We start from the raw sequence: 57671 nt of genomic DNA, 5'->3' as shown, positions 1-57671 counted from the left end.
GGGCGGTCGCAGCACGCAGGATATGGAGCTCTTAATCACGATCAGCCGCAGAATGTCGCATTTACTGGACGATTTGCTAGATGTCGTACGATTGCAGGACAAGCATATCGTGTTGCAGAAGAAGCCGTTGCATATTCAATCGATTGTTTCCGGCATCATCAGCATGCTCACCTACCTGGTAGAAGGCAAGCCTGTTCAACTGAAAATGGACATACCAGAGTCTATCCCGCCAATCTTGGCAGATGAGAAGCGGCTAGTCCAGATTCTGTTCAATCTTGTTCACAATGCACTGAAATTCACAGAAGAAGGATCTGTCGTCGTTTCTGCTGAGATCGTGGACGGACAGGTGGCGATCTATGTATCCGATACAGGAATCGGGATGGATGAGCAGACCAAGGCACGAATATTTTTGCCGTATGAGCAGGGAGCGCAAGCAACGAACGATGGGGGAGGAATCGGCCTCGGTCTTGCTATTTGTACACAGCTGGTAGATCTGCATGATAGCGAACTGAGAGTCGACTCTGAACCGGGCAAAGGTTCGGTATTTAGCTTCTGGCTGCCCGTGGTTAGTACAGATGAGATGAAGGCAGCAGAGAGCCAATATGTGGAGCAGATGGATAAGAACAATCAAGTGACGGCTAGCAACCAGATGAGGCATAGTGAAGCCCCAGATATCTTGGCTTTTCAGCAAACGGCTGCGCATGCATCTGTTGACAGAAAGGCGAACATATTAGCGATCGATGACGACCCGGTTAACCTAAGGGTGCTGGATCGAATGCTCTCATCCTCGCATTACCAAATCACTACGTGCACATCGCCAAGAGACGCGCTCGATCTGCTTTTTACAGAGCAGTGGGACTTGCTTATCATCGATGTCATGATGCCGCATATGTCGGGCTACGAGCTGACGCAAAAGGTCCGGGAGCATTTCTCTGTTTCCGAGCTTCCGATCTTGCTCTTAACGGCACGCAGCCAGTCTGAGGATGTATATACCGGGTATTTGTCTGGTGCGAATGACTATGTATGCAAACCAGTCGATGGCATGGAGCTGAAATATCGCGTCTGGTCGTTGACGACGCTCAAGCAAACAGTCGATGAACGATTGCGCCTGGAGGCTGCCTACTTGCAGGCGCAGATTCACCCGCACTTCTTGTTCAACACTCTTAGCTCGATTATGGCATTGAGTGACATTGATACGGAGAAGATGCGTAAACTCGGGGATGCGTTTGCCGCCTTCTTGCACATCAGCTTCGACTTTTTGAACACGGGAAAACAAGTCACACTCTCCCATGAGCTAGAGCTCGTCCAAGCCTATCTTTACATTGAAAAGGAACGATTTGGCGAGCGGTTACAGATCGTGTGGGAGGTTGAGCCTGATATCGATCTTCTCATCCCGCCACTGACCATTCAGCCGTTAGTTGAGAATGCCATCAACCATGGTCTTCTTACCCGAATAGAGGGGGGAGCTCTCCATATCCGCATCGTCCGGCAAAAGAACGCCACTCTTTTTGAGGTGAAGGATGACGGTATCGGGATGGAGGAAGCGACTGTGCGGCAAATTCTCGACTTGTCGAAGAAGGAGAGAGGCGGAATCGGGGTGTCTAACACGAATCGGAGACTGACGCAAATGTACGGGAAGGGCTTGTGTATCACGAGCAAATTGAATGATGGTACGACGGTGTCATTTGTGATACCAGATCGGATGTAAATTCGAAACTTCTTAAATGGGGTGAATCGTCTTCATTACTTTTCAATGCACCAAAAAGCTTATAGCAGAACTGAAAGTTACTGTGTCTGATAAAGAGAAAATAGTTTCGGAGCCTTTATACAGATGGCACGCTCACCTGTTTGTATATCAACGGCGGAAGTGTGTGCTGGTGATGAATAACGAAACAAGATACAATTTCGTTATGCATGGATTAAAGAGGGCAGATTTTAATCGTTTTGATCAATTGGTGAAAGAAAAAATCGCAGAGAACCTTCTCGCAGAAGGAATCGCCCAAACATTAATTGAGAAGTATTTACAAAATGTCGGTGAGGCGACTTATACTGAAACAAGTGATAGAAGCATTCTTAGTCAAATGAATGACATGATATGGATTGCACAGGACGATATGGATAGGAATATGAGGGAGAGCAATGAATTGGGTATTAATCAGGTGAATCGGTTTTTGAATGATTACATCATGACTAAATTGCCGCAACTATTTCCCAGACTAGCAATGCTGGAAGCGTTAGAAAATTTATAGTACCAAAAGCATCCTCACTTTCACGAGTGATTCAGGATGCTTTTTTGATGCTCAGATTCAAAAAGCCGATCCATGAAAGGTTGAAAAACGACATTAATGTCGTTTATAATAATCTCACCAACAAAAACGACATCTGTGTATATTTTGTTCAAAGGAGGTAGGCCCCAACCCCATGGCCCCAAAAGTAAGCGACGAATACAAAACCAAAAAGAAAATCGAACTGCTACAAGCGGCAAAACGTGTGTTCATCACAAAAGGCTATACACGGGCCACCATGCAAGACGTCATGAACGAGGCTGGTGTATCGCGGGGTGCCTTGTACGCCTACTTTGATAACCTGGAGCACTTATATTTGGAGCTGCTGCAATTCGAAGATCAACAGGATGTACAGTTTTTCACACCAATTGCTGGTGAATTGTCTTGGCAGCAAGTCACCAAATGGGTCTCCAAACAGCAGGTCGAGATCGAGAAAATCGAACAAACATTGTCCCAAGCCAACTCAGAGTTTTTCCTGTCACTGAGAGATCAGCAAAAGCAACAGAGCTATCCATACATCACGACTCGCTATGAAAAAATGGTAGATGTGCTGACAGCTTTCTTCGCGCATGGGACAGCGACAGGTGAGTTCAAGCTACAGCTACCACCGGAGGCGATTGCTCGCTATCTCATCTCGGTTATCGATGGATTGATGCTGGATACCGCGCATTTGGGCGCAGAGAAAACGAAGGTGTCCGAGCAGATGGAAGCACTGTTGTTTTCATTGAGAGCGATGCTGGGACCGGTTCAATAAGGAGGGGGAAGAATGTTGTTTCAATCAGAGAAAATCTATCTGAGAAAAATGACGGGGGAGGATGTGGATGTCTACCATACGTGGAGAAATGACGTGGAAGTCATGCGGACAACGAGTCCGTCTATGGACGTCTATACCTGGGACGATACGAGCGGGTTTGTGAATCAAGTCATCCTGCAAGCAAGCTCCTCGAAGAGCTACATGATCGTAGACAGCCATACCAATCGACCGATCGGGATTACCTCCCTCATTCAAATCGACCTGAAAAACCGCAATGCGGAGTGCATCATCGATATTGGAGAGAAGGAATTCTGGGGTAAAGGGTATGCACGAGAAGCGCTGAAGCTGCTGCTGGATTATGCATTCTTGGAAATGAATCTGCATCGGGTGTCGCTACGCGTCTTTTCCTTTAACGAAAAAGCCATAAAGCTGTATGATAAGCTCGGATTCAAGCAAGAGGGGATTTCGCGGCAGTTTTTGTTTCGAGAGGGAAAATGGCATGATCTCGTGCACATGGGGATTTTGCAGCAGGAATATATCTCGTGAAAAAACTATACCGATGCTTATTCATGGAGGAGCGACCGCGTTTTAGAGGAAGGAAAGTTTCACCGAAGTAATACCGGAAACGCACGCTGAGGTACTTCGTTATGCGCTCAACCATAAACGGGTAAGACGCCTGAGGTAGGTGTATAGATAATAGGCCCATGGAATTCAGGACCAAGGTCGCTTAACCAATTTTAATTATTTGTACTGTCTACTTGACGGGGTGGAGTTCACCTTAGCGACAGCCTATAGCCCTCTCGTATAACGGGGGGCTTTTTTCTTGTTTTGCGATCGTCATAGGAACGGAAAATACCCATGACTGTACTTCCATATTCCATCTCTCAAACAAATGCTCTGTTCATAGGTTAGTTCACATCGAATTCGTTGATTAGCTATGGGGTACATAAGGTTACTCGGTTCTGAACTGTGGCCTAACCCCAAGATGTGACCAATCTCATGAGCCAATGTAGATGGCGCAATAGCGTTTGCATTAAGAAAAACGGAAGGGCGATTCTTAATAATACCGTACAAGGCAAGGTGTTCTGAAGGGCTGGCCCTCTTCCATTTTTGCAGCAACAAAGATAGTTTTTCGATTGCCCGCAGATTGCAGAATGTTGCAGCACCGGGTATATGAACGCCAGCAGCTATACCATCAGGAGGGATTGCAATAAGGTAGTAGATGTTAATACAAGGTAATCGTTGTTTTGATTTTCTCCAACCTCCTGCACGAGCGGTTTCCATAAAAAAATCCCGTAAGTCCTGAGAAGAGTTGAAGCTATGCTGAAGCCTGTCATTTTCGAAGACATCATTTTCTTCATGAAACACGAGATTCAACCATGGAAAACCATTCACTTCAGCATTCCTATCAAAATAATGTTGCGCATAGGCAATGTTTTGTTTCACCGTAGACTTGGCTATTTCCAAATCCTCAAATGCACCCTTCTGTACAATAACATTTAATGAGAAATGTGCGGTTTTTCTCCTCGTTAGAGAGTTAGACATTGTTGATCACTCTTTTCTTCCTGGACTGCCTTTGCCTTACTCCTTGCCTGCTTATTACTTATGTAAAAAATCTAAATTTGGTTCAAGATCTGCCTAGCATTCCAGAGGCACTCTTCTTGGACTTTTTTGTACGCTTGGCAAATACCTAAATTAAGGAAATGAAGTGACGAACAAGTTGTTCCGAGAATATCTTGCAGCAAGACGAATTGAAGTACTCTAATGCCCTTGTAGTAGGTTTTGTTGATCATACGTTGGGAGAATTAGGGTTATTAAGTAATGCCCTAGGACATGAAAAAGGGAGGAAAACAAGTGAGCAGTGATTTCAGGAGAGATTTTGAAAGTATGGAAGTAAGCAGGATCGATGCAAGCAGCATGTTTTTTAGTAGTAGTGATTCTGGGGACTTGTACCAATATCGATGCGGAGACAGGTGCGGTTGGAGAGACAGATGCGGTTGTAGAGACAGATGCGGTTGGAGAGACAGATGTTATGACAGATGCGGTTGGAGAGACAGATGTGGTTGGAGAGACAGATGTTATGACAGATGCAGACCCAGATGTTGGGGCTAATGTTGAGACAGGCGTCTAAAGGGTAAGATATAGATATGCTGATAGAAGGGCCATAACCCATGATTATCGTGGGTTATGGCTTTTTTTCTTCCCCATCATTTTTTGACAAGAAGGACAAATTGCAGAGCATAAGATCAAAATAGTTGTGAAAGACATATTTCCGAAATCAGGTCACGGGAGGAGGCATAAAATGACATCTGTCAACCCATCCATGCGACTAAAAGTAAAAGGGGATACGTATTACGTTCCTGATCCAGATGGCCGTGTGTATTTTCAAAACAATCTAGGATCATTTCAGATGGAAGGGAAGGGAATTCACCAGTGGATTGAAAAACTGATGCCCTTGTTTAACGGGGATCATACATTGGAAGAATTGACAAATGGGCTGTCTGACCAGCGTAGAGATCACATATATCACATTGCAGACATGCTGTACCAAAACGGCTTTGTCCACGATTGGAGCAGTCAGCTTCCACACCAGTTATCCAAGGAGATTATGGAGAAATACGCTCCTCAGATACAATTTTTGAACAGCTTCACTGATTCCGCTGTCTATCGTTTTCAGTTGTACCGTCAAACCAAAGTGCTGGCCGTCGGCTCTGGTCCCCTACTTTCTGCTTTGGTTGCAGCATTGTTGGAATCAGGATTGCCTGCCATATACATAGCCACTACCCATTCCACCAGGACCAATCGGGAACGTTTGTGGGAATTGGCAGCACATGCTCGAAAAGAGGACTCCGAGGTAAAGCTAGAGGAAATTTACCTGCAAAAAAATGATCGGGATGGTTGGCAGAAGGCTGTGCAGACTTTTCAAGTTGTCTTATATGTACAACAAGAAGGCGACCTTGAGGAATTGCGGGTGCTTTATTCGATTTGCAAGGAACAAAACAAAATCTTTATTCCAGCTATTTGCCAGGACCAAGTGGGAATTGCGGGTCCAGTTTTACGTCCAGATGCAGATGGATGTTTTGAATCGGCCAGGCGCCGAATCCACCGATCTTCATTCAACAACGGCTCTTGTTTCAGCGCTTATTCTCCCATTTGCGCTGCCATGTTAGCAAACATCGTCGTGTTTGAATTGCTTAAGACTATTACAGGGACATCTGGGCAGAAAAATAAAATCTTTCTCATGAATTTGGAGACGATGGAAGGAGAGTGGCATCCGTTTACCCCTCACCCTCTGGTGACTGGTGGTGCACGTATGAAATGGGTGCAGGACACGAATCTACTTTTTGAACAACGTCTTCATCAAAATGGCTCATATGATTTGCCAGCATTCTTTGGTTCGTTAACATCGGATCAAACAGGAATTTTTCATACTTGGGACGAGGGGGATTTGGAACAACTCCCATTGGCTCAATGCCGAGTGGTAGTAGTTGATCCCTTATCCGAAGGTCCGGTAGAGTTACTTGCTGACATTGTTTGTTCAGCTTTGACGCATGATGGAGCTAGGCGTGAAGCGGGATTGGCGGGAATTGAAGCGTATGCATCGAGAATGGCTAAACCGCTTTTTGGGACTGAGGAATTTGTTGGAATAGGCGCGGGTGAGACAGTTCCGGAAGCTGTTACCCGAGGATTGCAAAAGAGCTTGACAGCAGAGCTGCGTAAACATCTCGAAAACCACCAAACTGCTGTTTATCCAGTTGAGCTGAACTCAATAGAAGATAAACATTCTCTTTTTTACTTACAGGCTCTGACAATCATGAACGGCCCACCGACGGTATGCCTGGGGGAGGAAATATTAGGCTTCCCGATAGTCTGGATAGGCACAAATGATCGCTGGTATTACAGCGTATGCTTACATCTGACTATGGGATTGCGCACCGCATTGCAGCAGGCGTTATGGGTATACCATAACCCATCTCTTAGCCAAACAACGACATATGGGATTAATCCGTCCTCCATTGTAGTAAAAGAAAAGCTTCCACACAGTTTGGTCATCCCCACAGTTGAAGAGGCAGCACACTCCGAAATGTTGCAAGCCGCCTTGTCCTCTTTGAGACGAAACAATAAAGAGCTGTTTGTTTGTGAATTGGAATTGGAGCAAGTCTTGAAAGAGGAATTGGCAGGAGTATTTGGTGTGCTTTTGCGAAAGGATGAATCCTGATGAGCACAGTCCTGATGATTGTCGGAGAGGGATTGTTAGCGGATTTCGTATATCGAAACCTGTCCAGTCAATACAGTGTCGTGCAGCAGCCTGATTGTAAGGCTGATATACCCCAAGAGGTGGAATTGGCTTTAGTACTGCATGATTTCTGGCATCCTTCCATTTATCTGCAGGCTGAAGAGGTGTTTAAGAAGGCTGGCATTCCTTGGTTAAGAGGCTTTGCTTCATTTGGAGAGGGCGTAGTAGGGCCACTCGTGGGACCAGGTATGCAAGGATGTCCGCAGTGTGCCGACTTCCGAAGACTGATGGCCCACAATAACCGGAGAAATCTGAGGGAAATTCAACTCCAGCTGAAAAATCAAAAGAATCGACAGCGTGATGCATGGGCATCAAATACGGGAATGTACCAATTGGCGAACATGATCACAGCGGAAGCGCAAAGAGTTTTACAGGGCAGTCGCCCATATACAGTACAAAGAACAAGAATCCATTTGGTAAACTTGCAAACTCTGGCGACCTCAGCGCACTTCTTTTTGCCAAATCCAATGTGTGAGGTATGTGGGGAATTGCCTGAGGATACACCTGAGGCCGCACGTATTACTCTTCAACCAAGACCAAAGTCAAATCCCAACAGTTATCGAATCTGTTCGCTAGATGTTTTTAAGGAAGTCCTCATTCAGGAATATCTCGATTTTCGAACTGGCATGATCAACCAAAAAACCAAAGACCACCTGACCCCATTTGCCGTCATGAGCGTGAATCTGCCGATGATAACGTCTAATGAAGGAGCAGCCGGGCGAACTCTTTCTTATGAGCAGAGTGAACTGACAGCCATCCTGGAGGCATTGGAGCGATACGCAGGTCTGCATCCACGAGGCAAAAGAACGGTCATCTGCGACAGTTATGAGAAGGTGAAAGACCACGCGCTCAACCCGCTGAAGATCGGGCTGCATTCGGAGGAACAATATGCAAGTCCTGACTATCCTCTCCAAAGATTTGATCCAAAACGGCTCATGAATTGGGTATGGGGTTATTCATTTTTTAAGGAGAAGCCAATCTTGGTACCAGAATCGATTGCCTACTACGCCCTGGAAGATGACTTCGTCTATGAAAACTCCAATGGTTGCGCGTTAGGCAGTTGTTTAGAAGAGGCTATTTTCTACGGTATATTGGAAGTGGTGGAACGAGACGCATTTCTTTTGACATGGTACGCACAACTGCCTTTACCGCGGCTTGATCCTGAATCTGCGAAAGACAAAGAATTGCTCTTGATGATTGAGCGAATAAAAGCAGTGGCAGGTTACGATTTGTATTTGTATAACGCGACAATGGAGAATGGGATACCAAGTGTTTGGGCCATTACGAAAAACAGGAAACAGAAGGGAGTCAATCTCGTCTGTGCCGCCGGGTCTCATCCGGATCCGTTGCGAGCTGTAAAAACCGCGGTGCATGAACTGGCCGACATGCTGTTAACACTGGATGAAAAATATGAAATGCATCGGGAAGAGTTTCTGCAAATGCTGCACGATCCCTTCCTGGTGCAAAGCATGGAAGACCATGGTATGCTGTACAGTCTGCCTGAAGCGGAAGAGCGACTGCACTTTTTGCTTCATGATGATCGACCCATGCGAACATTTGACGAGGAGTTTAAGCTGCAGGCAGGTCATCATGACCTGACGGATGATTTGAAAGGCATTCTGCAGATTTTTAAGCAATTAAACCTCGAAGTGATAGTGGTTAACCAGACGACACCAGAAATGATCAGAAACAAACTGTACAGCGTGAAAGTTCTGATCCCTGGGATGCTGCCGATGACGTTTGGCTATCACTTAACCCGCGTAACAGGACTGGATCGTGCCTTGAAAGTACCCATGCAGCTTGGCTATACCAAACATCCCCTGACATATGAACAACTGAATCCCCATCCGCATCCATTTCCATAGGTCTTGAAGTAGGAGGAAAAAGTATGCGCAGGGATGTATTTTTGCACAATCTGCTGTATGACGTCGAAAAAATTATCCCCGCCGACTGGACAGTAGATTGGGGAGATTCCCCTTTGGTTTATAAGATCTATCAAGAACTGCCTGTCGTGCCGCTTTCGTTAGAAGTTCCGCTGTCTCTTGAACACGGCAGAAATCAACAATCATCGAAGCCAACCATTCGTGATCTTGGCCATTTTCTCTGGGTCACATTTGGTCTTACCCGAGTGTCTGATCCAGGTAATGATTGGGATTCCTTCGACCAAAGATCAGAGGAGTTATTCCGAAGATTTGTTCCTTCGGGAGGGGCTTTGTATCCAAGCGAATTATACGTGTATTTAAACATGGATGACTTGCCCGCGGGAGTGTACCATTACGACGCTGCCCATCATCGTTTGGTATTGCTGCGCAAAGGAAATTGCGATTCATATCTGACAATGGCTCTGGGTTACTATTGTGACATGTCAGAGTGTTTTGCTGCAGTATTTGTATCGACAATGTTTTGGAAAAATTTCTTTAAGTATCATAATCTGTCGTACCGCCTCCAAGGTTTGGATGCAGGGGTAGTGATTGGCCAGCTGCTTGAAGCAGCGAAAAGGTTTGGTTTTACAACAAGTGTTTACTATCAATTTCTCGATCGAGCCGTCAATCATCTGCTGGGGCTGAACCAATGGGAAGAAAGCGTATATGCGGTGATTCCTCTCTCGATAAAATCAGATATCAATTGGTTTGCCCATAAGCGTGAAGGAATAGAAATTGTCTGGGATAAAGAATTGTATCGGAAGTTACCCGCTGTTCAGCATCATTCCTATAACCGTTCTCGAAGGATTAGAAAATATCCCATGCTGATAAAAATGAATGAAGCATCAAAGTTCGAATCAACGGACTGCTTTCAGCGGGTACGGGGAGAAAAAAAGCCTGCCTTTGGAGGTCCTTCTTTGGCATTACCAAACGTAAAACCTTTAAACTGGGATCTCATGGAGGCAAGCCGAAAGAGGTTTTCACCTGGTGAGCACTTCGTTTTACGCGAAGTGAGTCAACAGCAATTAGCCACTCTCTTGCGTGAGGCGACAAATGCTTTCTTCTACCGAAATGATCTGGATCGAATAGATATCCCCGAAATCCAAGAACAACCGAGGTCTCGAGTTTCGTTGTACTGCTGTCTCTATTTTGTGGAGGATATTCCTGCTGGCGCCTATTATTATGACTATCCTTCCCATAAATTAAGGCTCATTCGTCTTGGAGACCATCGCCCCATATTAAAACAAGCAATAAATAGGAGCGACTTCAATTTACTCGATGTTCCGATCTGCCTGCATGTGGTAGGGGACTATCATTACTACAGACATAAACTCGGATACAGAGGATATCGTATTCAACAAATGGAAGCGGGTATACTTGTACAAAAATTACTGTTGGTAGCTTCTTCGATCGGATTGGCAGGCCATCCGCTTCTCGAGTATGATGCAAAAACATGCGATAAAATCTACAAAATCACGAATGTAAACCGAAGCTGTTTAATACAAGTACCTGTTGGGCCCTATCGTTTACCCAATAAGTTAACCGGACATTTGTACGTATAGGAAGGAGCTGGAGCACACTTAAAAAGACATCAATTACGCAGCGACCGTTTCCCCATATTCCACTGGGGAGCGGTCGTTTCGTTTTCCCCATGAAAAAATCCCCCTCCGATCACAACGTCTAAATCCATCTTCAGCAGATGTCTTTTTTACGTTGTCTACCATTAGGGGATATTACCACGAACTTATCTCCCGGTTTAGGTACCACCAGCCTTTTGCGTATGAAGGGTGTCTCTTATTTTCCGGCGTAAATCGGCACTTCCCACTCTACATTTTTGTGTTCAACCATTCGTTTCTCGGAAGAAATGATCAATTGCTTTGGCATGGTTGTGAGGTTTTCTAAGAAGATCGTACCTCCAAAAATTGCCCGATTATTCTCATACTCAGTCTTATCGATTAAGTAGTCGATGTCTTTGTACTTTTTCCCAGTTTCATCCATAATGGTCCAGTATTGATAGGGGCCCATAGCGGCAGTATCTGGAGAGAGAGTTGCTTCGAATGCCAGGTCGTAGCCTTCCAATTTCGTAGTTGTCCCATCGTCGTTCACGCGGTGATGACCGTCATAGCCTTCAAAATCAACGACCGCGTTTGGATCCTTTTGATATTTTTTGAAAGTAAACTGATCTCCCTGGTCTTCCGCTGTGATGACTTCTTTCTTTTCGAGGCGATTGGCGTCCAACTTCGCGTTCAGCTTAGCGGTTTCCTCTGTATATACAGACCCCAGCTTGAAGGTAAGGCTTTGGCTTGCGTCGATTGGTTGGAAGTAGTGGAAGTCTCTTGTTCCATTTTCAGTAGAGCGGCTATGATCCCATTTCAAATATGGGATGACATTGCTTTGTTTGCTGGCTTCACGGATGACAGCCTTGGAATCCCAAGCGGCGACGACTGTGCCCTTTTCATTGACTAACGCGTAGCTGTATTCTTTTCGCTGGTTATCCGTAGTCGAGCGATCTATGACCATTTCCACCCCACTCGGTGCAAACGTCATCTGTTTTACGTCCAGCTTGAGTCCTTGCGGAGTTGTGTATGTTTTGTTGATTTCATGTGTCTTCGTCGCGGCTTTTGCCTTTTTCATGTCAACAGGTACGGACAACTTCCAGTTACCTTTGATGTCGTCCAATTGTTTCATGTTGAACTCTACAATCAGCTCGTCCGGAATTTCACTGATATCATCAAAGTAGCTGCGCAGCTCACGATCCAAGGACATGTAACCGGTATCTACATTCATAACATTGTGCCAATCTTCATTTGGTTTGCGAGTGTCTTCATTTGCAGACGACTCAACAGGCTTCAGTACGTTCCCTTGTTTGTCTTTGATTGTAATGACTTGCTCCTTGTTATCTCTTCTGATCATTTCGGTCAAAAAACTGTCCATCGGTTTGCCATTCTTGTCTTTTACAATAGCAGCTATGCTAATGCGCAGAGGATCAGCCATTACTTCCTTTACCTCAAATGTGATACCTTGGTCGGTCGCACTTACATTCACGGTTTGAGCGAACCCTTTTTTGGCTGCTTGCTCAATACCAGAGTCCCCGGACTTTTGAAGAATACGATTGCTCACAGGAGCTACAGGATCAGCTTTACTAATCGGGCTGTTCGTAAAAGCAGCATGGACATAACTAGCGAAGGTCGGGGAGACCAGCATTCCTCCCGATACGACGACGGTTAATGCAGCGGCGGCAAGTGTCATTCTTTTCATGATCGTGATACTCCTTTGTTTCCACGTAGGTGGTTGGTGTGAAGGGACAACAGGGTTCAATACTCTCACGGGATGAGGGGAGAGCATCTGAATAATCTTTTGATCCATATTTGCTGAGAGGGAGTCTTCCCACATCGTTTCTTCCGTTTGGTGCAGCTCATCGATCCATTGCTCCAGCTGGTGCTGGCAGTGTGTGCAATGATCGAGATGACTTTCGATATTTCGTTTGTTCACTGGTGATAAACGATCTTCCATGTAGGCGATCAGCTGTCTTTGCGTAAGGCAATTCAAAGCGGGGTTCCCCCTTTTTTCTCCGGCTTGCTTAGCTGGTCTCGCAGCTTTTTCCTGGCATAGGAAAGGCGCATTCTCACAGTATCTACGGACAAAGACAGTTTGTGGCCAATCTCTCGGTAGCTTAGTTGCTGGAGATAATGCAAAACGAGAATCGTCCTGTAGTTCTTGTCCAGTGTCATCATCTGCTGTCGCAAAGCATGACGCTGTTCTTTTTCCAGATAATCTTCCTCCGGGATCGGACATTCGTCTTTGACCTCGACATCCATCTCCGTTACGGAAGGCATCCGCTTTCGTTTCCGCAGCTCGTCAATCCCGCGATTGATCGCGATTCGATACAGCCAGGCAGAGAAGGAGTAGTTGGGTTTATAATCTGGCAGACTGTAGTACGCCTTGATAAAAACCTCCTGCACCATGTCTTCGGCATCATGAGAATGGTGGAGCGTGCGCCTAAGAATCGAACCGATTTTTCCCTTGTATTTATTGACGATCAGAGCATAAGCCTCTTTATTTCCTTGAAGAACCTCCGCAATGACCTCTCGATCGTCCTGCATGCTTGTTACCTCCTTGCAAAAAGGTGCTGCGCAGCTTTCCTTTTTGGTGTTCACTACTATAGACGAAAACGAGGGTACCCCCCTCTTAAACTTTTTTCATGAAATTTGAAAAATGGCATAGGAAGAGGATGCCTCTCTTCGTTTGATAGAAGGGCATCCTCTTTAAAGAACCTTTTTACCGCGTAATCCGATAAACCTCTCCACTTAACCGTCCCCGGATTTTATAAACATCACCGACGGAAACAACTAGATCCTTCACACCTTTGATTAAAATCTCTTGCTCCAGTCCTTCCACATACAAGGGAAAGCAATTTCCACCGATATCGTGTGTAAACAGCTCTACTGTTTGGCACCTTTACCGCCACTTCCGATATGGTGCAGGAAATCTTTGTAGTCTTGCGGTAATACTATGTGAGCTGAAGCTTCGAACTGTTCGATTTGTTCCAATGTCAAACGCTCATTTAAAACATACGGACAATTTCCGTCATAGAGGCTGCGGTATTGGTCCAGCATTTCTTCGACCTTTGTAATGAACGCGCTTTTGGGGGCGGTGTCTTTCATCCTGTCTAGCACCTCAATTGTAAAGGAGTATATGATCTTGAGCCAAAACAACCATTCCATCGCAGTGATCTCCGACATACACAGCAATGCCTATGCATTGGAAGCTGTGCTGCACGACATTGATTCCCGCGGGATTCAAACCATTGTGAATTTAGGCGACACTTTATTTGGACCGCTTGATCCGATCAAAACGGCAGAGCTCTTAATGGAGCGATCTACGATCATCCACATCATGGGTAATTGTGACAGATATTTACTGGAAGAGCAAATGGAGTCCATCACCTTCGAATACGTGAAGCCACTGCTTTCACAAGAAATGCTCAGCTGGATCGGGTCATTCCAAAAGCAGTGGACGTTTGACGATCTCTTGTTTTGCCACGGCACACCTTTTGCCGATGATGTGTACTTATTAGAGAATGTCGCTCCATATGGGATAGAAGACAAAAGCGCAAATGCCTTAATGATCGAGCTGACTGGCATTCAGCAGCAGGTCATTTTTTGCGGACACTCTCATGTGCCCAAATCTGTATGGCTGCCAGATGGCAAGCTCGTGGTAAACCCGGGAAGCGTGGGACTTCCAGCGTATTTTGAGGAAGCGCCGTACCCGCATTCGATGGAATCGAAGACGCCCCATGCCAAGTACGTCACGGTCAAACAACAAGGCAGCGCTTGGCTATTCGAGCACGTATTGGTCCCGTATGATTTCGAGCAGGCAGCCAGAAAAGCAGAGGAAAACGGGCGCAGAGACTATGCCTATGCGATCCGAACGGGAAGAGCAGAGCTGTAAGAGGACAAAGTGACGTTAGAGATCGTTTCTGGCGTTATTTTTTCGTTTCTACGAAGATTTGTCATACTGGCGTAACACACGACCTCTACGATATTCATGTCAGTCACATGAATGCTTCGGAGGTACAGCAGATGAAAAACAAAACCATTTTAATAACGGGTGGTACAGGCTCTTGGGGTTGGGAGCTCGTGAAGCAACTCCTGCCGCAGCAGCCAAAAGAAATCCGTATTTTTTCGCGCAATGAAGCACTGCAAGTAGAAATGAGCCATCATTTTCAAGATAAACGACTGCGTTTTATGAATGGGGACATTCGGGATCAGGAGGAATTGATGCAGGCGTGCCAGCAGGTCGATTATGTGTATCATCTTGCGGCATTGAAGCATGTCCCGGTTTGCGAAAACCAACCGTATATTGCCTTCAAAACAAACGTGATCGGCACGCAAAATGTCATCGAGGCGGCCATTGCCAACGGTGTACAAAAGGTCATCTACGTCTCCACAGACAAGGCCTCCAATCCTTCCAGTACGTATGGGATGACCAAGGCGATTGGGGAACGACTGATCATTCAGGCCAACACGCGGGATGTTAGTACCCGGTTTGTTTGTGTGCGAAGCGGCAATGTTTTGGGATCGACAGGCAGTGTGATCCCCCTTTTCAAAAACCAATTGCAACAAGGATTGGATCTTGGGGTGACAGATGGGCAAATGACGAGGTTTTTCTTGAGTCTAGAAGAGGCGATCCACCTGCTCTTTACGGCTACGCATAACAGTCTGGGCGGGGAAACCTTTGTATTGAAAATGCCCTCTTGCCGGATCATGGATATAGCAGAGGTCCTCAGAGAAGAGGCGGGAGCACAGGGCAGCCGTATTGTCACCATCGGGATGCGCCCAGGTGAAAAGCGATATGAAATGCTCGTATCCGAGATGGAAAGCGACAGAGCGATTGACTTGAACGACCAATACTTTGTCATCCTGCCTGCTTTTCCACAAGAAGAGCTGCAAGCGTATTACGCTGCATATCCGAGGGTCGACTTTTCCAGCTTCCATTCCGAGTCGATGGTCATGACCAAGGAAGAGACCAGAGCAATGCTACGGGCAGGAGGTTTCCTGGCATGAAAACCATTTTGTTTACAGGCGGCGGTTCTGCAGGGCACGTAACAGGCAATCTCGTCATGATCCCTAAATGCTTGCAAGAAGGCTGGAATGTTCACTATATCGGCTCAGAGACAGGAATAGAAAAACAGCTCGTAGAAGCACAAAAAGCAGTACAGTATCACAGTATCTCGACTGGAAAGCTGCGGAGGTACTTCTCATGGAAAAACGTAACGGATGTTCTCCAGGTGCTCCGTGGCATTTTTCAAGCCTATTTCTTGATACGGAAGATAAAGCCGGATGTCGTGTACTCGCTGGGTGGCTTCGTCTCGGTTCCCGTCGTGCTCGGCGCCCGCATGAACAAGATCAGAACCATCATTCATGAGCCAGACGTGCATATGGGGCTTGCCAATCGGCTTTGCCTGCCTTTTGCAGATTCAGTATGCACGACATTTGCGGAAACAAAGAGAAAGCTGAACACCGAAAAAGCGATCCATGTCGGGCCGCTCATCAAGGAGTCGCTCAAGGATGGCAAGCGTCTGCGTGGAATGACCGCCTGCGGGTTTCATGAAAAGCAGCCCGTGCTGTTGATTATGGGAGGAAGTCAAGGGGCCGAGACGATCAACGGTGTTGTTCGCGAGGCACTACCGAATTTGCTGTCCCAATTCCAAGTCATTCATATATGTGGGCAAGGAAAGGTCGATTACTCTGTTCATTACCCGGGCTATAAGCAGTATGATTTCGTAGGAGAGGAATTGGCTGATTTATTGGCAGCTGCCGATGTGGTTGTATCCCGGGCTGGTTCCAATGCGATTTCTGAATTGCTCGCCTTGCAAAAGCCGATGCTTCTCCTCCCGCATACGAACGGGGGGGCACGTACAGGTCAACTCGTGAACGCCCAAAACTTTCAAGCTGCGGGTTACGCAGATGTACTTTTACAGGAACAGATGACGACACAGAGGTTTGTGGAGAGAATCCTTGCTCTGTACAAAAATCGCGAGACTTATCTGGCGAAAATGAGGAAAAATAAGGATGAAAGAGCAGTCGACAAGGTGTGGGCATTGCTAAAAGGAGCTGCACATGAACATTTTGATCGCGGATGATGAAGAATACATGGTCAAAATCGTGAAAGCCTACTTCGAAAAAGAAGGCTTCACTACATATACCGCCAAAGATGGGCAAGAAGCGCTCAATATGGTGTACAACGAACAAATCGACCTGGCGATCCTAGACTGGATGATGCCTCAAGTAAGTGGCATCGAGGTATGCAAGGAAATCAAGGCAAATAGTACCGTAAAAGTCTTGATGCTTACAGCCAAAGGGGAAATCGATGACGAGCTTCACGCCTTGCAAGCGGGAGCCGACGATTACGTGCGAAAGCCGTTTGACCCGAGAATTTTATTAGTGCGTGCCAAAAAGATGCTGCATCTGGATGGGCAGTACACGTTTGGACAGATCAAGGTAGATTTGGAGGCGCAAAAAATATACCACGCTGGACGAGACCTGCATGTGACCAACAAGGAATTCCAGCTCATGAAGTACTTTGTGCAGCATGAAGGGAAAGTATTGACGCGAAAAGCCTTACTCGACCATGTGTGGGGATTTGATTATTTCGGTGAAGAAAGAACCGTGGATACCCATATTCGTCGTTTGCGAGAAAAGATCGGCGATAACTGGATAAAAACACATCGAGGGATGGGGTACAGTTTTGAAAATCCGGATAAATAAGATGGGGCGGCGGCTGTTTGTGCAGATTGCCATTGTGGTTGCTGTCGTGTACGTCTTGTCTTTTCTCATTAACACGTTCTTTTTGCCGAAGTATTTTTTGTATGAGAAGAAAAATACGCTGTCCGCGATTACTTCCCAGATGGAAGAATTCACAGCAGATGCTCTGCAAAAAGAGATCGAACGGCTTGAAAATGAATATCGCGTCACGATTGTGTATGCCTCGTATACGGGAAACAACGATGATTTGAACGAAGCTCTGCACGCGCTTTTTGCCCAAAAAAGATTACCGCTCAGCAAGTTTTGGGTCACGGAGGAGACTGTTGCTTCCTTACAGGATGGCGAATACGTAAACAAGCTGTATATGCAAGAAAAATTGAAATCGAATGTACTCGTCCGGTTCATGATGAAGGAGCGAGTGGTTTTCGCGATCAGTGAATCGGTTGCGTATTCCAGTGATACGATTCGCATTGTGAATCAGTTCAATACGTATATTTTTCTGGGGGCGTTGCTCTTGACCGTTGTCGTGGGCGGGATGTTTGCCAAACGGATGATTGACCCACTCGCACAGCTGAAGGATACGGCGGAGGAGATTTCCAATCTGCGTTTTCAAAAGGCAGACATTCGGACGGGCGATGAGATAGAGGAATTGGCCCAGAGTATTAACCGGATGAGTGACAAGCTCCAACGCGCTCACGAAGAGCTGGAAGCGAGAAACCGGAATCTGCGAACGTTTATTTCGGATATTTCTCATGAGTTAAAAACGCCACTGGCTCTAATTAAGGCGTATACAGCGGGTATCAAGGATGGGCTGGATGACGGAACCTTTCTGACCGTCATTGAAAAGCAGACAGACGGTATCGCGGAGTTGGTCAATAAGCTGCTGGAATTGTCCCGTTATCAAACAGAACAATATTCGTTTACGGCCCTCTCTCTTCATGATGTGCTGGAACAAACCTTGGAGAAATACCAGTTGCTTATCCAGCAGGATGCAATCGAGCTCACGATCCAAAAGGAATCGGATGCGGATGATTGTGTGTGGGCAGATCGTGACAAGCTGGAAATGGTGCTCGGTAATTTGCTTGGTAATGCTGTCACGTACACGACAAATGGACGCATTGATATTTCGATCAGACAGACGGGGGATACCGTCGTTTTTTCGATCAAAAATGGGGTCGGACGTATAGACGCCGCGCAATTGAAGCAAATTTGGGAGCCATTTTATGTGATCGAGCAGTCTCGCAGTAAACAGCTTAGCGGAACGGGACTAGGACTATCCATCGTCAAAGCCGTGCTGGACAAACATCAGGCTCATTATGATGTGCAGATAGAAGGGGAGGAGATTGTGTTTGCTTTTACCTTGCAGGGTTGTTCTGAAGCAATTAGATTTGCACAAGCAATGGATTGATTCGATTGGGGAAACGGGTGAGAGATTAGTCGTTGATGAAGTAGACTTTCGCTCCATAGACGTAGCAGAGTACCCTTTGGACCAATCTCGTTTGATCGCCAGTACTTTTGACGGAATGAATCTAAAGGATAAAGATTTTTATGCGGCACATGTGTATTCCTCTACCTTTCAATCAGCGAATTTGGAAAATGCCATTTTCACCAAAAGCGAGGCAGACTATGCAGATTTTACAGGTGCCAATTTGCAACGGGCGACCTTCGTCAAAAGCTCTTGCTTCGAAACTGTGTTTGCCCGAGCAGACTTACGGCATGCAAAGCTAGTGAACGCGCTCTTTTCTCAAGCCGACTTTCGTGATGCCAATTTGGAAGGTGTAGATATCAGTGTTTCCTGGTTCCAAGAAGTATTGTTTCAAGGAGCACAACTAAAAGGGGTAACAGGTATAGAAGAAGCTTTTATCAAAAGCATAAATATCGGTACCTTGGAGCAGCCAGTCATTCTTGCAGAGGAGGAAGCGAGAGAGTGGCTCATACAGCAAATCCATACACCATGAAAAAAGGAAGAGGACAAGTGCCCTCTTCCTTTTCCTATTAAGCCTTTTCTACTTCGCCCTCTGGCTTCTGTCCCATCTTCCCACTACGTAGTGGAATTTCCTTCAGGAACAGCGCGATGATGACAGCGATTCCCGCTACAATCGCTCCAGTTAAAAACGTAGTCGTAATCCCATAGCTCATCGCTTCCCGGATCATATCCAGCATGTGAGTAAACAGCGGTTGCAAATCCGGTGGCAGACTAGCCAGCGTGGCTTCAATTCTCGGCTGATCCAACAAATTTTGCGGATTCGTAAAGAGCGATAGCTTCTCTGCCAGAGCAGGATCGGCTGCTGCGGGATTGTTCCCTTGACCCATGGCTCCCGACAGTTGTGTCATTTTCGCAGACATGCTGGCACTCATGACGGTTCCCATGACAGCAATTCCAATGGTCCCACCGAGGTTGCGGAAAAGCTGCGACGTTGCTGTAGCGACACCCAATTGCTGTGGTGCGACAGCATTTTGCACGGTCAAGGAGAAGACCGGCATCGCAATCCCGATCCCCAATCCGAGAATGATCATGTAGATCACGAGCAAGTAAATCGGTGTGGTTGGAGACATGAAATACATCAGCACCATGCCCAAGGTCATGACGAGAAGTCCACCCAACGCCATCTTTTTATATTTTCCCGTCTTGGTCATGATTTGTCCGGCGATTGCGGAGGTCGCGAGCATGGCGATAGACATCGGCATCGCAACATAACCGGCCATCGTCGGAGAGATGCCTTTGACCCCTTGGACAAAGAACGGCACATAAATGATCGCGCCCATCATCCCGGCATTGAGGAAGAATCCGACCAGATTGGAGACAGTAAAAATACTGTTTTTGAACAAGCCCAGTGGAAGTACAGGCGTTTTTACTTTCATTTCAATTATAATAAACACGATCAACGCAACGATTGTGGTGGCAAACAAACCAATAATTTGCCACGAGCCCCAAGCGTATTTGCCCGGACCATCTCCTGCCCATGAGAAGGCGAGCAGCATCGGTACGATGGTGAGCGTCAAGAACAGCGAGCCGAAGTAGTCGACTGACTCTCCTTCTTGCTTCGGTACTTTTGGGAAATGAATCATGATCAACAAAAAGGCAATTACGCCAATCGGTAAGAAGATCCAGAACACCCAGTGCCAGTCGAGATGGTCGACGATATAGCCACCCATCAGAGGACCAAGCACACTGGATACGCCGAAGACGGCACTCATGATTCCGCCCCATTTTGCGCGCTCGCGAGGTTCATACAGATCACCCATAGCGGTAAAGGCAGTAGACATGATGATCCCGGCACCTGCCCCTTGAATGCCACGATACGTAATCAGTTGAAAAATATCGGTAGAAAACCCGGACAACAAGGCCCCGATACTAAACAACCCGATACCCGTCAATATAAATGGTTTTCTTCCATATATATCGGAGAGCTTCCCAACCAGCACAGAAGCGACAGTGGAGGTCAGCAAATAAATCGTAATCGCCCACGAATAGTAATCCATGCCACCCAGCTTCGAGATAATACGCGGCATGGCAACTCCGATAATAGTCTGGTTGATCGCAGCGAAAAACATGGCCGTAATAATCGCCATCATAATCGTCACTTTCTTTTTCTCTGTTAGCTGTTGCAATCTTGATGCTCCTCTCTTTGTTGCTCTATATTTTTCAGAACCTGGCGATAGATGCGGATTAAGTGTTGCTTGTCTTCATCAGATACGCCGGCAAAAAACTGTTCAATGGTGTTCCTCACCACAGCTTTGTATTGCTGTAGGATTTCTTTTCCTTGATCGGTTATGTCCAGCTGCACGACGCGGCGATCCGTATTGTCACGATTTCTCGTGGCATAGCCGCAAGCAATCAATTTATCAGCGAGACTCGTAACGGCTCCGGGGGTAATATTCATACGTTCTGCAATAGAAGATGCCTTCTGCGGACCGTTCATATCTAGAATTCGCAAAAGCATGGCTTGTGATCCTGACACGAGTGGGTCCAGACGCTTGTGCGACTCAGCCGAAACTTTTCGTTGGAGTTGAATATAAAGCTCTTCAAAATTGACTTGGCTTGGCATAGTACCCTCTCCTGTTTTCGTTATTTAATTATATATGTGATGAAATGTTTACCCCCTAAAACATTTACGAGTATACATCGAATCATGCAGGGAAGTCAAAATCAACCTTTTACCAATTTGACCAATTCCATTAGTCAATATGTGAGTGATTTCGCCATGAATCGGGAAAATATACTAATTTTCGACCGGATTTCATGGAATTTTCAGAGTTGCGATGCTACAATCAGTTTTGGCATTCTTTTCATCTTAGATAAATAGATAGGTGGGATTTGAACGTGTTTGGGAAAAAATTAACCAGCGCATTGCTCGCCACAGCGTTGATGAGCCCGATGTCGGCTTTTGCCGCCCAAGAGACAAAACAGCCAGCAGATGTCGTGCTAACCAACGGCACGGTCTACACAGTGGACATGAAGAACAGCTGGGCAGAGGCAGTGGCCATTCGCGGGGACGAAATCGTCTTTGTCGGCGCAGATGAATATGCGAAAGCACACATCGGCAAGGATACAAAAGTAATCGATCTGAAAGGTCAAATGGTGTTGCCGGGCTTTATCGACAGCCATACGCATGCGAGTAAAACGACGGGACTCATTTTCTCCATTGATTTGTTTGACGGAGGCTCTGTCGAGGAATATGTTGCAACCATCGAGAAATTCGTAAAAGAGCATCCAAACGAACCAACATTACAAGGCCGCGGCTGGAGCAATCCGGTAGTGCCTGGTATCGGTCCACGCAAGGAAGTATTGGATAAAATTGTCCCAAAGACTCCAATCGCACTGACCTCGGATGATGGACATTCTTTGTGGGTGAACTCGGCGGCATTGAAGCTGGCCGGAATCACGAAGGACACACCAAATCCTGAAGGCGGCATTATCGAGCGCGATCCGAAAACAGGAGAACCCTCTGGAACGTTGCGTGAAAGCGCCATGGATCTGGTACTGTCAAAAATCGGCGGATACACCGTACAGCAATACAAGTCCGGAATTGAAGCTTACCAAGAAAAAGCGGTTGAACGCGGTGTAACTACAGTGCGCGACCCGGATATGCTGCGCTATCCGAACGTATTGGAAGCATACGAGGAGCTCGCGAAAGAGGACAAGCTGACCATCCGCTTCCGCAATGCATTGACAGCGAATCCGGAAAAGGGACCTGAACAGGTCGCAGAATTCGTAAAAATCCGTGAGCGCAATCAAAACCCCCTATTCCAAGTCAACGCCGTCAAAATCTTCTTGGATGGTGTCGTAGAAGGCGCTACCGCTTACTTGGAAAAACCGTATGTCCATAAAGAAACAAACGGAGAATTAATCTGGAAGCAAGAGGTTTACAATCAAACAGCTGCCGCAGTAGACAAGGTAGGCTTCCAATTGCACGTCCATTCCATCGGGGATGCTTCTACCCGCATTGCACTGGACGGTATGGAGCTCGCTGAAAAACTAAATGGCAAGCACGATGCTCGCCACTCGCTCGTTCACTTGCAACTGGTCAATGAATCAGACATCGAGCGCTTCAAAAAGCTGGAGGCAGTCGGAATCGTGCAGCCGTTCTGGTTTATGCAGGAAGAGGGCTACTATGATGAGATCGAAGTACCGTACTTGGGCCGCGAACGCGCAGAAAAAGAATATCCGATGAAGAGCTTCCTGAATAAAGGGGTGCATGTAGCATCTTCGTCTGACTACATCGTAACGCCAGAATTCAATCCACTGCACGGCATTCAACAAGGCATTACGCGGATCGAGGATGGTGTAACCGATCCGAGCAAAATCGCCAACCCAGAAGAACGTGCGACGCTTGCTGAAATGATCGCCAGCTTCACGATTGATGGTGCTTACGCCAACCACGTGGATGATATCACAGGCTCGATCGAAGTCGGCAAGAAGGCAGATCTCATCGTGCTCGATAAAAACTTGTTTAAAATTCCGGCCACTCAAATCAAGGATGCGAAAGTCGTGCTGACCTTGGTTGAAGGGAAGGAAGTCTATCGTCAAAAGGAAGCAAAGTAAGAGAGGAAAATGGTCGTCCAATGTGATGACCATTTTTTTGTGCGTGAGGGCGGGAAGGATTCTTTTTGTACGTGAAGAATCAGGTAAACGCTAGGTGGTTTACAAATATTGTATAAATGGGGGGGGGTCAAGATGAACATTCGCAGAGCAAAAGGACAAGAAGCAAGCGAACTGAGCGAGCTAGCCTATCGCTCCAAAGCTTATTGGGGATACAGTGATGAATTCATGGAGGCCTGTCGTAACGACCTGACGCTATCGCCTGCCTATATCAAGAAACACGAAGTATATGTGCTAGAGGATGAGGGCAGCATCAAGGGCTTCATGAGTTTGGAAAAGGATGCTGAGCAAGAGCAGTGGCTGTTAGGCTTTTTGTTCATGGAACCGGAGGCAGTAGGAAAAGGTTACGGAAAGGCTCTGTGGCAGCATATGGTAGAGGTGGCACAAAAGCAAGAAATCTCAGTCATCACCATCCATAGTGACCCGTACGCAGAACCGTTTTACTTGTCGAGGGGAGCAAAGCGAGTAGGTGAAATCGTGTCTACCGTGTTCCCAGGAAGAGTATTGCCGTTGTTGGAAGTGGAGATCGGATAGATACGGAGTATGGAATAGCTGCAGTCTATTCCAATCAGCTGTCAACGCTCAAGCATGGCTTATATGCTTGGGCTTTTTTGCGTTTCCTTTATTATTTCACGATTTTATACCGGATCGCCTTGGCAACTGCCTGTGTACGATCTCCTACGCCCATTTTCTGCAAAATCCGATGGATATGCGTCTTGACGGTTCCCTCGGAGATGAGTAAGTGCTGCGCAATTTGATCGTTCCGTTTGCCGTAGGATAGCTGCTCTAGTACGTCCTGCTCTCTATCAGTCAACTGATCTAACATGACAAGAGGGGGAAGCACAGAATCAGCATCAGAGTCAGAATGAGAGGCAGACTCGTGATTCTTTTGTTGACACTGTAGAACCTCCGCTAGAGCCTTGGCAGCAGTAGCCGTGTAGAAAAGTGCCTCTCCCTGATGGGCCCTGCGAATGAGGTCCAACATATCCTGTGAATCGGAATCCTTTAGCATATAGCCGACAGCACCTGCCCGAATACCATCTACGATGTAATCGTACGTGTCAAAGGTTGTGAGGATTAATACTTTTATCGAAGGATGGAGGCGAGTGATTTCTCGGGTTGCATCGATTCCTGACATGTTTGGCATCTGTACATCCATTAAGACTACATCAGGAATGATTTCTCCTACGAGCTTCACGGCTTCTTCTCCATTGGAAGCCTCCCCGCTTACTTCCATATCCTTCTGCATTTTTATGACATACCCCAATCCTTGACGGATCATCGTTTGGTCATCGACCAGGACCACACGAATGGTCTCTTTTTTGATTTTATTTGCCATGCTGGCATTCCTCCGTATAGATCGCTATTTGTTTACCAAAGCGGAAAGCTGATGTCAATTTGAAAGCCGTGGGGCTCTCGAATGGAATAGGAAAGGTCTCCATTTAATTGCTTGGTTTGTTCTGCGATACCTGTTAAACCAAAGCCTAGTTTGATTTGATGATGATTCGTAATATTTCCATTGTCCCAAATAGACAGGAATAGGAAGTTTTGCTTTTTTTCTATCGAGATGAAAATCTCTGTTGCATTCGAATGTCGAATGGAATTGGTAATAGCTTCTTGGAGAATCCGGTAAAGCGTAATGGTCATCTGCTGTGAGAGCGGAATATCTGGATTGGGACTGATCAAATGCATTTTGATGTCGGTATGCTGTTGGGCTCGTGATAAGAGTATACGCAGTGGTGTGATTCCTAGAGAGGACTTGTCTGCGGCTAATGTATGTACAGACGAGCGTATATCATCGAGGCTTTGCTTGGATACCGAAAGCATGTCTCGCACAGCCTCCTGTGCGTCACTCGGTCCGCCTTGCAGCATGTATTTCAAGGCATTCAATTGAACGATTAACGATGTGAGACTGTGTCCCAAGGCGTCGTGAACATCACGGGCGATTCTGGTCCTCTCCTCCAGGACAGCAGCACGAAGTGTATTCACAGAAGCCTCTTGAAGTTCAGAATGAGCTTTCTGGAGTTCAACATGCGCCTCTTGCAATTGTTTCAGATGCTGCTGACTCGATTCCTTTGCTTGATTTTGAAGAGATAATCCTCGTGCACCGATATACCATCCGATATAGGCCACGACATAGCCTACTACCTCCTCAAAAATATAGTCTTTATAAAAGAACATGTGAGAAAAGGAGCATGCGCCAAAAAAAATCGCATAGTACAATCGGCGGCGTTCAAGAATGTGAAATCCAATAAAAGCTACCAATGGCAAGGATAGACCGACCTCTACCCCTACATATAGAACCTTTATAAATGACACGGTACCAAGAACGATAATGGCGATGTCTTTTTGAAAAGGTCTCCAATTTTTTTTGGGCCTGAGAAACATCAGCAGGAAGCAGAAGATAATGATCAGAGTGATGATAAAGGGAATGGTGGGTTCATGCATGTAAGCAGTTGGAATGAGAAAAAATGAGAACAATACAAAAAAACAAATAAGCAGGAAACGTGAGCGTAAAGATGCAGTTGAAGCGTTCAAGAAGACAACCTCCTTTCTTGGAATACGTACCCATTATAGTTTCATTTTAGCATGCGCTGTCGTCTATCTCCGGGTGTACGGTCTTCTATCTCTGGATAGATAAAATCAAATTCCACAATTTGACTACCCGATAGACTTCGGGGACGAATCGTATAAGTACAATGTGATCTGTGGAGGGGAACTCCCCGAACGATAGTCCGAAAAATAGACAATGGGTAGGAGGCTTTTATGAACGAACTGTTTCAGTTAGCGAAGATTCTACGGGATACGAGCACCGTGTTTTCCACGCTTTCCATGCAAGCATTGGATTCAAGTGATATCACCTGGCAACAAGTTCTCATTCTCGAGCAAATCGCGATAAGCCCGAAAACAATGGGAGAAATCAGCAAGGCGATTGATCTTTCGTATAGTACGACCTCAGGTTTAATCAGTCGGTTGGAACAGATGAACTTGGTGCGCAGATTTCGTGATAAATCGGATCGGAGAATTGTGTGGGCAGCATTGACGGAGCGTGTGACAGCGAATTGGACGGGACAAGAAGGAAGTGCTTGCACACCTGCATCGCTGCATTCCTTGCGCGCGCTTATTTTGGAGAAAGAAATACTGAGCTGATACGCTGAGCTCTCTACAAATGAAGAGGTGAGAAAATTTGAATTTATCAGAACTGTCCATTAAACGTCCGGTCACGATGATTATGATATCCGTAGCGATCTTCATTTTTGGTTTAGTTACCTTTCCTCGCTTGGCTATTGAATTGATGCCATCGCTGACTTCTCCGGTCGCCGTAGTTGTTACCTCTGTAGAGGGGGCGGCTCCAGCTGAGGTAGAAAAGCTGGTTACCAAACCGATGGAAAATGCACTAGGCACGGTTCCGAATTTAGACAAGATCACATCAACTTCTGTTAATGGCTCCTCCTCGGTCATCCTCCATTTCAAGTGGGGAACAAACATGGATCAAGCGACGCTGAATATGCGAGATAAAGTAGATTTGGTCCGAGGGAGCTTGCCTGAATCAGCTGGTTCACCAAGGGTATTGAAATTTGATCCGACAAGCCAGCCAATAATTGATCTGGCTGTAACTGGCGATCAAGATGTCAACAAACTGAAAAAAGTCGCAGATGATTTGATTAAATCCCGCTTGGAACGAATTAACGGTGTCGCTTCTGTCACTGTCACAGGTGGGCAAGAGCGAATCGTCGACATCATCGTGGACCCCGCCAAACTAGCTGCCTATGGATTGACATTGGATCAAATAAAGTCAGCACTAGAAAACAGCAATGTATCTGGATCAGCTGGTGCGATACGGGAAGGTGACGGAAAGACCAGTATCCGCGTGCAAGGAGAATTCACCAATGTGGACACGATTGCACTCACTCCGATCTCTGTCGGTGGGAGCTTCATCCGATTAAGCGATATCGCGAAAGTAACAGACACTATCAAAGAAGTGACCGAGCTGAGCTACGTTGATGGAAAGCCGAGCTTGGCAGTTGCTGTGATGAAAGGCACCGGAGGCAATACGATCAAAATCGCGAAAGACGTAAAGGCAGAGCTAGAGAAGATTAATAGCACGCTTCCAGCAAATGTAGAAACACGTATCGTTTTCGATACCTCCACATACATCCAGAGCTCTGTTGACAACACGGTGGTACATGCTCTGGCAGGTGGTGCCATTGGCGTACTCATGCTGTTCTTCTTCTTGGGCAGTCTGTCGTCTATGCTCATTGCGGTCATTGTCCTGCCTGTATCGATCATATCGACCTTCCTCTTGATGTACATGACAGGTCAAACAATCAACTTGATTTCCCTAGCAGGTCTCACACTCGGATTGGGATCATTAGTAGACTTTGCGGTCGTTATGCTGGAAAACATTTTCCGTCAGCGGGAACAGGGCAAGAGTATGATGGAAGCGGCATTGGTCGGTTCCAAAGAAGTAGGAACGGCAGTAATGGCTTCCGCATTGGCACAAATTTGCGTATTCTTACCGATTGCGCTGACACAAGGTCTCGTTGCTGAGCTGTTCGCACCGTTAGCTTTGACGGTCGTTTTCTCACACATCGCAGCACTCGTTTTCACGTTCTTGCTGGTTCCGATGATGAGTGCTCGTATGTTAAAAACAATACCGGAGCATACGAATCACGAAAACTATCGAGGCATCAATCCGTTGATCTGGTTTAATATCGGGTTCCATAAAGTAGAAAAAGGCTATCAAAGGGTGCTCAAATGGGCATTGGGTCATCGGAAAACGGTGATTGGATCTGCTTTTGCCATGTTGATTGGCTCATTGATGCTAGTTCCATCTCTCGGCGCAGGATTTTTCCCAGATATGGATCAAGGATTAATCCAGGTAGAGATCAAGCTGCCAAAGGGTACCGTCTTGACGGAAACTGAAAAAGTAATGAAGCAGGTAGAAGAAGCGGTCAATCAAGTGCCAGAAAAGAAATTGGTCAAGTCCTCGGTCGGGGGTGGCGACGGTATTTCAGAGAGCGGTGCATCTACTTCTCATAACGCAACGATCGATCTGCAAATTGGAGAGATTTCTACAAGAAAGCGATCAACAGAGGAAATTGCTGTTAGCCTGCAAGAGCAAGTCAAGCATATTGCAGGAGCAGATATTAAGGTGAAATCCCTTTCCGGTGGTATGGGGGGCGGACCAGCTATCTCCATTGAAATTCGCGGAGATGATCTGGACGTCTTAACGGAACTGAGCGAGATTGTGAAAGGGGAAATAGCCAAGGTACCGGGAACGATGAACGTATCTACCAGTGTTCAGGAAATGAGTCAGGAGTTCGATGTGAAGGTCAATACAGAGAAGGCGAGTTTGTACGGATTGACAACAAATGAAATCCTTTCTGCTGTGCGAACTTCTTTCCAAGGTCAAACGGTTACCCAGTATCGTACGGGTGAAGATGAAATTGATATCAATCTCAAGCTGCCAGAAGACTATAAGGAAGATATTAATTACTTGAAGAACCTGCGTATTTCCACGCCGACGGGCGCTCAAATCAGCCTCACATCCGTAGCGACCATCAGCAAAGTCGATGTACCGCCATCGATTGAGCGCAAAAACATGACGCGTGAAGTGACGGTCACAAGCGATTTGATCGGGGATAACCTGCAAGCGGCCTCGACGGAAATTACGAGTATTATCAATAAGCTGAATGTTCCGGACGGATACACCATCGAAATGGGCGGGCAAAGCGAGGATATGGGAAATTCTTTTGTGAATCTGGGTCTCGCGATTGTCTTGTCCGTCGTGCTTGTGTACATGGTTATGGCTGCTCAGTTTGAATCACTCTTTAGTCCATTTATCATCATGTTCTCGGTTCCTCCGAGCCTTACTGGGGTCATATTGGGGCTTTTGTTTACAGGTACGCCTATTACCGTATCTGTTTTGATCGGGTACATTTTGCTGATCGGTCTGGTTGTGAACAATGCGATTGTGTTAATCGACTTGATCAACCAGTTGCGTGCAAAGGGTTGGGAGTTACATGAAGCGATTTTACATGCGGGGCCTGCTCGTCTGCGCCCGATTTTGATGACAACCCTCACGACGATAATGGCTATTGCTCCGCTCTCCGTTGCTGCTGGGTCTGGTTTAGAACTGCAAGCACCAATGGCTACTACCGTCATGTACGGTTTGATTTTCTCCACCATGATCACGCTCATCCTCGTACCTGTGGTGACCGTATGGTTTGATGAGATGGGACAAAAGAGACGCAACAAACGCAAGCAAAAGCAGGAAAAGAAAAGCCTTACCACTTTGGAATCGACAAATGCATGAGAAAAGAGGAGGAACCATTCATGATCATAAATAAAAGAATCGCGATTGTGGCGCTACTTTCCCTTACCTTGATCACAGGCTGCGCAAGCCAGGAGGATGCGATGACGACTGCTGCCCAACCAGCAGAAACGGTTACCCCTGTACAGGTTGCAACAGTGGCACAAGGTGTGGTCACATCTGAGTCTGGACTGACAGCAAAATTGGCACCGAGTGAGGAAGTCCAAATGTCACCAAAAACTAGCGGGAAAATTGCATCTCTCCCAGTAAAGCTGGGTCAGGCCGTAACAAAAGGACAATTATTGTTTACACTCGATACGAATGAGCTGTCTAACAGTGTAAGAGAACAAGAAGCATCTCTTAGTGTGGCAAAAGCGAACTTAACCCAAGCAGGCAGCACCTCTAACCAAAGTTTGGTTGAAGCACAAAATGATTTGACGGAAGCAGAACGAGCGCTTGCTGACGCCAAACTGAATCAACAACGTAATCAGAAGCTGCTTGCAGAGGGAGCGATTGCTACTGAGAAAATGGAAGAGGCAAATACAACGCTCACAAAAGCCCAAATTTCCTACGACAATGCAAAGCAGAAGCTGCAAGGCGCGAAACAAAAAACAGGTGTGCAAGTATCGGCAGCGAGCGTAACGGAGTCACAGGTCCGACTGCAAAATGCGCGTGAGCAATTGGCGAATGCAACGGTTGTCTCCCCCATCGACGGATTTGTCGCAAGCGTGACCGGAGCAGTAGGACAGATGACAGGACAGCAGCCCATTGTGACCATCGTCAAAACGAATCCACTTGTGGTCAAAGCGAATTTGTCCGAAGCAGATGTGACGAAGGTAAAAATGGGAACAGTTGTCAAAGTATACGTGCAGTCTACAGGCAAAACGATTGATGCAAATGTAACGGCAATTAGTCCGGTCATGGATTCGCAGCTCAAAGCCTATCCAGTAGAAATCACGATCCCGAATGCTTCCAATGAATTGAAGTCCGATATGGTCGTGAATGTTACCTTCCCGCAAGGCTCAGAAGGAGCGAAGTCACTGGTCATTCCTCGCAAGGCGGTATTTGATCGTGAAGGCAGACAATACGTGTTCAAGCTAGAAGGGGAAATAGCCAAGCAAGTGGAAGTGTCGACGGGCAACTCGACAAGCGAGTTGATTGAAGTAGTATCTGGCCTAGCAAATGGAGATAAAGTCGTGGTAAAAGGACAGACGCTGCTTGCGGATGGCGGCAAGGTGAGTATTCAGGAGTAAGCAGAAATGGAAGAAAAAAGAGGCGGAGCAGATCCGCCTCTTTTTATTATTAAATGGAAAGATTATCTACTCTACCAAAATTGCCAAACAGAGTATAATTTTAGTTATGGCGGTTGATAAGGAGTCATAAATGAATATTTCCACCAAACTATGCAAAGGGATTGTCCTGCTCATGACAGTCGTGCTCGTCTCCGGATGCTCGATGTTTGCGAGCAAAGATGAATCCACTGAGCGCCAGAAGATAGAGAAGAAACAGAAAATCACCCGATACACGGGTGAAAAAAGTAAGGTGCTGTCTCATGTATACACGGGGCGCAAGGAACTAGCTCTGACGTTTAACGGCATGGGCGACGATAAGATGATGAAAAGTCTTTTGGAGCAGCTAGATGCTCATAAGATCAAAGCAACCTTTTTTCTCCCAGGCATGCGTGTCGCTGAGGAACCAAACATCGCCAAGGAAATTTTGACCCGCGGTCATGAAATCCAAAACAACACACTGAATCAACTGGACATGAGCAAGCTCAGCTACGAGCAGATCTATCGGGAGATTCAGTTGAGTAATGAGGTAATCAAACGCGAGACGGGTATTTCGCCACGCTATGTGCGAACCAAATCTGGCGATGTGACGGATGACGTTCGTTTGGCAGCCGCCCAACTCGGGATGGAAGCGGTCGTCAGCTACAATATCAACCCGAAGGACCGTGATTTGCAGAAAGACGCCAAAACCATCGGAGATTACATAGCTCGCTACATGTCCAGAGGTAGCATTATCTCACTTAATACAGACATCAATCCTGAGGTGATTCCTACCATTCCATTGATCGCCAAGGCAGCAGCGGATATCGGCTACCAGTTTGTCCCGCTCAGTGAGATGGTGAAAAACGGCGGTGAACGCAAGCCGCTGGAACAAATACCATGCTTTGACGCAGTAAAATTGAATCCGCAATTCGAAAATGCCAAGTATGAGCTCGTCTATCAAGTCGACACAAATAAAAAACAGATCGCGCTAACCTTTGACGACTGGGGAAGCGACAAAACCGTAACGAAACTATTAGACATTTTGGCAGAGCATGATGTCAAAGCGACCTTCTTCTTGCGAGCAAAAGGGGTGGAGAACAATCCGAATTTGGCGAGAGCGATGGTGGATGGTGGTCATGATGTGGCAAACCATTCTTATAACCATCCGGTCATAACGACGCTGACAGCGGAAGAATTGCAGAAGGACGTGGTCAAAGCACACCAGGTCATTACCGAAGCGATTCAACAGCAGCCTGTCATGCTGTTCCGTCCGCCGACTGGCGTAGTAGACGATCATACAGCCAAAGTGATTGCAGCCACGGGTTACAAGGTCATTGCGTTGTACGATGTCACCACATTGGATTGGGACAAGAAAAACAGTGCCCAAGATATTGTAAATGGCGTCATGAGCAAGACGAAAAATGGCAGTGTCATTTTGCTGCATATGCTCGATGACATCCACACGATTGAGGCACTCCCAATTGTATTGAAAAGCCTGAAAAGCAAAGGCTACACCTTTGTAAAGATGGACGATATGATCAAACAAAGCCGCTCCGGTAACTAATCCCTTTCTCAGAAAGGGATTTTTTTTGTCTATTTTCGCAAAGCTCGGGCGATTGACAGTAAAAATGCTCTTTGTTATAGTTTTGACGATAATGATAATCAATATCGATATGAGTATTACTTACATTTATCTTACAAACGTACATAAGGGAGGCTCATCATGATTCCGAACAAAACAATAAAAGCTGTCCTTGCTGTCATTTTTGTGTTCTCGCTTTTTTTGACGGCATGCGGTGGAGCAAATACGGCAACGCCAGCACCAGCGACGGATTCTGCTTCCAAGCCAGCTGACAAGTCAACAGAAGCCCCTACTGAGAACAAAATGCGCAGCATCGAAACACCAAAAGGAAAGATTCAAATTCCTGACAAGCCACAACGTATTGTGACCGACTACTACGCAGGCGAGTTGATTGCAGTAGGCGGAAACGTCATCGGTGCAGAGACAGAAGCTTTCAAAAGCCCGTTTACTGTTGAACAATTAAAAAATGCGCAGGACGTAGGTAGCCCGCGGATCAATGTGGAGAAAACGTTAGAGCTCGCTCCTGACCTCATCGTCGTCATGTATGATGACAATTATGAAGCCTTGTCCAAAATCGCTCCAACTGTTTATCTCCCGTACGGTACGGCGACAAACATTTACGATACGGTCAAATTGTTCGGAGAAGTGGTTGGCGATAAAGAAAAGGCAGACAAGTTCATTGCAGACTTTGACAAGAAGGCTGCCGAGGGCCGCGAAAAGTTGAAAGGCATCGTGGATGAGAATGCGACTGTCGGTCTCTACGAGCTGACCAACAAAGGAGATTTGTGGATCTTCGGTGACAACGCGGGACGCGGTGGTCAAACGGTGTACAATGCATTGAAGCTGAAAATGCCGCATAAAGACAAATCCAAAGAGCAAACCGTACAGCTGTCCATGGAAACCTTGCCAGAATACGCTGCGGATTACATGTTCGTGACTTTTTACAACCCGGAAAAGAATAGCGAAGCCTTGAAAACCTTACAGGAGTCGGCTGTCTGGAATGCGACCGCTGCTGCCAAAAACAATCAGATCTTCTACAACGACTACGATACATTCTATCGCTATGACCCAATCGCGATCACAGCACATATTGATATGTTCGTAGATATGCTGATCAAAAGACATGAAGAGAACAAAAGTAAAAAATAGCTTATCATGGAAGCCATCCCTCGTCGGATGGCTTTTTTTCGTCTCACGAAATAAACCTTACAAAATGTAAAGAAAACTGTAAGGAACATCAATAGCTCCTACTCTGGAATTTGGTTACAGTTAATGGCGACGGAAACAACGAACGCTAGCCAATAGATAGAATGGAGGAACGTAGAATGAGTACTGCTGTACTAGAAGTGAAAGACGTTCAAAAAATATATGGGACAAAAGGTGAAAGCCAGTCGCATGCCTTAAAAGGCGTATCGCTGACGATAGAAAAAGGAGAGTTCGTGGGAATCATGGGGCCATCTGGTTCGGGTAAAACGACTCTGCTCAACGTGATTTCCACACTGGATCGTCCAACGGAAGGCTTTATTGAAATTGCGGGAACGAACATTACACAGATGAAGCGTGACCAGCTCGCAGATTTTCGCTCGCAAAGGCTCGGCTTTATCTTTCAAGATTTCAACCTGCTAGAGAATTTGTCCGTGTATGAGAACATTGCATTGCCGCTGTCTCTTCAAGGTGTCCTTTCCAAAGAGATCAGCAACAAAGTAAGTAAAGTAGCACAAACACTCGGGATCGAAGAGATTTTGCAAAAATATCCGGTTCAAATTTCCGGGGGACAAAAACAACGCGCCGCAGCAGCACGCGCACTTGTGCATGACCCTGCGATTTTGCTGGCAGACGAACCGACGGGCGCCCTCGACTCGAAGAATGCCAAAAGCTTGCTGGAAACGATGACAGATTTGAATGAGAACCACCAAGTATCCATCATGATGGTTACGCATGATGCTTTTTCCGCGAGTTATTGCAAACGTATCTTGTTCATTCAAGACGGTAAGCTGTATACCGAGATTCAACGTACGGGGGATCGTCAGCAATTTTTCAAACAAATTCTGGATGTACTGGCCGAGCTAGGTGCATCACATGATGTACGCTAGGAGGTAACGTTTCATGCTGTTAAAGCTATCCTTGTCCAGTATGCGGAAGATGATGAAGGACTATCTGGTTCTGCTCGTGGGTCTGGTCATCTCCATTTCGATTTTTTACATGTTCCAGACGCTTGCCCTCAATTCTGATTACACGAAGAACAACTCGATGATCTCTTCGATTCAGATTGTTTTCAATGTAGGGGCGTTCCTGCTGGCGTTTATCACGATCTTTTATATCTTCTATGCCAACTCATTCCTACTCTCGCTACGGCGCAAAGAGCTCGGAATGTACATGGTCTTAGGGGCGAAGAAGGGGAAAATCAGCCAGATTTTGTTCCTGGAAACATTGACGATGGGAATCATTTCCTTGGTGATCGGTAGCCTGGTTGGTATTGCGCTCGCGAGCGGCATCGGTGTCTTGCTCATGAATCTGTTGGAGATCTCGACAGAGGGTTACTATGCTTTTTATCTGCCGGCAATGTTGATGACATGGGGATTCTTCCTGGTACTCTTTCTGATCACCTCCACGATTAATGCCATTCGTCTGGCTCGTGCTACTGAGCTCGCTCTCATCCGTGCCGAGCAGCAAAATGACAAAATCAAGTCAAAAGGAATCGGAGCGGTATTGGTAGCCATCCTTGGAGTTATCCTGTTGGCTCTGGGCTACACATGCTTGCACCTGCTTATGTACCTGCAAGCACTCGGCTTTATCGTAGGGGCAATTTCCTGCACAATCGGGACGTATTTGATTTTCATCTCGTTGCTGCCAGTTCTTGTACAGGCTTTGAAGAAAAATAAAAAGCTGAATGATAGCAAGTTGAACGCCTTCACTTTCGCCCAGCTGCGCTTTCGGGTGAACAACCTGACCAAAATCCTTGGTACAGTAGCAATGTTGATCGGGCTTGGTGTCGGGGCGATGGCAGGGGGCTTGGCGTTCCAGCAAAACGTCAATTTGTTTACCACGGTGTTCCATGTGTATGACGTGAATCTGCATGATCCGGTTGAAGCGGATTATCAGGCATTGAAAAAAATGAACGTCCTGGAGCAAAATACGTATCGATACAAAGTCGACGACAAGGCGTATTACTACTTGAAGGAAGACTTGCTGGCAAATCCGCTGTTGATTTCCACGAACAGCATTCAAAATTACTCTGCTGACAACAAGCCAAAACTTGTGACAGATCCGCTTCCGAAAGAAGCGTATATCGTAAGTGCGTCAAAAGCAGACAAAGGTAAATACGAAGCCATTCCTGAGGATTGGGACAAAGCGTTATTCACCAATTTTATCAACTACCAGATGATTGAGGGCAAATCTATTCTGGTTGTGGATCAGGCGACGTATGAGCAAACTGCTGGAAGTGAACACAAGGTTCTCCTTGCTAAGGTAGACGACTATTTGAAATACACGCAGGAATTAAAAGCAATGGATGAACATCAAAAGCAACTGATTGGGTCTATCGTTAATGTAAAAGCAGAAGATGTATATACGTCTTCCAAATACAGCACGTATGCGGGCATGTACATTTTCACAAGCGGTACGATGTTCATGGGCTTCTTCCTCGGAATTGCCTTCCTGGCGATGATGGCGAGCTGCCTGATGTTCAAAATCTTGTCCGGGGCTGCTCGTGACAAAGACCGTTACAGCATGCTGAGAAAAATCGGCGTACGTCAATCGTTGCTCGTAGGCTCGATCTATAAAGAGCTGTTCATGGTATTCATTTTCCCGGCGATCATCGGTCTGATGCACGTATTGATCGGTATGGAGATGTTCTCGTTCATCCTCTTGGATCCGTATCTGAACATCTGGATTCCAACGCTGATTTTCGTTGTGATCTATGCGATTTACTATTACATCACGGTTCAGCTTTATCGTGGAATTGTGTTGCCAAAAGAAGCGTAAAGAATTAATCCTCCTCATTTGAGGGGGATTTTTTGCTTTCTAATCGGAGTTGTTGTGGGGGAAGAAGCTGTGGATTTAAAAATTTGAAAGTGACACCTGCACATCCCATGGTTGACAAAGATAATGATAATCATTATCATATCTAACTGGAAGACATGTCCTTTATGTACCATCCTTAATCAGTCAAAGTATCACCTAGAAAAGTAAGGGGGAATTTTTTCATGCGTCTTATGAAATTACCAGTGATGCTTGTATTTTTGTCTGCGATGCTGCTGCTCGCTGCTTGCGGCAATGCTGGGTCAACTGCACAATCTGGTTCCAACCAAGCTGCTACAGCTCAACCTGACGCGGCGAAGCCGGCTGAAGAGCAAGTGCGCACAGTGAAGCACATGATGGGAGAGGCGACTATCAAAGGCACTCCTAAGCGTATCGTTGCATTGGAATGGAGCTCAGCAGAGCATTTGTTGGCCCTAGGTATTCAGCCTGTAGGGATTGCAGATATTCCTAATATGAAAAAATGGGTGAAGCTCCCTGTGGAGATTGCTCCAGAAGTAGTGGATGTAGGGAGTCGTACTTCACCAAACCTGGAATCGATCATGATGTTGAAGCCAGATTTGATTATCGGTATTAAACGAAATGTAGAAGCCAATTACGACGAAATGAGCAAAATTGCTCCAACGATTGCTTTTGATACGAATCCTGCTGAAGGTCAGGGATCACAGTATGATCGAATGATCGAGATTTTCAAGCAAATTGCAGATATCACGGGTAAAAATGCAGAAGCCGAAGTTGCTTTGAAAGACCTCGACAAGACTTATGCGGAAGCAAAAGATAAGCTGGCCAAAGCTGGTGCAGATAAAGTTCCATTTGTCCTTGCGATGGGCTACAGCAGTCAAAATGCGGTAGAATTCCGTTTGTCTACGGATAACTCTACAGCAGCAAGCATCTTGATTAACATTGGTCTGACAAATAAGTATAAGCCTAAGAAATTTGAGCAGACAGGAATGACACTGGCAGATGTAGAGGCACTTCCAGCGTTGCAGGATGCGAATTTCCTCCATATCATTCAAGCTGATGACAACGTGATTGAGAATCAATTGAAGAACAACCCGGTTTGGAACGGTCTTACTTTTGTAAAAGAGAATCGCGTCTACGCCCTGGGCGGAGATTTGTGGCCGTATGGTGGTACCATGTCTGCAAAGATTCTTGCGAATAAAGTTGTAGATCTGTTGGCAAAATAATGAGTTTAGCCAAAAATAAAATGTTCACACGAACTGACATCACTCCAGCCACTTCCTCACAAAGAGGGGGCTGGAGATTGTTCTTGATGGTAGGGAGTGGACTTGTCGCTCTATTAGTGCTTATATTTGTCAGTTTGACACAGGGGATGGCAGACATTTCTCTGCGTTCTGTTGTACAGGCCATTATTGCTCCGCAAGACATTTCCGATCACCATATGATACAAGGTGTCAGGCTTCCGAGAACGGTCATGGGGCTTTTGTCTGGTTCAGCATTGGCTACTGCCGGAGCATTGATGCAGACGGTAACACGAAACCCGCTCGCTTCGGAAACGACACTTGGCGTAAATGCGGGTGCCTATTTCTTCGTGGTGTTCGGGATGGTGTTTTTGCCATCATTCTTGCATGAACACCCGCTTCCATTTGCGATGGTGGGCGGAATACTCGCAGCCGTTACCGTATACTTCATGTCTGGCGGGCGCAAAGGTACGCCAGTGCGTGTGGCATTGTCCGGGATGATTGTCACCTTGGTGTACTCCTCTTTGACGAGTGCCATCATCTTGTTTAATGAAGAGACGACAAATGGCATTTTCCTCTGGGGCTCAGGCTCCTTGAAGCAAAATGACTGGTCGGGTGTAGAATTCAGTTGGCCTTGGATTGTAGCTGGGATTTTGGTCAGCTTGTTCATGGCCAGGCAGCTCGATGTACTTACCCTTCATGAAGAAACGGCGAAGTCATTGGGGCAAAAGGTGGCAAAAACACGGCTTTTCACCATGTTTATTGCGATCTTGGTTACGTGTGTTAGTGTCAGTGTGGTCGGGCCAATCGGTTTCATCGGACTCGTGGCTCCTCATCTGGTGCGATTGTCAGGTATCACGCAGCATAGATGGCTGCTGCCGCTATGTGCCATCTGGGGGGCGGCGCTGCTTGTAGCTTCCGATACGATTGCACGTATGTTCATCAATCATTATGGTGAACTTCCAGCAGGAGCCATCACGGCAGCTATTGGTGGACCGTGGCTGATCTGGCTGGCTTTGCGTGTCTCGCGCAGTATGAGTGCTGGAACTGGAGGCTCGATGAGCGTCGGAGGAGCACAACGCAAAGTTTCGTATCCGTTGATTGTGTGTATGCTTACTGTGCTGCTTGTGGTCGTTTGGATGCTCAGCTTATCTAGCGGAAACTTGTACCTTCCGTGGACAGAGATCATCGCCATTTTCATGGGACAAGGAAACGAGATGTACAGTCAATTGGTGTATGAGCTTCGGATGCCGCGACTGTTGACAGCGATGTTGGCAGGTGTGGCACTCGCGATCAGCGGAAGTCTCATGCAGAGCGCAGTACGTAATCCGCTGGCTGATCCGCAGATTGTCGGTGTCACGAGCGGTGCGGGTGTAGGCGCGATTGTCGTGCTCCTCGTGTTTCCTCAACTCTCGGCTTGGATGCCGCTTGGGGCCGTTGCAGGGGGAATCATCTCTGCTGCGATTGTGTACGCAGTCTCCTGGAGAAGGGGACTCAATCCAATCATCTTGACGCTAGTAGGTATTGCGGTTTCTGCCGCAGGTGCCGCCCTCATCAATATCTTGATCGTACATTCTATGATCTTGGCAGCGCCTGCACTCACTTGGCTGGCAGGAAGTACATACGGGCGGGGATGGATGGAAGTAGGCCGGCTGTTGCCTACGATCCTCGTTTTAGCACCGATAGCGTGGTGGTTAGGACGTCGGGTGGACCTCTTGTCATTTAACGACGAGAGCTCGACTGGATTGGGGTTAAAGGTGCGGATGACGAGGTTGTCTGTGGCAGTCATTGCAGTGCTGCTCGCTTCAGCGGCAGTTGCCAGTGTCGGGGCCGTAGGGTTTATCGGCCTCCTCGCTCCGCATGCAGCACGTATGCTGGTTGGACCTCATCATCGTCGAGCAGTTGTCGTTTCCGCCATGCTTGGAGCTGTATTGCTGGCTGCTTCTGATTTGCTGGGAAGGATCGTCATGATCCCGAAAGATATTCCGGCGGGGGTCGTAGTGGCGTTGTTAGGCTCGCCCTATCTGTTCATGCTGATGTTCCGTTCGACTCGTTCCTCACAATAGATAGGCAGGTACTTGCCAAATAGAAAGATCTCCAACATGATGAAAGTAGAACAGGCTGATTCTGGCAATCAGCTTGTCTACTTTTTCTTGCTATTTCCGGTGATAGAAGGATGTGAATCTGTTGATGATGAATCAAGATTATCCTGGCTTTTTGCTGACCGCCTTTCGCAAACAGCGATTGAAAAATTTTCACCTGCTTCAGGTGGAGGTAAACACCCATGTCCTTTGCTATGTGGCAGAAGGAAGTGCAGAGATTACGGTTGATGGTCAAAAGCAGGTGCTCAACGCCGGAAAGCTCTTGTTGTTGCGCCCGACGACGAAGATAGAAGAATTGCGGTGCCAATCAGGACCGTTGCACATATACAGGCTGCATTACGTGGAAGCGAGACACGATCAGCACGAGAGCGCTCCCGAGAGAAAAGAAGCCAAGGTTTTGGCTGTCTCTACTCCTGCCTCATTTCTGACGGTATTGGAGGAGCTTTCTCATTTGATACGGAAGCGGGACTATTCTTCTTTTTTGCGGAGCCAAGCATTGCTCTACGAACTGCTTGGTATTGTTCATGATGAGCAGAAAAAGAAAGAGGAAAAGGGCATTGGAGCGATTGAGGAGACCATCGCTTACATGCAAAAACATTACCGCGAGTCATTGGAATTGGGAAGCTTGCCAAAACTGGCGGGGTTGACCCCCAGCTCTTATTGCCGTGCTTTCAAGCGTGCGACGGGAATGACCCCCGGGGAGTATTTGACTGGGCTGCGGATGGAACAGGCCAAGGAGCTGCTTGCCCATTCTGGAGGAAGTGTGAAGGATGTGGCTCGTAACGTAGGGTATGCCGATGAGCTGTATTTTAGTAGACTCTTCAAAAAACGAGAAGGATTGTCACCGCAAATTTATATGAAGCAAAGTGACCAGCGGGTAGTCGTGGTCAGCAAGCTGTTTTTGCAGGATCATTTTCTTGCGATGGGCATTCAGCCGATTGCTGCCCCCTCCTTCCCGAACTACTTTGAAACGAGGACGGGCTTTCCTTCTTATTTGCAGCAAAAGCTGCGCGGGACAAAAGCACTGAATGCAGAGCAGTTGATCGATCCGAAAGAGATTTTGACTTTGTCGCCTGATGTGATCGTCAGGATGAATTTTTTCCACAATCGAGAGGCAGGGGATTGGGAGAAAATAAAAGGAACAATCTCCTTTGACGGTTATCCAAACTGGATTGACTACCAAACCAAATTGGCGACGCTCTTCAAGAAAGAGAGTCAGGCAGAGAAAATTATCAAGCACATCGACAAAGTGGAAAAACAAGCAAGAGATGCACTACTGCCGGTTACACGCACGGGTGAATGGACGATGATTCGCGTGCTTGCGGATGAGGTGCGACTATATGGTGTAGAGGGACACGCCCTCGCAGACTTGTTTTATCACAAGCTTGGATTTGCGCCTGATCCGAATGTGACCCACGCTGCCTATAAACCCCATGCGCTCAACGATCTGATCGAATTGAATCCGGAGCGAATCATCGTGTTCTGGAGTGAGCGGGAGCATGTGGCAGCGCTGTGGAACAACCCGCTGTGGAGAGACTTGCGTGCGGTGCGGGAAAATAAAGTGTACCATCCCGCCAATCACGAATGGGACCCATGGGGACCTTTTGGCAGAGAGCATACGATTCAAAGGAGCATAGCGTATTTTCTCCAGGTCACACAGGGGTAATCTGGTCCATGGTAATTAGACAATCATGTCCATAGAAAAGTAAGAGGAGTCTCTATATACTATCAATTGATAATTGTTATCACTAAGTTGATAAGCAGAAGTGGGGGCACTCTCGATATGAAAAGTAAGACCAGTTTACGTACCATGCGCCACATCATGACCAGCTTCTTCGCGCTGTGCTTGCTGGTTGTCCTTGCCGGTTGCGGAGGCAATGCCAATCAAGCTCAACAGACGCCAGCTGCATCGGGAACGACGACTGAGGCTACTCCAGCACCAGCGCAAACAGCACCAGCCGATTCTAATGAAGTACGTGAAGTGAAACACGCAATGGGCACCACTCCAATTAAAGGAACACCAGAACGCGTGGTTATTTTAACAAATGAAGGTACCGAAGCCTTGCTTGCACTTGGCGTTAAGCCAATCGCTGCTGTACAGTCCTGGGATGAAGATCCTTGGTATCCTCACATCAAGGATGAGATGACAGGTGTAGAAGTGTTGGGCTTCGAAGACCAGCCGAATCTCGAAGCGATTGTAAGCCTGAGCCCTGATTTGATCATCGGAAACAAAGTACGTCATGAAAAGATTTACGATCAACTGTCCAAAATCGCTCCAACCGTATTCTCTGAAGAGTTGTCTGGTAGATGGAAAAGCAACTTCACGCTCTATGCAGAAGCACTGAACAAGAAGGCGGAAGGCGAGCAAGTTCTGAAAGAATTCGACGACCGTGTAGCTGCTGCGAAAGCAAAGCTGGGTCCTAAAGCTTCTACTAAAGTATCCGTAGCGAAATTCTCCAAAAAAGGCGTACAAATCTATCAAAAAGATACCTTTAGCGGTGTGCTGCTCGATCAGCTGGGACTCGCACGTCCAGCTTCCCAGGACGTAAACAACTTTGCAGAAATGATCAGCGAAGAAGGTATGTCCGCTATGGACGGGGACATCCTGTTCTACTGGGTAACGGAGCCAACGAAAGAATCTAAAGACATTGCGAACAACGCGAAAAAATGGATGGAAAGCCCAGTCTTCAAATCTCTGAATGTGGCGAAGACCAATCAAGTTTTCCAAGTAGACGAAACGGTTTGGAACAAAGCAGGCGGCATCAAGGCAGCGAATCTGCTGCTCGAAGATATCATGAAGCGCCTCGATGTGAAGTAAGAAGAATACGACGTCAAAGCCAAAGACCTCATCCGAAGTATGGATGGGGTCTTTTCTTGGCATAATATGGGATGTTCCGCTTGGTTTATGCACCCTAAATTTCCCAGTCGTTTGTTCAACCATGACATTTGTCATGTCCTCGACTTGACGTTTATGACTACAGCGGCTAGACGCTATTTTTTACAATAAAGATAGAATATTGCGTCCGGCGAATTTACATGTCCCTGTACGCTTCGATCGAGGAGGAAACAATTGATGCATCAAGCTAATATTGCCGAGTTGAAAAAGAATGTTGCCCCCTTTGAAAAATCAGATATGAAAAAGAGTATCCGACAGCTGATCAATACGCTAGTTCCACTGATTCTACTCTGGTACGGTGCTTATCTCAGTCTGTCTGTGTCCTATTGGCTCACGCTGCCTATCGTCATTGTCGCAGCCGGCTTTGTCATACGTACCTTCATCATTTGTCACGATTGCTGCCACCAATCCTTTTTCAAAAATCGTCTGGCGAATGACATCGTTGGTACGATTACCGGTGTGCTGACCCTCGTCCCTTATGAACAATGGAAAAACAGTCACAATATTCACCACGCAACGAGTAGCAACCTCGATAAACGAGGCGTAGGTGATTTGTGGATGATGACTGTCAATGAATATCTCGAGGCTTCTACTTGGAATAAAATCGCTTATCGGCTGTATCGCAATCCGATCGTGATGTTTGGTTTGGGACCTATTTTTGTCTTTTTGCTTCAGTATCGGTTTAATGTGAAGCGAGCTCGCCGCAAAGAGCGGTTGAATACGTATTTGACGAATGTGCTGCTGGTCGGTCTTTATGCGCTTTTGATCTGGGCGGTTGGCTGGCAAGCATTCCTGTTGATTCAAGGTCCGATCTTTTTCGTCTCTGGCTTGTTTGGGATTTGGCTGTTTTATGTGCAGCATACGTATGAGGATTCGTACTTTGAGAACGATGAAGAGTGGAGCTACGTGAAAGCAGCAGTAGAAGGAAGCTCCTACTACAAGCTCCCGAAGGTTTTGCAATGGATCACAGGCAATATTGGTTTTCACCATGTTCATCACTTAAGCCCACGCGTACCGAATTACAACCTGGAAGAAGCACATAACGAGACACCGCCGCTTCACATGGCGACAACGATTACACTGGCGGCCAGCTTGCAGTGCCTGCGTTTTCATTTATGGGATGAGAGCAACAAACGTTTTGTGAGCTTCAAAGGCATCAAGCGGCTGGCTGCTGCTCAATCGGAAGCAATCATAGATGCACTCCAAGGCTCCAAACCAAGTTTGGAAGGAAAATAAGCCTGCCATAAACCTTTGAATTCCGATACACTTGAGAGAGTGGCGAAGAAAAGGTGGGCAAGTATGCAGAAGCAGAAGTGGTATCACATTCTTCAAAAAAATACGGGCTTGAGCCCTTATGTGTGGGTTGTCTTCTACATCCTGCCATTCTATTTCATCTTTCGGTCCTCTTCGACGTACGAAGCTGTGATCGGAATCATCATGATCATTTTGTTTTTCGTTTGCTATGTATTCTCTTTCCTGTCAAAGGGCTGGCTGATTTACTTTTGGACGAGTGTGCAGATTATCATATCGGTCGCTATGACCTTGATGTTCGGCTATGTGTATTTTTCGCTCTTCCTGGCGTTTTTTATCGGGAATATCCAGAACAAGATCGGTTTTGCTACGCTATACACAATACATTTGATTAGCACCACCATATCAGTCAACATCGGCTTTTTCACCAAAAACACTCAACTGATTGGCCAGCTTCCGTTTGTTTTGGTTAGCATGATTGCAGTCATTCTCTTGCCCGTGACCACGTACAACTGGAATAAGCGAGAGAAGCTGCAGGGAGAGCTGGAGCATGCGAACAAGCGGATTTCAGAGCTGGTCAAGCTCGAGGAACGCCAACGCATTGCCCGTGACTTGCACGATACGTTGGGGCAGAAGCTCTCCTTGATTGGGTTGAAAAGCGATTTGGCGAACAAGCTGATCAACAAAAATCCTGCTCTGGCGAGAACGGAGCTGGAGGAAATCAGGCAGACGGCGCGTATCGCTTTAAAAGAAGTGCGGGAAATGGTCACGCAAATGCGTGGGACGCGGCTAGAAGATGAGATGTTTCGGATCAAGCAAATTTTCAAGGCAGCGGAAATTGAATTCGTGCTGGAAGGCGATACGAATCTAACCAACACTTCGCTGATGACGGAAAACGTGTTGTGCATGTGCCTGAAAGAAGCGGTCAACAATATTGTGAAGCATAGCAATGCCACGGACTGTTCCATTGTCATCGAGCCCACTCGTACCGACCTCGTCGTAAGCGTAACGGATAATGGAATCGGAATGGCGGAGGAATTGGTTTACAGAGGCAACGGTTTGCGTGGGATGAAGGAACGGCTGGAATTTGTCAACGGAAGCATGGAAATCCAGTCCTCGGAGTCTGGAACACAGCTAGTGATTCGGGTACCCAATGTCTTCAAACAACCAGAACAGGAGGCGGGAGGATGATTCGCATTGTCATTGCAGAGGATCAGCGGATGCTTTTAGGAGCCCTTGCTTCCCTGCTCGATTTGGAAGAGGATATGAAGGTCGTCGGCAGAGCAAGTAATGGGGAGGATGCCGTCAAACTCGTGCATCAGCATCAACCCGACATTTGCATCATGGATATCGAAATGCCGGTCAAAAGCGGATTAGACGCTGCCGAGGAATTGAAAGGTAGCGGCTGCAAGGTGATGATTCTCACGACCTTTGCCCGCCCAGGTTACTTCGAACGAGCGCTAAAGGCAGGTGCTAACGGCTACTTGCTCAAAGACAGCCCAAGCGAAGAGCTGGCTAGCTCGATTCGCAGTATCATGGCAGGCAGACGAATCTATGCGCCTGAGCTGGTGGATGAGGCATACGGCCAGGAGAATCCGCTGACGGTGCGGGAAAAGGAAGTCCTGCTCTTGATCGCTGACGGGAAGAACACCAAGGAGATTGCCAGCCAGCTGTACATTACGACAGGGACTGTGCGGAATTATATCTCCGTCATTCTCGACAAGCTCGGTGTGAGCAATCGAATTGAAGCGATTATGCATTCCAAGGAAAAAGGCTGGTTTAAGTAGCAGACCAGCTGGAGGAGGCCCTTTCTGTTTTGGCAGGAAGGGTTTCTTTTTTATGGGGTTAATGACTAAATCCAGAAGTTAAGAGAAAACAGACATGATCAAAGTATAATATAATAGACATAATGAATGGAATGATGGGTGATCTGGTATAGTTTCCATCGATATTGCAAAGGGAGGCTTAAAGTGAATCTAGAAACCGATGATCCCAAACAAGTTGTTTTACAGGTTGGAGGGGTATTAAAAAAAATTCGTAAAGAGAAACATTTGAGCCTTGAAGATTTATCAGAATTATCCGGTGTGAGCAAGCTGACACTTGGAAATATTGAACGTGGAGAAACCAACCCAACAATCGGGATGTTGTGGAAAATTTCGAAATGCTTATCGATACCACTCTTGGCTTTATTCTCATCTGAAAACAGTGTGAATCTGTCCAGAGCTGGGAAGGGACTCAGAATTGCTGGGGATAATAAAGATTGGGTCATTGAGCCAATCTTTCAAAACGTAAGTAATGAAATGGAAACGTATCGAGCTTATTTACAACCGAATAGCTCATACTATCCAGAGAAGCATCACCACAATACAACGGAAATTGCGACAGTCATGTCAGGGACCCTTTCCATTCATGTCAATAATGAGTCATACCTCTTGAATCAATACGACTCAATTAGTTTTTGTGCAGATGGCACGCATTCATATATAAATCAAACCGACGATCTTGTTGTGATCCATATTATATTGAAATACGGGGTCTGAAAATCGATCCCTTGTATTTTCATAGACGATGACCCTTTATCGACCGAATGGTTGCTAGAGGGTTATTTTTTTGGAGGATAGATATTGGACAATCGTTGTTTGTTATACTATAGTATATGTTGTTTGGATAAAAGTATATTATAATATGCTTTTTATTTCGGTTTTGAATGAAGGAGGGAAAATGATGAGCACTCAAGATATAAAATCAAATACAAATGTCACTAGATCAGCAGCTTGGGTGGTTATTGTAGGCATTATATTTATTGCAGCTAATTTACGAGCTCCTTTAACCTCGGTGGGTCCTCTAGTTGGTCTGATTAGGGACGATGTTCATATTTCGAATACCCTGGCAGGTATGATTACCACGTTGCCCCTAGTAGCCTTTGCACTTTTTTCTCCTATTGTTCCTAAATTAGGACGAAAGTTTGGAGTAGAAGTCATGATTCTAATTTCCATCATCCTTCTTACTTTTGGGGTTATTTTGCGTTCTTTCTCAGGAATCACTACTTTATATATCGGTACTGCTGTTCTTGGATTGGCAATTTCCGTTTCGAATGTATTGTTGCCTAGCCTTATTAAACAGGAGTTTCCTGGGCGAATTGGTTTAATGACTGGTGTATATTCCGTTTCTATGAATTTATTGGGGGCAATAGCATCTGGTATTAGTATCCCCATTGCAGTTGGATTAGGAATTGGTTGGCAAGGGGCATTGGGTATATGGGGCATTCTTAGTTTGGCATCCGTATTATTTTGGTTACCTCAAATGAAACGACGCAATAGGGAAACAGCCACCGTTCAAAATCAATCGGCTGATAGCAGTGTGAATTTATGGCGTTCCGCATTAGCGTGGCAAGTAAGCTTGTTTATGGGACTCCAATCTATGTTTTTCTATGTACTTATCACATGGCTACCTGAAATCTTAAAACAGCAAGGAACAAGTTCCGATCAATCTGGTTGGTTACTTTCCATGATGCAGTTAGCCTTGCTTCCATTTACTTTTGTCGTTCCGATTATCGCAGGGCGTATGTCCAGTCAACGTTCATTAGTTACGATTACGACCATTTTGCTTTTAATGGGAACGCTTGGATTACTTTACGGAAGCTCGAATTTTATTGTTTGGTGGATCATCCTGCTAGGAATTGGTGGAGGTTTTGCATTTAGTTTATCGATGATGTTTTTTGGCTTACGTACAGAGAATGCCCAACAGGCTGCAGAGCTGTCCGGTATGGCTCAATCAGTTGGATACCTACTTGCTGCAATTGGCCCGACCTTTTTCGGATATCTGCATGATGTAACGGATAGCTGGACTGTTCCACTTCTACTTTTGGTTTGTGCGTCAACCTTGCTCTTTGTATTTGGTCTAGGTGCAGCTAGAAATCGTTATATTGGTTCAAAGGCAACGAGTACAATACCGCCAAAAGCAATGTAAGCAAACGATCCGTTATCTCTCCAACGAATAAAAACAGTCACTCACCATCTTGCCCGCAATTTCAGTGCTTTCGGGCACGATTTTATCCAGCTTCATTCCAGCCTTCTCCAAAACGCGTCGGGAAGCCACATGCTCTTCGGAACAAACAGCCGTAAATTTTTTGAATCCAAAAGTATCCACAGCGAAATCAAATACGCGTCTGATTGCTTCCGTTGCATAGCCCTTGCTTTTGAATCCGTCCAGTATGATGAAGCCTACTTCCGCAGTGAGATTTTCTCGGTTACGGGTGCAGATGCTAATCAAGCCAACGTCGTTACCGGAGTCGGTTTCACGTATGATCCAGGTCAGCCAGTGGGTGGATTCGAGGCTCCACGGAGCGAGTTCTTTCTCGAAGTTACGACGGATATCTTCCTCGCTCATGGTCGCTCCAATATGCTCCATCAGTGTCGGGTTGGAATAGATGGAGCGGATCAGCTCCCAATCGGGTAATGCCACTTGAGTGAGAGTCAGGCGCGTACTGAGAATTTGATTATTCATTGGGATTCTCCTTTAGGAATTGTAAGGAATATTTATAATAGTATACGCTGTTGAATGAGAAGGAAAGGAGTCTATCATCAAGAGTGGGGCTGTTCATCAAAAAAGGCCGTCGACTTTCTCGACAGCCAAAAGAGTTCCTTGCATCGTCTGTTTTTGTGGGCAATAGAGTTATCGACTATAGATGTTTCGAAGCTCATTGATGTCGTTTTGGGTAGGAGCAGTGATTCTCGTTAACCAAGAGTTATTCATGATCGAGTGATCCGACCTATGATTTAGTCGTAGTACATGTCCAATTTCATGAGTAGCCAAAGCTTCTAAATAAGTTGCGTTTCTGTTGCTCACTCTGTTCCATTGAATGACGGTGCCACCGGTAACTCTGGAACCATTCGATTGCCACCAGCCAAATCCATCATACCCCCTCGCATAGCCTTCACCTAAGGTAATGGGAGCATTTTGTGTTGGTGTTAATGAAACGATGCCTGTGTTGTTCCAATTTCGTATGGCATTTTCATAAGCCTGTCTAAGAGCAGGGATATTCGTCGTAATGGTTACCTGATACGAAACGAAGGGATTGTTTTGATCGGCTGCAGGTGGGTTTCCGCTAATAAAAGCAGAGGCAACATAGTACTTCACGCCATTTTTCTCGTAGAAGAACCATCTATTATCAGGGGCATTTGTCCAAAAGTCATTGAGCGAGGTACCTCGGGTCCAACCTGAAAATTGTACACGGGTATTTGGTTGAAGCTTGTCGATGATAGTAGCAGAAGTAGTCGGTCCGGTAAGGATATTGACAGGGATCGAAGCGGATACACCGCTAAAATCCACGCGATATTCGGATTGATCCTGAGCGTTTGTCGGCGTAACAAAATATCCATTTACAAGAGTGACAAGAGTAATGATGAGCAATAAAAGTTTGCCCAAAATTCTTTCTAACATCATGAGGCTCCTTTCCAAGCAAGAGTTTTCGTGTTTCCCAGTACAGTTCTCTGTGGGCCTCCTTCACCTATGTTTTTGAATGCAAAAACAATTCCATTTCTACTAGTCCATCTCTTTTAAGTAGTTTGAAATTGTTTTTCTAATGGTAAAATACAGATCCAGTATTTTCAAGTTAATTACAATATTTTTACAATATTAGAGCGTTTTCACCATACCTTCTACTTGTTCATGCCATTGCAATAGTCGTTTTTTACCGAAAATGATCGGGAGGCTTGATCAAAAAGGACGAATGGGGGAATAAAAAAACCTACCCTTTTCATAAAGAGTAGGAGTTGGAGTCCTCAGTCTATGGTCAAAGAGGAAAGGGAAAAAGCTGATGTCGATTGAGTTTCGACGTCAGCTTGTGGATGAGATGTATGCGATGTGCTTAACTATTGAGGATGCGGTTATCCAATGATTCTGATTAGCCTATAGGCGCTTGATCAGGTTCATTGTTCCCGATGATCTGATAATGATCCATCCATCAGGAATAGGCGAGCCAAGCATCACCCATACCTCCTGCCCAGAAGAAACGTTGTTCAAATTTTTAATCAGGTTCATACTTCCAGAGCTTCTGATCACAGCCCATCCAGTTGGAATAGGGGAGCCAAGCATTACCCAAACTTCCTGATTAGAAGAGGCACTGTTAAGATTTTTAATCAGGTTCATAGTCCCAGTACTTCTGATCACAACCCATCCGTCAGGCATAGGGGAGCCGAGCATCACCCAAACTTCGTAACCAGAAGGAGCATTGTTCACATCCTTAATCAGGTTCATATTGCCAGAAGATCTGATTACGACCCAACCGCTTGGAATAGGGGAGCCGAGCATTACCCAGACTTCCTGACCAAATGCGGCATTTTTGATGATTGTTTTTGCGGAGGATGGCGCCTTCTCCTGTAGAGGTAGAGCTGCCCCTTGGGCTTGTGCGGCTACACTTGGTACTGCGACAACTGAGCTTAATGTCAGGATGATCAGGGCTTTTTTAAACATGAACATCAACCTTTCATGACAGGAGTAAATGTAGCTCTGAAACGATCATCGAGTGGATGCCAGATGTTGAGGTACTCTATACAGAATAATGAGATGGCTATCATCACTCCTCCCAAGACTACCTATATATACCATTTTATAGGATATTTTCTTTTTTTACTTTAGGAGATATTGTCGAATGGTAGACAAAGTAGACGACAATTTTGCACCATACACGATTTGTTAAAGGAACGAAAGAGAATCGTTCTTGACTATTTTTCTGAATAATCTGGACGAAGGCGAGGTAGTGTGCTACAAATAAAGCTAAGTTGAATTTATAAAGTCATTGGAGAAACTAACATGAAGCAGCAAGGTGAACGAAGGAGAGACGAGCATGGCAAAAGATGAATATGCGATTGGGCTGGACTTGGGTGGGACCAAAATCTTGGCTGGTTTGGTTGATCACGCAGGCAGGATAATCGCACAAAAGCAGCTGCCGACCTTAGCGGAAGAGGGAGAAAAGGCAGTGGTCGAAAGGGTGCTTTCTGCTACTTATGATGTCCTATCAACAGGCAGCATCGATCCCGAAAAAGTACGCGGCGTAGGAATTGCTTCCGCTGGAGTGATTAACAGCGCGATCGGTGAAGTAGTCTTTGCGAGCAATCTGGGCTGGCGAAATGTCCCGATTGGCGCCTTGATTGCGCAAAGGTTCGGACTGCCCGTCCGGCTGTTTAATGATGCGAATGCAGCGGCAATCGCGGAGTGGCTGTGGGGAGCAGGAGCCGGCACACAAAATATGATCTATGTCACCGTCAGCACAGGCGTAGGGGCTGGAGTGATCAGTGACGGTCGATTGGTTTGCGGGCGGGATGGGAGTGCGGGTGAGTTCGGCCATATCTCGATCGATTGGAACGGACCGCCATGCCGCTGCGGCAATAGAGGGTGTCTGGAAAACTACGCTTCGGGTACTGCCATTGAAAACGCCGCTCGCCATAAGCTGGCAACCACATATGAGTCAGTCACGGCCAAAGCAATCTGTGAGGCTGCACTAGCAGGAGAAGCTTTCTCCAAGCAACTCATCAAGCAAGCAGGGTTTTACTTAGGAGTCGGAGCAGCCAATCTGCTCTATTTGTTTAATCCGGAGGTCATCGTCTTCGGAGGTGGAGTTATGAACGCATCTACCATACTCATGCCGGAAATTGAGAAGAGCATGAGGGAGAGATGCATCCCTGGATTGGCGCAGGAGGTACGTGTCGTCCTTAGCCAGATCGGGGTGGAAGCTGGAGTGATGGGAGCGGCAGGGGGAGTTTTTGCGCTAGATCAACCAGGAGAGAAAGTACCAAATTTTTAGTTGGAATCTATATTGCAAAAATTAAAACAATTTTGTATTATCTTATTAATTACTCCATTGAAAAAACTAATTAACGGATGAGAAGCAAGGAGGAAGAGAACATCATGGCAAAAGTGAGAGTTGCGGTGATTGGTGCAGGATCCATTTCAGACATGCACTTGCAATCGTACCAGCAAAACGAGTGTACAGAAATTCGTGCCGTCGTCGACTTCAACGAGGGGCGCGCTCAGGAAAAAGCACAGAAATACGGGGCCGAGACTTACTACAGCAAGCTTGAGGATGCTTTCACAGATGAACAGGTAGACGCAGTGAGTATTTGTACGTGGAACAACACGCATGCAGATATTGCCATCGCTGCCCTTAGAGCGGGTAAGCACGTGCTTTTGGAAAAGCCTTTAAGTACAACTGTTGAAAGCGCTCTCCTGATCGAAAAGGCCGTAAAAGAGAGTGGCAAGCTGCTCCAGGTGGGCTTTGTGAGAAGGTACGATACGAATGCGCAATTGCTCAAGCGGTTCATCGATGCGGGCGAGCTGGGTGAGATATATTACGCGAAGGCATCCTGTCTGCGCCGTTTGGGCAATCCGGGAGGCTGGTTCGCAGACAAGGACAGATCTGGCGGAGGTCCACTCATCGATCTTGGCGTGCATGTCATTGATCTGTGCTGGTACTTGATGGGCTGCCCAAAAGTAACGACTGTCAGCGGCAATACATACAACAAGCTGGGCAATCGCGCCAACGTCAAAAATCTCTCCTTTTACAAAGCAGCTGACTACGACCCTACCCAAAACACCGTCGAGGATATGGCCAATGCACTCATTCGCTTTGAAAACGGAGCGTCCCTTTTGGTAGATGTGAGCTATACCCTGCATGCGAAAAAAGACGAGCTGGCCGTCAAGCTGTACGGAGACAAGGGAGGCGCAGAGGTGGAGCCAGAGCTGTCCATCATTGCAGAAAAGCATGACACGATCCTGAATGTCAGCCCGCAGATGGATAAATTATCGTTTGATTTCAAGCGAGGCTTCCAAAATGAGATCGATCACTTCATCGCATGCATATTGGGTGAAAAAGAAACGCTCAGCCCTGTACAGGATGGTGTGGAGATGATGAAGATTCTATGTGGCATTTACGAATCAGCTGCGACCGGAAGAGAAATCGTATTTACCCGATAATCGGCAGGTAAGACCAATCCATGGACATCCAGATATCACCCATAGAGTAGATGAAGACAAGGGGGAAAAGAAATGAAAAAAGCATCGTATTTGCGAACAGCATCCGTCTTACTTTTTTCAGTGGCTTTACTTTTCGGATGTTCCAGTGGCGGTGGCAGTGGTAGTGGTAGTGGAACTCCGGCAGCTTCCAATGGAGGGGCAACGACGGGAGCGCCGCAAAAGGATCAGATGGTCATCGCCGTAAACGAAAACTTCATCACAATGGACCCGCAAAATACAGGGGATGCACTGTCATCAGGCGTCCAAAGCGCGATGTTTGAAGGGCTTCTGATTTATGACAAGGATTTGAAGCTCATGTCGGGCCTTTCGACTGAATATTCGGTGAATTAAGATGCGACAGAGTATACCTTCAAGCTCCGGCAAAACGTGAAGTTCCATGACGGCACACCATTCAATGCCGAAGCGGTCAAAATCAACTTCGACCGGATGAGCAACAAAGACAACAACCTGAGAGCCTATCGGAACTACAAATACATCAAGTCCACAGAGGTTGTCGATGAGCACACAGTGAAAGTGACGTTGAACCAGCCGTTTTCCGCGATGATCAACAAGTTCACGACCGGAATCATCAGCCCGGCGGCTCTGGAAAAGTACGGCAAAGACATTACCAAAAATCCAGTCGGTACAGGTCCATATAAATTCGTGGAATGGGTGCAGGGTGACCATCTGACAGTAGAGCTGAATCCAGATCATTGGAACAAGGGAGCGGCCAAGGTCGGTAAAATCGTCTACAAGCCTGTTCCTGAAAACGGCTCCCGCGTAGCCATGCTGAAGACGGGTGAAGCCGATGTCATCTATCCGTTGCCGGAGCAGCAAGTAGAGACACTGAACGGTGAAGAGGGGGTAAAGGTAGAGCGCACACCTTCTACGATCACCCGCTATGTCTCGATCAATATGCTGAAAAAGCCGTTTGATGATCCACGCGTTCGCCAAGCCATCAACCATGCAGTGGACAAGGACGCGTTCATTAAAGTCGTGAAATCCGGATACGGCACACAGCTGGAATCCGTGATGTCCCCGACGATTGCGCACTATGCGAAGCAAGGCGCCTATGAATACAACATCGATAAAGCGAAGCAGCTTTTGAAAGAAGCAGGCTACGAGAACGGCTTCACAACGGACATCTGGGGCAATACGAACTCGGATACGATGAAGGGCATGCAATTCATTCAGCAGCAATTGCAAAAGGTCGGCATCACTGTTGAAGTGAAATCGATGGAAGAAGCGACGCTGTCCGATGAAATCTACGGCATCAAGTCGCCAGAAGAAGCAAAAATGAACATGTGGTACGTAAGCTGGTCCTCTGCTGATCCAGACAATGCGATGCGTTCGTTGTTTAGCAGCGAGAACTTCCCGCCTGCGGGAGCGAACACGGCTTTCTACAAAAATGACCTTGTCGACCAAAGCATCAAGGAAGCGACACAATCGTCAGACCAAGATAAGCAAAAGCAACTGTATGGAGTCGTGCAAGAAAATGTGTTTAAAGATGCACCATGGATTTTCCTCGCAGTCGATGAAATCTTGTACGGAAAACGCGCGAACGTGAACGGGGTTTATATCACACCGAGTGGCGGCATCTATGTAAGAGAAGCGGCGTTCCAATAATACTTGAAGCAGCGTTCGGGCATTGTCTGCCGCTGGGCGCTGCTTTCCTTTTAGGAGGAACCGTACCATGTTCCGTTATATCGTGAAGAGACTCATCGAGATCATCCCGATTATTTTTGTCGTGTCGTTGCTCATTTTCTTCTTTATCCATCTGGTTCCAGGTGATCCTGTTCGTTTGGCGGCGGGAAAAGAAGCGACCTTGGAAGAGATCGAGCGGGTGCGCCAGGAGCTGGGCTTGGATAAACCATTGCTTACCCAGTACGTCAACTACATGCATAACCTGCTGACAGGAAATCTAGGACACTCCTTGAAGACGGGGCTTCCCATTAGCGATATGTTTGAAAACCGTTTTTCCGTAACGATGACGTTGACATTTATGAGCCTGGGCTGGGCATTGGTGCTCGGACTGCTGATTGGGACGATCTCTGCTGTTTTCCGCAATAAATGGCCGGATTACGTAGGGATGCTGACGGCGATTTCTGGTATTTCCTTACCTGGATTTTGGCTGGGGCTCATTCTCATACAAGTTTTTTCTGTCACGCTGGGCTGGTTTCCCACTGGTGGGGTCGAGAGCTGGAAAAGCTACGTGCTTCCCTCGTTAACCTTGGGAGCAGGAATCATGTCGATGCTGGCCCGTTTTACACGGTCCTCCCTGCTCGAAACATTAAAGGAAGATTTTATCCGAACAGGTCGGGCAAAAGGGTTGAAGGAATCTGTAGTCGTTCGCAAGCACGCCCTGAAAAACTCAATGATTCCGGTCGTGACCATCGCCGGATTGCAATTCGGCTTTCTGTTAGGCGGATCGGTTGTCGTGGAGACGGTGTTTAGCATTCCGGGTATGGGGCGTCTGTTGATCGATTCCATTGCTTTTCGCGATTATCCGGTCGTACAGGCTGTCATTCTGTTGTTTTCACTGGAGTTCATTCTCGTGAATCTTCTGGTAGACATCTTGTACAAGGCACTGAATCCGAAAATCCGTTATGACAGCTAATGGCAAGGAGGTGACGTAAATGGAGGTAGTAAAAGAAATCGGGCACAACGTTGTAGTTCCCACTGAAAAGAAATCCCGAGCCAGCGAGTTTTGGAAGAAGTGGAAAAAGCAAAAGACAGCTTTCTGGGCAGGGTTTTTTATCTTGTTTTTGTTTGTGATCGCACTGTTTGGCCCGTGGATCGCGCCATATGATCCGTACGAGCCGAACTATGATGTGACGTTGCAGACTCCATCCATGGAGCATTGGGCAGGGACAGATGAATACGGACGAGATATTTTGAGCCGCATCATCGTAGGAACAGGAATCTCTCTTGGTGTCAGCTTTTCTTCAGTGCTGGTAGGTGCAGTAGTTGGAACGGTATTGGGCTTGATTAGCGGATATTACGGCGGGTGGCTGGATCGCCTCATCATGCGGTGGAGTGACGTCATGTTCGCTTTTCCCGATTTGTTGCTCGCAATCGCCATCGTTGCGATCCTCGGCCCGGGATTAACGAATGTCGTCGTGGCGGTAGCGGTGTTCAGTATTCCATCGTTTGCGCGTTTGATTCGCGGCAATACCTTGGCTGCCAAGGAAGCGGTGTTTGTAGAAGCAGCGCGGTCCATGGGGGCAAAAAGCAGCCGGATTATTTTTCGTCACATCTTTCCAGAGACCGTCTCCAGTATGATCGTCTTTTTTTCCATGCGGATCGGAACCTCGATTTTGGCAGCATCCAGTCTCAGCTTTCTCGGTCTGGGGGCAAAGCCCGAGAGTCCTGACTGGGGGGCGATGCTCAGTATGGGGCGTGATTATCTCGCCACTTCTCCTCATGTGGTCATCATTCCCGGGATTGCGATCTTTTTGACCGTGCTGGCGTTCAACCTGGTTGGGGATGGCTTGCGCGATATTTTGGACCCGAAAACGAAGAATTAAACGAGGGAGATGGGGCAGATGAGTGAGAACATCATGGAAGTAAAGCATCTGCAGACGCAATTTACGAGAGACAACCAGAAGACAGTCGTCCTCGACCATGTCAGCTTCCATATAAAAAAAGGCGAGGTGCTTGGGCTGGTTGGCGAATCGGGCTGTGGCAAGAGCGTGACCTCTTTGTCGATCATGCGCCTATTCAAGGACACGACTGGTGAGATTACTAATGGCGAGATTGTTTACAACGGAACGAATTTACTCTCAATTTCGGAGAGTGATATGCGCCGTATTCGCGGGAAAGAAATCTCGATGATTTTTCAGGAACCGATGACCTCGCTCAACCCGGTGATGAAAATCGGAGAGCAATTGATGGAAGCCATTCGCTTGCATCTCGGCTACTCCGACCAAAAGGCGCGAGAACAAGCAGTGAGCATGCTGACAAAGGTGGGCATTCCGCGGCCGAGCGAGATTATGGGAGAGTATCCGCATCAACTCTCCGGCGGTATGCGGCAGCGGATCATGATTGCGATGGCGATGTCCTGCAATCCTAACCTGTTGATCGCCGATGAGCCAACGACGGCACTCGATGTCACGATTCAAGCACAAATCCTCGACGTAATGAAGCAGCTTCAGGCTGACGAGCATATGTCGATGCTGTTGATCACGCATGATCTCGGCGTCGTGGCAGAGATGTGCAACCGTGTCGTGGTCATGTATGCAGGGCGTGTCGTGGAGGAAGCATCTGTTTACGACTTGTTTGATGAACCCAAGCATCCGTATACCAAAGGCTTGATCGGCTCTGTCCCCAAAATCGGGCAAAAGCGCGCACGGCTTGATTCGGTTCCGGGCAAC

Annotated in this window: 48 protein-coding genes and 1 pseudogene (2 of these 49 only partly in view); 38 read left to right on the top strand and 11 right to left on the bottom strand. The window is 46.7% G+C overall.

Annotation, left to right across the window (positions count from 1 at the left end):
• From C7R92_RS07995 to C7R92_RS07980, 4 genes are all read left to right on the top strand, one after another.
• A protein-coding gene (locus C7R92_RS07995; RefSeq protein ID WP_106833832.1) for a hybrid sensor histidine kinase/response regulator crosses the window boundary here: on the top strand, positions 1-1708 show its 3' portion. 1454 nt of this gene lie to the left of the window's left edge; only the last 1708 of its 3162 coding nucleotides appear in the window; its start codon lies off the left edge, out of view; the stop codon is at positions 1706-1708.
• A 25-nt stretch (positions 1709-1733) separates the two neighbouring features.
• The gene (locus tag C7R92_RS07990; protein WP_412678978.1) at positions 1734-2249 is read left to right on the top strand and encodes a DUF6933 domain-containing protein; all 516 of its coding nucleotides are present in this window, start codon (positions 1734-1736) and stop codon (positions 2247-2249) included.
• Positions 2250-2421: 172 nt separating this feature from the next.
• Entirely contained in the window at positions 2422-3039 is a 618-nt protein-coding gene (locus tag C7R92_RS07985; protein WP_106833830.1) for a TetR/AcrR family transcriptional regulator, read from the top strand.
• A 12-nt stretch (positions 3040-3051) separates the two neighbouring features.
• Complete coding sequence (locus C7R92_RS07980; RefSeq protein ID WP_106833829.1) at positions 3052-3585, top strand: GNAT family N-acetyltransferase; 534 nt, start codon at positions 3052-3054, stop codon at positions 3583-3585.
• A 291-nt stretch (positions 3586-3876) separates the two neighbouring features.
• Here C7R92_RS07980 and C7R92_RS07975 read toward each other — a convergent pair whose 3' ends face one another.
• A complete protein-coding gene (locus C7R92_RS07975; protein ID WP_106833828.1) occupies positions 3877-4584 on the bottom strand; it encodes a matrixin family metalloprotease in 708 nt (235 codons plus the stop codon).
• Between the two features lie 361 nt (positions 4585-4945).
• On the opposite strand from C7R92_RS07975, the gene C7R92_RS07970 reads away from it, so the two are divergent.
• From C7R92_RS07970 to C7R92_RS07955, 4 genes are all read left to right on the top strand, one after another.
• On the top strand, positions 4946-5170 hold the full coding sequence (locus C7R92_RS07970) for a hypothetical protein (RefSeq protein ID WP_106833827.1): 225 nt from the start codon (positions 4946-4948) through the stop codon (positions 5168-5170).
• Between the two features lie 171 nt (positions 5171-5341).
• Positions 5342-7258, top strand: a complete 1917-nt coding sequence (locus C7R92_RS07965) for a putative thiazole-containing bacteriocin maturation protein (RefSeq protein WP_106833826.1) — start codon at positions 5342-5344, stop codon at positions 7256-7258.
• Positions 7258-9201, top strand: coding sequence for a TOMM precursor leader peptide-binding protein (locus C7R92_RS07960; protein WP_106833825.1), 1944 nt, complete (start codon positions 7258-7260; stop codon positions 9199-9201). The genes C7R92_RS07965 and C7R92_RS07960 overlap by 1 nt, the downstream gene beginning before the upstream one ends.
• Before the next feature lie 23 nt (positions 9202-9224).
• A complete protein-coding gene (locus C7R92_RS07955; RefSeq protein ID WP_106833824.1) occupies positions 9225-10820 on the top strand; it encodes a SagB family peptide dehydrogenase in 1596 nt (531 codons plus the stop codon).
• A 232-nt stretch (positions 10821-11052) separates the two neighbouring features.
• Here C7R92_RS07955 and C7R92_RS07950 read toward each other — a convergent pair whose 3' ends face one another.
• The 3 genes from C7R92_RS07950 to C7R92_RS32770 form a co-directional block, all read right to left on the bottom strand.
• Positions 11053-12807, bottom strand: a complete 1755-nt coding sequence (locus C7R92_RS07950; RefSeq protein ID WP_106833823.1) for a DUF4179 domain-containing protein — start codon at positions 12805-12807, stop codon at positions 11053-11055.
• Positions 12804-13361 (bottom strand): RNA polymerase sigma factor, encoded by a 558-nt coding sequence (locus C7R92_RS07945; protein ID WP_106833822.1) that lies wholly within the window; start codon positions 13359-13361, stop codon positions 12804-12806. The genes C7R92_RS07950 and C7R92_RS07945 overlap by 4 nt, the downstream gene beginning before the upstream one ends.
• 339 nt (positions 13362-13700) lie before the next feature.
• Positions 13701-13922, bottom strand: coding sequence for an SMI1/KNR4 family protein (locus tag C7R92_RS32770; protein WP_244195685.1), 222 nt, complete (start codon positions 13920-13922; stop codon positions 13701-13703).
• A 31-nt stretch (positions 13923-13953) separates the two neighbouring features.
• On the opposite strand from C7R92_RS32770, the gene C7R92_RS07935 reads away from it, so the two are divergent.
• From C7R92_RS07935 to C7R92_RS07910, 6 genes are all read left to right on the top strand, one after another.
• Complete coding sequence (locus C7R92_RS07935; protein ID WP_106833821.1) at positions 13954-14709, top strand: metallophosphoesterase family protein; 756 nt, start codon at positions 13954-13956, stop codon at positions 14707-14709.
• Between the two features lie 131 nt (positions 14710-14840).
• Positions 14841-15824, top strand: coding sequence for a polysaccharide biosynthesis protein (locus C7R92_RS07930; protein WP_106833820.1), 984 nt, complete (start codon positions 14841-14843; stop codon positions 15822-15824).
• On the top strand, positions 15821-16903 hold the full coding sequence (locus C7R92_RS07925; protein WP_106833819.1) for an undecaprenyldiphospho-muramoylpentapeptide beta-N-acetylglucosaminyltransferase: 1083 nt from the start codon (positions 15821-15823) through the stop codon (positions 16901-16903). Before C7R92_RS07930 ends, C7R92_RS07925 begins: the two co-directional genes overlap by 4 nt.
• Positions 16881-17528 (top strand): response regulator transcription factor, encoded by a 648-nt coding sequence (locus tag C7R92_RS07920; protein WP_069847091.1) that lies wholly within the window; start codon positions 16881-16883, stop codon positions 17526-17528. The genes C7R92_RS07925 and C7R92_RS07920 overlap by 23 nt, the downstream gene beginning before the upstream one ends.
• Entirely contained in the window at positions 17509-18933 is a 1425-nt protein-coding gene (locus C7R92_RS07915; protein ID WP_106833818.1) for a sensor histidine kinase, read from the top strand. Before C7R92_RS07920 ends, C7R92_RS07915 begins: the two co-directional genes overlap by 20 nt.
• Positions 18875-19483 (top strand): pentapeptide repeat-containing protein, encoded by a 609-nt coding sequence (locus tag C7R92_RS07910; protein WP_106833817.1) that lies wholly within the window; start codon positions 18875-18877, stop codon positions 19481-19483. The genes C7R92_RS07915 and C7R92_RS07910 overlap by 59 nt, the downstream gene beginning before the upstream one ends.
• Positions 19484-19520: 37 nt before the next feature.
• Here the strand turns inward: C7R92_RS07910 and C7R92_RS07905 are convergent, their stop codons facing one another.
• Both C7R92_RS07905 and C7R92_RS07900 read right to left on the bottom strand, forming a co-directional pair.
• On the bottom strand, positions 19521-21137 hold the full coding sequence (locus tag C7R92_RS07905; protein WP_106833816.1) for a DHA2 family efflux MFS transporter permease subunit: 1617 nt from the start codon (positions 21135-21137) through the stop codon (positions 19521-19523).
• Positions 21125-21574, bottom strand: a complete 450-nt coding sequence (locus tag C7R92_RS07900; RefSeq protein WP_106833815.1) for a MarR family winged helix-turn-helix transcriptional regulator — start codon at positions 21572-21574, stop codon at positions 21125-21127. Before C7R92_RS07900 ends, C7R92_RS07905 begins: the two co-directional genes overlap by 13 nt.
• Positions 21575-21849: 275 nt before the next feature.
• On the opposite strand from C7R92_RS07900, the gene C7R92_RS07895 reads away from it, so the two are divergent.
• On the top strand, positions 21850-23571 hold the full coding sequence (locus tag C7R92_RS07895; RefSeq protein ID WP_106833814.1) for an amidohydrolase: 1722 nt from the start codon (positions 21850-21852) through the stop codon (positions 23569-23571).
• A gap of 132 nt (positions 23572-23703) precedes the next feature.
• Positions 23704-24162 carry a GNAT family N-acetyltransferase gene (locus C7R92_RS07890; protein WP_106833813.1) on the top strand — a complete coding sequence of 153 codons (459 nt, stop codon included), beginning with the start codon at positions 23704-23706 and terminating at the stop codon, positions 24160-24162.
• 91 nt (positions 24163-24253) lie between these two features.
• Here C7R92_RS07890 and C7R92_RS07885 read toward each other — a convergent pair whose 3' ends face one another.
• Positions 24254-24967, bottom strand: a complete 714-nt coding sequence (locus C7R92_RS07885) for a response regulator transcription factor (RefSeq protein ID WP_069847078.1) — start codon at positions 24965-24967, stop codon at positions 24254-24256.
• Positions 24968-24999: 32 nt separating this feature from the next.
• Entirely contained in the window at positions 25000-26166 is a 1167-nt protein-coding gene (locus C7R92_RS07880; protein WP_017249897.1) for a sensor histidine kinase, read from the bottom strand.
• Between the two features lie 228 nt (positions 26167-26394).
• Between C7R92_RS07880 and C7R92_RS07875 the strand changes: the two genes are divergently transcribed.
• From C7R92_RS07875 to C7R92_RS07800, 16 genes are all read left to right on the top strand, one after another.
• Positions 26395-26778 carry a MarR family winged helix-turn-helix transcriptional regulator gene (locus tag C7R92_RS07875; protein ID WP_106833812.1) on the top strand — a complete coding sequence of 128 codons (384 nt, stop codon included), beginning with the start codon at positions 26395-26397 and terminating at the stop codon, positions 26776-26778.
• A gap of 37 nt (positions 26779-26815) precedes the next feature.
• A complete protein-coding gene (locus C7R92_RS07870; RefSeq protein WP_106833811.1) occupies positions 26816-29947 on the top strand; it encodes an efflux RND transporter permease subunit in 3132 nt (1043 codons plus the stop codon).
• Between the two features lie 20 nt (positions 29948-29967).
• On the top strand, positions 29968-31197 hold the full coding sequence (locus C7R92_RS07865; RefSeq protein ID WP_106833810.1) for an efflux RND transporter periplasmic adaptor subunit: 1230 nt from the start codon (positions 29968-29970) through the stop codon (positions 31195-31197).
• A 130-nt stretch (positions 31198-31327) separates the two neighbouring features.
• Positions 31328-32779, top strand: coding sequence for a polysaccharide deacetylase family protein (locus C7R92_RS07860; RefSeq protein WP_106833809.1), 1452 nt, complete (start codon positions 31328-31330; stop codon positions 32777-32779).
• A 159-nt stretch (positions 32780-32938) separates the two neighbouring features.
• A complete protein-coding gene (locus tag C7R92_RS07855; protein WP_106833808.1) occupies positions 32939-33946 on the top strand; it encodes an ABC transporter substrate-binding protein in 1008 nt (335 codons plus the stop codon).
• A gap of 176 nt (positions 33947-34122) precedes the next feature.
• On the top strand, positions 34123-34890 hold the full coding sequence (locus C7R92_RS07850) for an ABC transporter ATP-binding protein (RefSeq protein WP_106833807.1): 768 nt from the start codon (positions 34123-34125) through the stop codon (positions 34888-34890).
• A 13-nt stretch (positions 34891-34903) separates the two neighbouring features.
• Positions 34904-36781 carry an FtsX-like permease family protein gene (locus tag C7R92_RS07845; RefSeq protein ID WP_106833806.1) on the top strand — a complete coding sequence of 626 codons (1878 nt, stop codon included), beginning with the start codon at positions 34904-34906 and terminating at the stop codon, positions 36779-36781.
• A 221-nt stretch (positions 36782-37002) separates the two neighbouring features.
• Positions 37003-38022, top strand: coding sequence for an ABC transporter substrate-binding protein (locus tag C7R92_RS07840; RefSeq protein ID WP_106833805.1), 1020 nt, complete (start codon positions 37003-37005; stop codon positions 38020-38022).
• Complete coding sequence (fhuB, locus tag C7R92_RS07835; RefSeq protein WP_328137191.1) at positions 38022-40103, top strand: Fe(3+)-hydroxamate ABC transporter permease FhuB; 2082 nt, start codon at positions 38022-38024, stop codon at positions 40101-40103. The genes C7R92_RS07840 and fhuB overlap by 1 nt, the downstream gene beginning before the upstream one ends.
• Positions 40104-40227: 124 nt before the next feature.
• A complete protein-coding gene (locus C7R92_RS07830) occupies positions 40228-41805 on the top strand; it encodes a helix-turn-helix domain-containing protein (RefSeq protein WP_106833804.1) in 1578 nt (525 codons plus the stop codon).
• A 117-nt stretch (positions 41806-41922) separates the two neighbouring features.
• Positions 41923-42957 (top strand): ABC transporter substrate-binding protein, encoded by a 1035-nt coding sequence (locus tag C7R92_RS07825; protein ID WP_106833803.1) that lies wholly within the window; start codon positions 41923-41925, stop codon positions 42955-42957.
• Between the two features lie 255 nt (positions 42958-43212).
• On the top strand, positions 43213-44271 hold the full coding sequence (gene desA, locus C7R92_RS07820; protein WP_017249910.1) for a Delta(5) desaturase DesA: 1059 nt from the start codon (positions 43213-43215) through the stop codon (positions 44269-44271).
• Between the two features lie 63 nt (positions 44272-44334).
• Entirely contained in the window at positions 44335-45477 is a 1143-nt protein-coding gene (locus C7R92_RS07815) for a sensor histidine kinase (RefSeq protein WP_106833802.1), read from the top strand.
• Positions 45474-46073, top strand: coding sequence for a response regulator transcription factor (locus C7R92_RS07810; protein ID WP_017249912.1), 600 nt, complete (start codon positions 45474-45476; stop codon positions 46071-46073). The genes C7R92_RS07815 and C7R92_RS07810 overlap by 4 nt, the downstream gene beginning before the upstream one ends.
• Positions 46074-46256: 183 nt before the next feature.
• The gene (locus tag C7R92_RS07805; RefSeq protein WP_106833801.1) at positions 46257-46826 is read left to right on the top strand and encodes a helix-turn-helix domain-containing protein; all 570 of its coding nucleotides are present in this window, start codon (positions 46257-46259) and stop codon (positions 46824-46826) included.
• 184 nt (positions 46827-47010) lie between these two features.
• Positions 47011-48255 carry a CynX/NimT family MFS transporter gene (locus C7R92_RS07800; protein ID WP_106833800.1) on the top strand — a complete coding sequence of 415 codons (1245 nt, stop codon included), beginning with the start codon at positions 47011-47013 and terminating at the stop codon, positions 48253-48255.
• 12 nt (positions 48256-48267) lie between these two features.
• Here the strand turns inward: C7R92_RS07800 and C7R92_RS07795 are convergent, their stop codons facing one another.
• The 3 genes from C7R92_RS07795 to C7R92_RS07785 all read right to left on the bottom strand — a co-directional run bounded on the left by C7R92_RS07795 (position 48268) and on the right by C7R92_RS07785 (position 50760).
• Complete coding sequence (locus tag C7R92_RS07795) at positions 48268-48792, bottom strand: GNAT family N-acetyltransferase (protein WP_106833799.1); 525 nt, start codon at positions 48790-48792, stop codon at positions 48268-48270.
• Positions 48793-48960: 168 nt separating this feature from the next.
• Entirely contained in the window at positions 48961-49731 is a 771-nt protein-coding gene (locus C7R92_RS07790; protein WP_244195684.1) for a matrixin family metalloprotease, read from the bottom strand.
• Between the two features lie 465 nt (positions 49732-50196).
• Positions 50197-50760, bottom strand: coding sequence for a hypothetical protein (locus C7R92_RS07785; protein ID WP_106833797.1), 564 nt, complete (start codon positions 50758-50760; stop codon positions 50197-50199).
• 373 nt (positions 50761-51133) lie between these two features.
• On the opposite strand from C7R92_RS07785, the gene C7R92_RS07780 reads away from it, so the two are divergent.
• The 6 genes and pseudogenes from C7R92_RS07780 to C7R92_RS07755 form a co-directional block, all read left to right on the top strand.
• A complete protein-coding gene (locus tag C7R92_RS07780; RefSeq protein WP_106833796.1) occupies positions 51134-52090 on the top strand; it encodes an ROK family protein in 957 nt (318 codons plus the stop codon).
• Between the two features lie 104 nt (positions 52091-52194).
• Positions 52195-53259: a Gfo/Idh/MocA family protein gene (locus C7R92_RS07775; protein ID WP_106833795.1), complete on the top strand. Its 1065-nt coding sequence runs from the start codon at positions 52195-52197 to the stop codon at positions 53257-53259.
• Between the two features lie 72 nt (positions 53260-53331).
• Positions 53332-54924: pseudogene (locus C7R92_RS07770) on the top strand (glutathione ABC transporter substrate-binding protein).
• Between the two features lie 67 nt (positions 54925-54991).
• A complete protein-coding gene (nikB, locus tag C7R92_RS07765; protein WP_106833794.1) occupies positions 54992-55915 on the top strand; it encodes a nickel ABC transporter permease in 924 nt (307 codons plus the stop codon).
• A 19-nt stretch (positions 55916-55934) separates the two neighbouring features.
• Positions 55935-56825 (top strand): ABC transporter permease subunit, encoded by an 891-nt coding sequence (locus C7R92_RS07760; protein WP_017249926.1) that lies wholly within the window; start codon positions 55935-55937, stop codon positions 56823-56825.
• Between the two features lie 18 nt (positions 56826-56843).
• Positions 56844-57671: the 5' portion of an ABC transporter ATP-binding protein gene (locus C7R92_RS07755; protein WP_069847024.1), read on the top strand. The gene runs 165 nt beyond the window's last position; 828 of the gene's 993 nt are visible here — the first part of the coding sequence; the start codon lies at positions 56844-56846; its stop codon lies beyond the right edge, outside the window.

The organism is Brevibacillus porteri (assembly GCF_003013475.1).
Taxonomy (GTDB): domain Bacteria; phylum Bacillota; class Bacilli; order Brevibacillales; family Brevibacillaceae; genus Brevibacillus; species Brevibacillus porteri.
The sequence above is the reverse complement of the archived record's forward strand: the minus strand, read 5'-3'. Positions and strand labels throughout refer to the sequence as shown.

What these genes read in the sequence shown, in the direction of transcription:
- C7R92_RS07845 (WP_106833806.1), top strand. Translation starts at nt 34,904, where the DNA reads ATGCTGTTAAAGCTATCCTTGTCCAGTATGCGGAAGATGATGAAGGAC.
- C7R92_RS07885 (WP_069847078.1), bottom strand. Translation starts at nt 24,967, where the DNA reads ATGGCAAATAAAATCAAAAAAGAGACCATTCGTGTGGTCCTGGTCGAT.
- C7R92_RS07925 (WP_106833819.1), top strand. Translation starts at nt 15,821, where the DNA reads ATGAAAACCATTTTGTTTACAGGCGGCGGTTCTGCAGGGCACGTAACA.
- C7R92_RS07945 (WP_106833822.1), bottom strand. Translation starts at nt 13,361, where the DNA reads ATGCAGGACGATCGAGAGGTCATTGCGGAGGTTCTTCAAGGAAATAAA.
- C7R92_RS07985 (WP_106833830.1), top strand. Translation starts at nt 2,422, where the DNA reads ATGGCCCCAAAAGTAAGCGACGAATACAAAACCAAAAAGAAAATCGAA.
- C7R92_RS07810 (WP_017249912.1), top strand. Translation starts at nt 45,474, where the DNA reads ATGATTCGCATTGTCATTGCAGAGGATCAGCGGATGCTTTTAGGAGCC.
- C7R92_RS07970 (WP_106833827.1), top strand. Translation starts at nt 4,946, where the DNA reads ATGCAAGCAGCATGTTTTTTAGTAGTAGTGATTCTGGGGACTTGTACC.
- C7R92_RS07855 (WP_106833808.1), top strand. Translation starts at nt 32,939, where the DNA reads ATGATTCCGAACAAAACAATAAAAGCTGTCCTTGCTGTCATTTTTGTG.
- C7R92_RS07840 (WP_106833805.1), top strand. Translation starts at nt 37,003, where the DNA reads ATGCGTCTTATGAAATTACCAGTGATGCTTGTATTTTTGTCTGCGATG.
- C7R92_RS07975 (WP_106833828.1), bottom strand. Translation starts at nt 4,584, where the DNA reads ATGTCTAACTCTCTAACGAGGAGAAAAACCGCACATTTCTCATTAAAT.
- C7R92_RS07815 (WP_106833802.1), top strand. Translation starts at nt 44,335, where the DNA reads ATGCAGAAGCAGAAGTGGTATCACATTCTTCAAAAAAATACGGGCTTG.
- fhuB (WP_328137191.1), top strand. Translation starts at nt 38,022, where the DNA reads ATGAGTTTAGCCAAAAATAAAATGTTCACACGAACTGACATCACTCCA.
- C7R92_RS07790 (WP_244195684.1), bottom strand. Translation starts at nt 49,731, where the DNA reads ATGATGTTAGAAAGAATTTTGGGCAAACTTTTATTGCTCATCATTACT.
- C7R92_RS07960 (WP_106833825.1), top strand. Translation starts at nt 7,258, where the DNA reads ATGAGCACAGTCCTGATGATTGTCGGAGAGGGATTGTTAGCGGATTTC.
- C7R92_RS07900 (WP_106833815.1), bottom strand. Translation starts at nt 21,574, where the DNA reads ATGCCAAGCCAAGTCAATTTTGAAGAGCTTTATATTCAACTCCAACGA.
- C7R92_RS07760 (WP_017249926.1), top strand. Translation starts at nt 55,935, where the DNA reads ATGGAGGTAGTAAAAGAAATCGGGCACAACGTTGTAGTTCCCACTGAA.
- C7R92_RS07800 (WP_106833800.1), top strand. Translation starts at nt 47,011, where the DNA reads ATGAGCACTCAAGATATAAAATCAAATACAAATGTCACTAGATCAGCA.
- C7R92_RS07935 (WP_106833821.1), top strand. Translation starts at nt 13,954, where the DNA reads ATGATCTTGAGCCAAAACAACCATTCCATCGCAGTGATCTCCGACATA.
- C7R92_RS07965 (WP_106833826.1), top strand. Translation starts at nt 5,342, where the DNA reads ATGACATCTGTCAACCCATCCATGCGACTAAAAGTAAAAGGGGATACG.
- C7R92_RS07850 (WP_106833807.1), top strand. Translation starts at nt 34,123, where the DNA reads ATGAGTACTGCTGTACTAGAAGTGAAAGACGTTCAAAAAATATATGGG.
- C7R92_RS07980 (WP_106833829.1), top strand. Translation starts at nt 3,052, where the DNA reads ATGTTGTTTCAATCAGAGAAAATCTATCTGAGAAAAATGACGGGGGAG.
- C7R92_RS07865 (WP_106833810.1), top strand. Translation starts at nt 29,968, where the DNA reads ATGATCATAAATAAAAGAATCGCGATTGTGGCGCTACTTTCCCTTACC.
- C7R92_RS07795 (WP_106833799.1), bottom strand. Translation starts at nt 48,792, where the DNA reads ATGAATAATCAAATTCTCAGTACGCGCCTGACTCTCACTCAAGTGGCA.
- C7R92_RS07860 (WP_106833809.1), top strand. Translation starts at nt 31,328, where the DNA reads ATGAATATTTCCACCAAACTATGCAAAGGGATTGTCCTGCTCATGACA.
- C7R92_RS32770 (WP_244195685.1), bottom strand. Translation starts at nt 13,922, where the DNA reads ATGAAAGACACCGCCCCCAAAAGCGCGTTCATTACAAAGGTCGAAGAA.
- C7R92_RS07875 (WP_106833812.1), top strand. Translation starts at nt 26,395, where the DNA reads ATGAACGAACTGTTTCAGTTAGCGAAGATTCTACGGGATACGAGCACC.
- C7R92_RS07890 (WP_106833813.1), top strand. Translation starts at nt 23,704, where the DNA reads ATGAACATTCGCAGAGCAAAAGGACAAGAAGCAAGCGAACTGAGCGAG.
- C7R92_RS07930 (WP_106833820.1), top strand. Translation starts at nt 14,841, where the DNA reads ATGAAAAACAAAACCATTTTAATAACGGGTGGTACAGGCTCTTGGGGT.
- C7R92_RS07825 (WP_106833803.1), top strand. Translation starts at nt 41,923, where the DNA reads ATGAAAAGTAAGACCAGTTTACGTACCATGCGCCACATCATGACCAGC.
- C7R92_RS07780 (WP_106833796.1), top strand. Translation starts at nt 51,134, where the DNA reads ATGGCAAAAGATGAATATGCGATTGGGCTGGACTTGGGTGGGACCAAA.
- C7R92_RS07830 (WP_106833804.1), top strand. Translation starts at nt 40,228, where the DNA reads ATGATGAATCAAGATTATCCTGGCTTTTTGCTGACCGCCTTTCGCAAA.
- nikB (WP_106833794.1), top strand. Translation starts at nt 54,992, where the DNA reads ATGTTCCGTTATATCGTGAAGAGACTCATCGAGATCATCCCGATTATT.
- C7R92_RS07785 (WP_106833797.1), bottom strand. Translation starts at nt 50,760, where the DNA reads ATGTTTAAAAAAGCCCTGATCATCCTGACATTAAGCTCAGTTGTCGCA.
- C7R92_RS07920 (WP_069847091.1), top strand. Translation starts at nt 16,881, where the DNA reads ATGAACATTTTGATCGCGGATGATGAAGAATACATGGTCAAAATCGTG.
- C7R92_RS07955 (WP_106833824.1), top strand. Translation starts at nt 9,225, where the DNA reads ATGCGCAGGGATGTATTTTTGCACAATCTGCTGTATGACGTCGAAAAA.
- C7R92_RS07775 (WP_106833795.1), top strand. Translation starts at nt 52,195, where the DNA reads ATGGCAAAAGTGAGAGTTGCGGTGATTGGTGCAGGATCCATTTCAGAC.
- desA (WP_017249910.1), top strand. Translation starts at nt 43,213, where the DNA reads ATGCATCAAGCTAATATTGCCGAGTTGAAAAAGAATGTTGCCCCCTTT.